Annotated in this window: 50 protein-coding genes (2 of these 50 cut by a window edge); 23 read left to right on the forward strand and 27 right to left on the reverse strand. The window is 67.6% G+C overall.

The genetic code is table 11. From position 1 onward, the window contains the following. Positions 1–755 carry the beginning of a mannose-1-phosphate guanylyltransferase/mannose-6-phosphate isomerase gene (locus WI26_RS19715; RefSeq protein WP_069226899.1) on the reverse strand. The gene continues 820 nt to the left of window position 1, outside the view, so the window shows 755 of its 1,575 coding nt (coding positions 1–755); it begins with the start codon at positions 753–755; its stop codon lies beyond the left edge, outside the window. Next, on the reverse strand, positions 752–1,336 hold the full coding sequence (locus tag WI26_RS19720) for a drug:proton antiporter (protein WP_069227795.1): 585 nt from the start codon (positions 1,334–1,336) through the stop codon (positions 752–754). Before WI26_RS19720 ends, WI26_RS19715 begins: the two co-directional genes overlap by 4 nt. 1,304 nt (positions 1,337–2,640) lie before the next feature. On the opposite strand from WI26_RS19720, the gene WI26_RS19725 reads away from it, so the two are divergent. Continuing rightward, positions 2,641–4,032, forward strand: a complete 1,392-nt coding sequence (locus WI26_RS19725; protein WP_069226900.1) for a sigma-54 dependent transcriptional regulator — start codon at positions 2,641–2,643, stop codon at positions 4,030–4,032. A gap of 44 nt (positions 4,033–4,076) precedes the next feature. Here the strand turns inward: WI26_RS19725 and WI26_RS19730 are convergent, their stop codons facing one another. The 6 genes from WI26_RS19730 to WI26_RS19755 all read right to left on the reverse strand — a co-directional run bounded on the left by WI26_RS19730 (position 4,077) and on the right by WI26_RS19755 (position 10,969). After that, a complete protein-coding gene (locus WI26_RS19730) occupies positions 4,077–6,518 on the reverse strand; it encodes a glycoside hydrolase family 2 protein (protein ID WP_208604149.1) in 2,442 nt (813 codons plus the stop codon). 29 nt (positions 6,519–6,547) lie between these two features. Further along, the gene (locus tag WI26_RS19735) at positions 6,548–7,603 is read right to left on the reverse strand and encodes a DUF1839 family protein (RefSeq protein ID WP_069226902.1); all 1,056 of its coding nucleotides are present in this window, start codon (positions 7,601–7,603) and stop codon (positions 6,548–6,550) included. Continuing rightward, a complete protein-coding gene (locus WI26_RS19740) occupies positions 7,600–8,577 on the reverse strand; it encodes an amino acid--[acyl-carrier-protein] ligase (RefSeq protein ID WP_069226903.1) in 978 nt (325 codons plus the stop codon). Before WI26_RS19740 ends, WI26_RS19735 begins: the two co-directional genes overlap by 4 nt. Then, the gene (locus tag WI26_RS19745) at positions 8,574–9,770 is read right to left on the reverse strand and encodes an acyl-CoA dehydrogenase family protein (protein WP_059595438.1); all 1,197 of its coding nucleotides are present in this window, start codon (positions 9,768–9,770) and stop codon (positions 8,574–8,576) included. Before WI26_RS19745 ends, WI26_RS19740 begins: the two co-directional genes overlap by 4 nt. Continuing rightward, positions 9,767–10,018, reverse strand: a complete 252-nt coding sequence (locus WI26_RS19750; RefSeq protein WP_069227796.1) for an acyl carrier protein — start codon at positions 10,016–10,018, stop codon at positions 9,767–9,769. Before WI26_RS19750 ends, WI26_RS19745 begins: the two co-directional genes overlap by 4 nt. Positions 10,019–10,186: 168 nt before the next feature. Further along, a complete protein-coding gene (locus WI26_RS19755) occupies positions 10,187–10,969 on the reverse strand; it encodes a Crp/Fnr family transcriptional regulator (RefSeq protein ID WP_208604147.1) in 783 nt (260 codons plus the stop codon). A 918-nt stretch (positions 10,970–11,887) separates the two neighbouring features. On the opposite strand from WI26_RS19755, the gene WI26_RS19760 reads away from it, so the two are divergent. Further along, entirely contained in the window at positions 11,888–12,670 is a 783-nt protein-coding gene (locus tag WI26_RS19760) for a Crp/Fnr family transcriptional regulator (protein WP_059466216.1), read from the forward strand. An 11-nt stretch (positions 12,671–12,681) separates the two neighbouring features. Beyond that, complete coding sequence (locus WI26_RS19765) at positions 12,682–14,094, forward strand: undecaprenyl-phosphate glucose phosphotransferase (protein ID WP_059539628.1); 1,413 nt, start codon at positions 12,682–12,684, stop codon at positions 14,092–14,094. Positions 14,095–14,176: 82 nt separating this feature from the next. On the opposite strand, the gene WI26_RS32760 is transcribed toward WI26_RS19765, so the two are convergent. Further along, a complete protein-coding gene (locus WI26_RS32760) occupies positions 14,177–14,350 on the reverse strand; it encodes a hypothetical protein (RefSeq protein ID WP_167359253.1) in 174 nt (57 codons plus the stop codon). 342 nt (positions 14,351–14,692) lie between these two features. On the opposite strand from WI26_RS32760, the gene WI26_RS19775 reads away from it, so the two are divergent. Next, positions 14,693–15,085 (forward strand): TraR/DksA family transcriptional regulator, encoded by a 393-nt coding sequence (locus tag WI26_RS19775; RefSeq protein ID WP_059510276.1) that lies wholly within the window; start codon positions 14,693–14,695, stop codon positions 15,083–15,085. Between the two features lie 169 nt (positions 15,086–15,254). Next, the gene (gene polX / locus WI26_RS19780; RefSeq protein ID WP_069226905.1) at positions 15,255–17,021 is read left to right on the forward strand and encodes a DNA polymerase/3'-5' exonuclease PolX; all 1,767 of its coding nucleotides are present in this window, start codon (positions 15,255–15,257) and stop codon (positions 17,019–17,021) included. 15 nt (positions 17,022–17,036) lie between these two features. Here polX and ald read toward each other — a convergent pair whose 3' ends face one another. Beyond that, entirely contained in the window at positions 17,037–18,152 is a 1,116-nt protein-coding gene (gene ald / locus WI26_RS19785; protein ID WP_059510451.1) for an alanine dehydrogenase, read from the reverse strand. Positions 18,153–18,505: 353 nt separating this feature from the next. Here ald and WI26_RS19790 point away from each other — a divergent pair, with 353 nt between their 5' ends. The 5 genes from WI26_RS19790 (at position 18,506) to WI26_RS19810 (ending at position 25,398) form a co-directional block, all read left to right on the forward strand. Further along, on the forward strand, positions 18,506–18,922 hold the full coding sequence (locus WI26_RS19790; protein ID WP_069226906.1) for a DUF3995 domain-containing protein: 417 nt from the start codon (positions 18,506–18,508) through the stop codon (positions 18,920–18,922). A gap of 610 nt (positions 18,923–19,532) precedes the next feature. Then, complete coding sequence (locus WI26_RS19795; protein ID WP_069226907.1) at positions 19,533–20,270, forward strand: gluconate 2-dehydrogenase subunit 3 family protein; 738 nt, start codon at positions 19,533–19,535, stop codon at positions 20,268–20,270. Continuing rightward, entirely contained in the window at positions 20,270–22,048 is a 1,779-nt protein-coding gene (locus WI26_RS19800) for a GMC family oxidoreductase (protein WP_059510280.1), read from the forward strand. The genes WI26_RS19795 and WI26_RS19800 overlap by 1 nt, the downstream gene beginning before the upstream one ends. After that, a complete protein-coding gene (locus WI26_RS19805; protein ID WP_069226908.1) occupies positions 22,045–23,469 on the forward strand; it encodes a cytochrome c in 1,425 nt (474 codons plus the stop codon). Before WI26_RS19800 ends, WI26_RS19805 begins: the two co-directional genes overlap by 4 nt. Positions 23,470–23,676: 207 nt before the next feature. Beyond that, the gene (locus WI26_RS19810) at positions 23,677–25,398 is read left to right on the forward strand and encodes a cation:proton antiporter (protein ID WP_069226909.1); all 1,722 of its coding nucleotides are present in this window, start codon (positions 23,677–23,679) and stop codon (positions 25,396–25,398) included. A gap of 115 nt (positions 25,399–25,513) precedes the next feature. Here WI26_RS19810 and WI26_RS19815 read toward each other — a convergent pair whose 3' ends face one another. Together WI26_RS19815 and WI26_RS19820 are read right to left on the reverse strand one after the other, a co-directional pair. Next, a complete protein-coding gene (locus tag WI26_RS19815) occupies positions 25,514–27,406 on the reverse strand; it encodes a peptidoglycan D,D-transpeptidase FtsI family protein (RefSeq protein ID WP_069226910.1) in 1,893 nt (630 codons plus the stop codon). 352 nt (positions 27,407–27,758) lie between these two features. Continuing rightward, positions 27,759–28,106 (reverse strand): DUF3564 family protein, encoded by a 348-nt coding sequence (locus WI26_RS19820; RefSeq protein WP_059466206.1) that lies wholly within the window; start codon positions 28,104–28,106, stop codon positions 27,759–27,761. A gap of 650 nt (positions 28,107–28,756) precedes the next feature. Here WI26_RS19820 and WI26_RS19825 point away from each other — a divergent pair. After that, a complete protein-coding gene (locus WI26_RS19825) occupies positions 28,757–29,968 on the forward strand; it encodes an SDR family oxidoreductase (RefSeq protein ID WP_069226911.1) in 1,212 nt (403 codons plus the stop codon). Between the two features lie 76 nt (positions 29,969–30,044). Here WI26_RS19825 and hpaR read toward each other — a convergent pair whose 3' ends face one another. Then, the gene (gene hpaR / locus WI26_RS19830; RefSeq protein ID WP_059466204.1) at positions 30,045–30,485 is read right to left on the reverse strand and encodes a homoprotocatechuate degradation operon regulator HpaR; all 441 of its coding nucleotides are present in this window, start codon (positions 30,483–30,485) and stop codon (positions 30,045–30,047) included. 160 nt (positions 30,486–30,645) lie between these two features. On the opposite strand from hpaR, the gene WI26_RS19835 reads away from it, so the two are divergent. The 7 genes from WI26_RS19835 (at position 30,646) to hpaI (ending at position 36,556) form a co-directional block, all read left to right on the forward strand. Further along, a complete protein-coding gene (locus WI26_RS19835) occupies positions 30,646–31,335 on the forward strand; it encodes a fumarylacetoacetate hydrolase family protein (RefSeq protein WP_069226912.1) in 690 nt (229 codons plus the stop codon). Further along, the gene (locus WI26_RS19840) at positions 31,332–32,096 is read left to right on the forward strand and encodes a fumarylacetoacetate hydrolase family protein (protein WP_069226913.1); all 765 of its coding nucleotides are present in this window, start codon (positions 31,332–31,334) and stop codon (positions 32,094–32,096) included. Before WI26_RS19835 ends, WI26_RS19840 begins: the two co-directional genes overlap by 4 nt. A gap of 22 nt (positions 32,097–32,118) precedes the next feature. Then, positions 32,119–33,582, forward strand: coding sequence for a 5-carboxymethyl-2-hydroxymuconate semialdehyde dehydrogenase (gene hpaE / locus WI26_RS19845; protein WP_069226914.1), 1,464 nt, complete (start codon positions 32,119–32,121; stop codon positions 33,580–33,582). A gap of 64 nt (positions 33,583–33,646) precedes the next feature. After that, a complete protein-coding gene (gene hpaD / locus WI26_RS19850) occupies positions 33,647–34,495 on the forward strand; it encodes a 3,4-dihydroxyphenylacetate 2,3-dioxygenase (RefSeq protein ID WP_069226915.1) in 849 nt (282 codons plus the stop codon). Positions 34,496–34,524: 29 nt separating this feature from the next. Then, positions 34,525–34,917, forward strand: a complete 393-nt coding sequence (locus tag WI26_RS19855) for a 5-carboxymethyl-2-hydroxymuconate Delta-isomerase (protein ID WP_060188861.1) — start codon at positions 34,525–34,527, stop codon at positions 34,915–34,917. Between the two features lie 19 nt (positions 34,918–34,936). Continuing rightward, a complete protein-coding gene (gene hpaH, locus WI26_RS19860; protein WP_069226916.1) occupies positions 34,937–35,740 on the forward strand; it encodes a 2-oxo-hept-4-ene-1,7-dioate hydratase in 804 nt (267 codons plus the stop codon). 12 nt (positions 35,741–35,752) lie between these two features. Beyond that, positions 35,753–36,556 (forward strand): 4-hydroxy-2-oxoheptanedioate aldolase, encoded by an 804-nt coding sequence (gene hpaI, locus WI26_RS19865; protein ID WP_069226917.1) that lies wholly within the window; start codon positions 35,753–35,755, stop codon positions 36,554–36,556. 83 nt (positions 36,557–36,639) lie between these two features. Here hpaI and WI26_RS19870 read toward each other — a convergent pair whose 3' ends face one another. Then, entirely contained in the window at positions 36,640–37,431 is a 792-nt protein-coding gene (locus tag WI26_RS19870) for an AraC family transcriptional regulator (protein ID WP_069226918.1), read from the reverse strand. 95 nt (positions 37,432–37,526) lie between these two features. On the opposite strand from WI26_RS19870, the gene WI26_RS19875 reads away from it, so the two are divergent. After that, the gene (locus WI26_RS19875) at positions 37,527–37,814 is read left to right on the forward strand and encodes a hypothetical protein (protein WP_069226919.1); all 288 of its coding nucleotides are present in this window, start codon (positions 37,527–37,529) and stop codon (positions 37,812–37,814) included. After that, the gene (locus WI26_RS19880; RefSeq protein ID WP_069226920.1) at positions 37,811–38,773 is read left to right on the forward strand and encodes a quinone oxidoreductase family protein; all 963 of its coding nucleotides are present in this window, start codon (positions 37,811–37,813) and stop codon (positions 38,771–38,773) included. Before WI26_RS19875 ends, WI26_RS19880 begins: the two co-directional genes overlap by 4 nt. A 144-nt stretch (positions 38,774–38,917) precedes the next feature. Here the strand turns inward: WI26_RS19880 and WI26_RS19885 are convergent, their stop codons facing one another. From WI26_RS19885 to WI26_RS19900, 4 genes are all read right to left on the reverse strand, one after another. Beyond that, positions 38,918–39,991, reverse strand: coding sequence for a porin (locus WI26_RS19885; RefSeq protein WP_059510290.1), 1,074 nt, complete (start codon positions 39,989–39,991; stop codon positions 38,918–38,920). 138 nt (positions 39,992–40,129) lie between these two features. Continuing rightward, positions 40,130–41,197 (reverse strand): ABC transporter ATP-binding protein, encoded by a 1,068-nt coding sequence (locus tag WI26_RS19890; RefSeq protein ID WP_069226921.1) that lies wholly within the window; start codon positions 41,195–41,197, stop codon positions 40,130–40,132. After that, positions 41,190–42,962 carry an ABC transporter permease gene (locus tag WI26_RS19895; RefSeq protein WP_069226922.1) on the reverse strand — a complete coding sequence of 591 codons (1,773 nt, stop codon included), beginning with the start codon at positions 42,960–42,962 and terminating at the stop codon, positions 41,190–41,192. Before WI26_RS19895 ends, WI26_RS19890 begins: the two co-directional genes overlap by 8 nt. Positions 42,963–43,077: 115 nt before the next feature. Next, positions 43,078–44,178: an ABC transporter substrate-binding protein gene (locus WI26_RS19900; protein ID WP_069226923.1), complete on the reverse strand. Its 1,101-nt coding sequence runs from the start codon at positions 44,176–44,178 to the stop codon at positions 43,078–43,080. Positions 44,179–44,303: 125 nt separating this feature from the next. On the opposite strand from WI26_RS19900, the gene WI26_RS19905 reads away from it, so the two are divergent. Both WI26_RS19905 and WI26_RS19910 read left to right on the forward strand, forming a co-directional pair. Next, positions 44,304–44,978: a response regulator gene (locus WI26_RS19905; RefSeq protein WP_059466189.1), complete on the forward strand. Its 675-nt coding sequence runs from the start codon at positions 44,304–44,306 to the stop codon at positions 44,976–44,978. Between the two features lie 127 nt (positions 44,979–45,105). Beyond that, a complete protein-coding gene (locus tag WI26_RS19910) occupies positions 45,106–46,503 on the forward strand; it encodes a sensor histidine kinase N-terminal domain-containing protein (RefSeq protein ID WP_420480793.1) in 1,398 nt (465 codons plus the stop codon). Positions 46,504–46,583: 80 nt separating this feature from the next. On the opposite strand, the gene WI26_RS19915 is transcribed toward WI26_RS19910, so the two are convergent. From WI26_RS19915 to WI26_RS19950, 8 genes are all read right to left on the reverse strand, one after another. After that, positions 46,584–47,450 carry an MOSC domain-containing protein gene (locus WI26_RS19915; protein WP_069226924.1) on the reverse strand — a complete coding sequence of 289 codons (867 nt, stop codon included), beginning with the start codon at positions 47,448–47,450 and terminating at the stop codon, positions 46,584–46,586. 107 nt (positions 47,451–47,557) lie between these two features. Beyond that, on the reverse strand, positions 47,558–48,514 hold the full coding sequence (locus WI26_RS19920) for an ABC transporter substrate-binding protein (protein WP_059539627.1): 957 nt from the start codon (positions 48,512–48,514) through the stop codon (positions 47,558–47,560). 38 nt (positions 48,515–48,552) lie between these two features. Further along, a complete protein-coding gene (locus WI26_RS19925) occupies positions 48,553–49,734 on the reverse strand; it encodes a c-type cytochrome (protein ID WP_069227799.1) in 1,182 nt (393 codons plus the stop codon). A gap of 50 nt (positions 49,735–49,784) precedes the next feature. Next, the gene (locus WI26_RS19930; RefSeq protein WP_069226925.1) at positions 49,785–50,609 is read right to left on the reverse strand and encodes an ABC transporter ATP-binding protein; all 825 of its coding nucleotides are present in this window, start codon (positions 50,607–50,609) and stop codon (positions 49,785–49,787) included. Further along, the gene (locus tag WI26_RS19935; protein ID WP_069226926.1) at positions 50,603–51,709 is read right to left on the reverse strand and encodes an ABC transporter permease; all 1,107 of its coding nucleotides are present in this window, start codon (positions 51,707–51,709) and stop codon (positions 50,603–50,605) included. The genes WI26_RS19930 and WI26_RS19935 overlap by 7 nt, the downstream gene beginning before the upstream one ends. 4 nt (positions 51,710–51,713) lie before the next feature. After that, positions 51,714–52,748, reverse strand: a complete 1,035-nt coding sequence (locus tag WI26_RS19940; protein WP_059466184.1) for an ABC transporter substrate-binding protein — start codon at positions 52,746–52,748, stop codon at positions 51,714–51,716. A gap of 36 nt (positions 52,749–52,784) precedes the next feature. Beyond that, complete coding sequence (locus tag WI26_RS19945) at positions 52,785–53,630, reverse strand: class II aldolase/adducin family protein (RefSeq protein ID WP_069226927.1); 846 nt, start codon at positions 53,628–53,630, stop codon at positions 52,785–52,787. Positions 53,631–53,650: 20 nt separating this feature from the next. Further along, the gene (locus tag WI26_RS19950) at positions 53,651–54,736 is read right to left on the reverse strand and encodes an LLM class flavin-dependent oxidoreductase (RefSeq protein WP_069226928.1); all 1,086 of its coding nucleotides are present in this window, start codon (positions 54,734–54,736) and stop codon (positions 53,651–53,653) included. A 419-nt stretch (positions 54,737–55,155) separates the two neighbouring features. Here WI26_RS19950 and WI26_RS19960 point away from each other — a divergent pair, with 419 nt between their 5' ends. Continuing rightward, positions 55,156–56,490 carry an acyl-CoA dehydrogenase family protein gene (locus tag WI26_RS19960; RefSeq protein ID WP_069226930.1) on the forward strand — a complete coding sequence of 445 codons (1,335 nt, stop codon included), beginning with the start codon at positions 55,156–55,158 and terminating at the stop codon, positions 56,488–56,490. Positions 56,491–56,554: 64 nt separating this feature from the next. On the opposite strand, the gene WI26_RS19965 is transcribed toward WI26_RS19960, so the two are convergent. Continuing rightward, on the reverse strand, positions 56,555–57,264 hold the 3' portion of the coding sequence (locus tag WI26_RS19965; protein ID WP_069226931.1) for a LysR family transcriptional regulator. It continues 214 nt past the right edge of the window; the window shows 710 of its 924 coding nt (coding positions 215–924); its start codon lies off the right edge, out of view; the stop codon is at positions 56,555–56,557.

The raw sequence follows: 57,264 nt of genomic DNA on the forward strand, positions 1-57,264 counted from the left end.
GGATCCTCGGCGATTCCCGCGCGCCATGCGGCATCGCAGGCCGCATGAATGTCGGGCGCGAGTGCGCCGATCGCCTTCAGCCAGATCGATGCGCGCGTGATGAAAATCCCGCTGTTCCACCAATAATCGCCCGAATGCAGGTAGCGCTCGGCGAGTGCAGCGCTCGGTTTCTCGACGAACCGCCCGATCGCATAGCCGCCTTGTCCGCCGAGGCGACCGGCACGCGGTTCGCCGACCTGGATGTACCCGTAGCCGGTTTCCGCGCGGCGCGGCAGCACGCCGAGGGTGACGATGGCGCCTTCCTGTGCGTAGCGCGCCGCACGCCCGATCGCTTCCTGGAATGCGACGACGTCGCCGATCACGTGATCGGCGGGCATGACCACGAGGATGGGATCGTCCGCAAGCGCACTGGCGTCGAGCGCCGCGAGCGTCAGCGCAGGTGCCGTATTGCGCGCGGCCGGTTCCAGCAGGATGCGCGGAGGCGCCGCGCGCCCGAGCACCTGTGCGGCACTCATGATGCGATGCTGTTCGCCGCATACCAACAGCAGCGTGTCGCCGAGTGCCGCATTCGCGATGCCGTTCAGGCGGCGCGCGGTCGATGACAGCGGCGATTCGTTCGAGGTCAACTCGATCAACTGCTTCGGATACTGCTCTCGCGACAATGGCCAGAGGCGCGTGCCCGAACCGCCGGCGAGAATGACGGGCAGGATGCAGGGTAGCTCCGGTTCGGGAACCGGGCGAAGGGTGGCGCTCATCGATTGACTCCGGTATCGGCGGACAGCAGGTTGTGCGCGCGGCCGTCGACGCGCGCGTCCTTGTTTCGCGATCGCGGCGCGGAGATGGTCCGGGACAGGAGCTGACGCAGCGCGCCGGCAGCGCGGTCCGCCGGCCGAACGAGACCCACGAACGGCGTGCCCTGTTCGAGATATGGGCCGTAAGCCTTGCGGAATCCGAAGCGCTTGTAGAAGGCCTGGCGCAGTGCGGGCACGTGCGTGCGTACAGCCGCGTCGGGCCATGCGGCTTGCGCGGCCGCGAGCGCGCGCTGCATCAGTTGCTCGAGGGTGCGGTCGTCGCGGCAGGCCTCGCTCGTCAGGACCTTGTCGATCACGACGTCCGGATCGGCGTCGTCGCCGGAGAGCACGCGCGCGTAGGCGACGACTTCCGTCGTGTCGCCCCTGTGCATGCATGCGAACACGTGCAGCGCATGCGCATCCTTGCCGTCGATGTCGAGATGCGTGTGCGCGTCCTCGACCACCAGCACCGCATTTCGCGAGCGCAGGATTGCATAGAGATCGATGGCGCTCAGATGTTCGAATTCACAACAATGCCATTCCATGATGCCGTCCTCGAGTGAAGCCTTCAGCACGCCGGGCGGCACGAGTGCGTTCGTGCCATGTAGACCGGCGATGTCCATGATGCGGATGCGGCGCGCGGCGGTCTGTTCGAAAGCATACTCACGCTCTCGTTGTGCCGGTTTCGCGCGGCCGATGCCCGCTGCGCGAAACCGGCCGCGTGCCGTGAACGGGGCAATGTGCGGTAGCACACGGTCGCCGTATGGCGGTTTTTTCATAATTGAATCGTCGCGACGGCCCGCGGCGAAACGTGCCGCGAGGTCGTCCGCATCGAACACGATTGAAAAACCGGGGGCCGTGCTTGAAGATTGCGTTCGTTCACGGCGGGCAGGTTGCGCATTGCGATTCGGCTGGCGCTCGCAGGCCAACGCCTATCGCGTCGCCGATTTCCTCACGGTGCCCACATCCGTCGTCTGGGCGCGATCATTTCGCCGTGCCGGCCGATACGCGCATACTTGCTGCTTCGCCTGCCCGAATCTTTTCGAGCTGCATGCGGGCCTGCACCGGCACGGTGCCTTTCGCGCCGGCGCGGCGGCAGCGACCCGGGTGGCGCGACAGGTGTGGATGTCATGCTGCGTCGCGGCAGGAGACGCGCGATCCGGCCGGCCGCTTCGTTACGATGTTGTAACGGACACGCCCGGTTCGCCCGCGTTCGATCTGACATGCTGACGTCGCGCCTGACGCGTGATTACCGACGTCCGAAGCATGCTGTCCGGACTTTTTGTGCGATTCAGGAGAAAATCGCGGGCAATGCGACGCGCATATCTTGCAGAAAAGTGGGATTTGCCACTGATTGACGGGAATGGTCGTAGATAATCAAATCCGAGTCGCTAAACGCGCGCCGCGCCGGCGGATCGGCAGCGTAATTGGCTGAATCGATGTTTATCTTTTGGTAACAAGGCCATCTCGATACGGGGTGTAAATTCAGGAGCGGACGAAATGAGGTCACCATCCCGAGAGCGGGTTGGCGGCCATCCGGTTCAGCATCGGGCGCGACTGTCGTGTACGACGCGACGCAAATGCGGACGGAATTCCCGTTTGCCGACGTGCTCCGCCTGACGGCGCGTCGCATGAAAGCCGGAACGCCGCGGCTCCCGCAGTCGCGCGTTCCCTTCGAGTTCGATGACAACGAGGCCGGATGACATCCGGCTCGACCTCCGGGGGCTCTCGCCGTGTGCAGTTTCGATCTTCGCCAAGGCTGCGGAAACGCAGCGCGGACCGGCGGCCATGCGCCGCCGCCCGCAGCGCACGCGAACGGTTCGCGGAGTGGAGAAAGTGATGGTTCGTTATGAATATGCCAATAACGCGCGATAAGAGCGCCGGCGGGGGAAGGAATACCGGGCAGCGTCCGCTGATTTACTGGACCCAGTCACCGTCCGTCATGCTGCGCAAGGAGCTTGCCCGGCGCGACTGGAAAGTGACGGTCGTTGCGCACGCAAGCGAAATGCGCGATACCTCCGGCGAAATCACCTGCGGCATCCTCGACCTGAGCGATGGCCACGCCGACGCGATCGGCAGCATCGCGTCGACCTGCGCGTCGATGCGCGATGTCGTATGGGTTGCGCTCGTCGAAACAGGTCAGACCGCCTCGCCGACCGTGCGCGCGTTACTGCGCGACTATTGCTTCGACTACATCACGTTGCCCGCGTCACACCAGCGAATTGCCGATACGGTCGGCCATGCGTATGGAATGGAATGCCTGTTCGCGCGCGACCGCGAAGCCCTCGAATCGCGGGAGCACGGCATCGTCGGCACCTGCAGCGCGATGCTGAGGCTGTTCGATACGGTGCGGCGCTTCGCGCGCACCGATGCGCCGGTGTTCGTGTTCGGCGAAACGGGAACCGGCAAGGAGCTGACGGCCGTCGCGATCCATCGCCATTCGGAACGGCGCAACGGCCCGTTCGTCGCGGTCAACTGCGGTGCGATTCCGCCCCACCTGCTGCAATCGGAACTGTTCGGCTACGAGCGCGGTGCATTCACGGGCGCGAACGCACGCAAGATCGGCTACGTCGAGGCCGCGAACGGCGGCACGCTGCTGCTCGACGAAATCGGCGATCTGCCTCACGAGAGCCAGGCGAGCCTGCTGCGCTTCCTGCAAGAGCGTGCGATTCATCGCCTCGGCGGCAGCGATCCGGTGCCGGTCGACGTGCGGGTCGTCTCCGCGACGCATGTCGACCTGCGTGAAGCGATGGAAAAAGGGCGTTTCCGCGCGGACTTGTTCCATCGTCTTTGCGTGATGCGCATCGATCAGCCGCCGCTGCGTGCGCGCGGCAAGGACATCGAACTGCTCGCGCATCACATGCTGGAACGCTTTCGTGGCGACGCGCGTCATCGCGTGCGCGGCTTCTCGACCGATGCGATCACGGCGCTCTACAAGCACGATTGGCCGGGCAATGTCCGCGAACTGATCAACCGTGTGCGGCGTGCGGTCGTGATGACGGAAGGGCGCCTGATCACCGCGCAGGACCTGGAGCTCGAATACTGTCTCGACGCGGCGTCGCCGTCCGTTGCCGATATCCGCAAGTCGATCGAACGTGAAGCGATCGAAACCGCGCTGCTGCGCACACGCGGACGTGTCGCCGCTTCCGCGCGCGAGCTCGGCGTATCGCGTGCAACGCTCTATCGCTGGATGGAAGCGTACGGAATCGAGCGGCCGCGCGGCACGGGATCGTCGGACTGACGTGTGCGGCGCGGCCGTGCAACCGCGTGCGCGGTCCCGCCGCGTCAGCCGGCCAACGTGGCGCGCACGGTTCGTGCGGCGTTGACCGCGCGGATCGCCACGGTCGGTGGCGCGCCGGCGGCCGGATGCTCGCCGGCGCTATCCAGCGGCACGAGCGCGACGCGTGCCGGCGTGCCGGGCGCGAGATCGAACCAGTCGTCGCGCGGCACGAAGCCCGGTGCGTCGATCTGCACGTGACGCGCGACGTGGCGCGTACCGATGTCGACATGCCACGTGTCGCCGGTGCGCGACACGCATGCCTCGATGCCGGGTTCGCGGCGGGCGAACACGGCCGGGTGCGTGCGGGACGGGAAGTAGAAAGCTTGCGACAGCAGCGTGCCGTCCTCGGTGCGCAGCGTCGCGACGACGGTATCGTGCTCGCACGGACCGAAGCGATACGCGTAGGTCCAATCGAAGAAGCGGCCGAGCAAATCGGCCGAATCGAGCCGCACCGCATCGTGCGCGGCCAGCCGGACCGGCCCGCCGGCCCGCGCGACCGGCGTGCGGCCGTCGCGCAGCGCGACCAGCTCGACGGCCGCCGACAGCGGGGCCGGTCGCTCGTTGATCACGTGCACGTCGAGCCCGTTCAGCCCTTCGTCGACAAGCAGGACCTGCACCGGTTGAAGTACCTGGCGCAGCGCATACCATGCCGATTTCGGCCGATGCGTCGCATCGAGCAATCCCCATCCCGCGCCCGCCATCACGTCCTGGAACTGCCAGACGAGCGCGCCCGCGCAGCGTGAGCCGGTGCGCCGCCATTCGGAGAACGTGTCGCGCATCAGGTCCGCGATCACTGCGCGCGACAGCTCGAAATAACGCGACGGGTCCTCGCGTCGCAGGCGGTCGGGTGCCACGTCGTACAGCGTGTGCAGATAGTGATCCCGAATATCGTCGAAATCCCATGACGAGCCGGGATCGCGCGGCACGGCCGCTTTCCAGCGCGGCTCATGGACGCCCGGCCAGCCGAGGCTGGCGAGCATCGCATCGCACGGCACGTTCGCGAACGCGAGGCATTCGCTTGCGAAGCGCACGTCGGCGCGACGTGCGTCGTCGAGCGGGCGAAGATACGCGCCGACGCCGTAGTAGTGGGACACGCGTTCGCGTGGCATGAACGGCAGCACGCCGCCGTCGGGCGAGTCGGGGACGTAAGGCGTGTCGGGCCGTCGCGCGGCCGCATGGCCGGCGAGGCGCTCGGCGGTCAGTTCGAGGAAGCGCTGTTTCGGCCCGAGCCCCGACATCGCGGCCTGTTGCGCGATCTCGCTGCCGCCGCACAGCACGGCGAGCGATGGCGATGCGCGGTGGCGCGTGAGGAACTGTTCGACTTCGCGATCGACCGCGTCCGCGAACGCGCGATCGTCGAGCGCGTAGTCGAAGTTCGCAAACATGAAGTCCTGCCAGACCAGCAGGCCGAGCCGGTCGCACCACGCGTGGAATGCGTCGGCCTCGTACGTCATCGTGCCGCCGACGCGAATCATGTTGAAGCCGGCGTCGCGCGCGTATCCGAGCAACCGGCCATAGGTTGCGTCATCCGCGTGCAGCGCGAGCGGCGCGGCGCTGCTCCAGCAAGCGCCGCGCGCGAACACGCGCACGCCGTTCACGCGCATCCCGAAGCCCTTGCCGTCGTCGCCCGCGTCCTGCTCGATCGTGCGAAAACCCGTCGCGCCGAGCGGCTGTCGATCGGCGCCGATGTGCAATGCAACGTCATAGAGCACCGGTTCGCCGTGCGTGTGCGGCCACCAGCGGCGCACGTTCGGTACCGCGACGCTTGCGTGCAGCCGATTGGCGCCGCTTCGCTCGAGCGTCGCGTGGTGCTCGCCGCACGACAGCCGGGCCGCGAACGCATCGGGCAACGGCTCCGCGAACGCGAGTTCCGCGTCGAGCCAGCCGGTGTCGCCGTCGATGCGCGCATGCAGGTCGCGATGAACGAGAACGGGACCATTGGCCGGATCGAGCACGTCCAAGGGCCGCCACGGTCCGGTCGGCACGCAGCGCGGAAACCAGCCGGACATGTGCCCGAGCAGCGACGTGCGAACGGTGCGCAGCGTCGCCGGTTCGGCCAGCCGCGTGCGCCAGCGTGCGCGGCGAAGTGCGCGCACGTCGCGCAGGTGCGGTGCGAGGGCGCGGAAGCAGACCGTCAGCCGGTGCGTGCCGTCGAGCGACACGGGTACGTCGTGCGCGACGAACATGCTGTCGGAGCGCAGGATCGGCGTGTCGTCGAGCCATGCCTCGGCGAGTGTCGCGAGGCCGTGAAAGCGCAGCATGCGCGGCCCGTGCCCACGCAGTTCGACGCGATACCAGTGGTCGCGCTCGTCGAGCGACGCCGTATCGTCGCGCCGTCCGGCCAGCGCGAGCGCTAGTGCGACCGTGCCGGGGACGGGGGCGGCGATCCAGCCGTCGGCGGGAAGATCGAGCGGCCCGCGCGCGGCGCCCGCGGCCGTGGCGAGCATCGACCACGCGAGCGCGGCGTGCGTGCGTATCACCGCATCAACGGCACGGGGGCCGCCTCGATTCGAACGGGTACCGCGTGCTGAAGCGGCGCGGTGATCTGCCGCGCGCACTCGATCAGGTCGGCGTAAGCCGCTTCGATCGCTTCGAGCGTCGCGTCGCCGCGCTCTTCCTTGCCGCGCGCGCAGGCCCGCGCCAGCCGGAACTCAAGCACCATCGCTTCGGACGCGATGCGGTCGCAGGCGCTACGAATCTCGGCGAACGGGCCGACGCAGCCGCTCGCCTGCAGCCACCGCGCGTAATGGCCGAACAGTTCGAAGTTCGCGCCGAGTTGCCGCACAGAATTGAACGAATACGCGTGGAAGCGTTCGAGCGGCGAGTCGGCGAGCGATTTCGCGTCGATCTGCAACTGGCGCCGGAACGCCGTGACCGGATTGACGATCGGCAGGCGGCGCAGATGGCGTTGCAACGAGGCGAGCGAGGCTTCGCACAGCGCGCGCTCGTCGAGCGGCGCGAAGCGCCGCTTCGCGCACTCGACATACGGCGGCAGCGGCATTGGCGAAGAGCCGCCGACGAGGCCGTTGTAGTCGAAATCCTCGGCCACGTAATAGCCGCTGTTGTGGAAGTAGCCGATCTGGCGGCGCGCGCGATCGATCGAGTCGACCCCGATCGTCGTCTTCGTGTGCTGCGTGCGGTAGCTGCTGCCGCGCGTGTCCGGCAGGAACCATGCGTCGACCTCGACGATCATCAGGTGACCGCGCGCGATTTGCGTCTCGATGTGTTGCTCGAGCGGCTCGTAGATCGAGTGTTCCTGCACGACGATGCCGTAGAGCCGCTCCAGTTCGTCGTGCGGAAACTTGAAGAACGTGAACTGGTCGCCCTCGAAATCGAGCGCGATCGTAAACGGCAGAGCCGCGTACGGATTGAGGCCCCACCACCGGAGCACCTCGAGCCACATGTCGACGTAGCAGTTGGTCTGCTTCCAGACCATCTCCTGACTGTGCAGCGGGTGCGACCGGTAGTGGCGTGCGCGGTGGCGCACGTCCTCGAACGACGCATCCTCGCCGTCGCGGGACACGAATTTCATCGCGTGCCCCACAGCACGTCGCGAACGTCGGCCGGCCATGCGTCGATGTCGAAACCATGATGACGGAACAGCGCGAGCGTCAGCCGCTCGAGGCCGAAGCCGACACAGCCCGTGTGCGCGACGTCGCCAGTCGCGGTGCGGATGTCCCACAGCAACCCGAAGTGATCCATGTGGTAGTTGAAGCTCAGGCACGCGGTCTGGCGATCGTCGTGCTCGATCGGAATCAGCAGCTCGAACTTCAGGTTCTGCTCGCGCTGGCTGTTCGCGACGATCTTGCCGCCGCGGCCGAAGAATGGATCGTTCGCGAGATCGATCGCGTTCGGCAGCCGCAGCGCCTCGATCATCCGCGTGCCGCGCTCCATCCACGTCGCGCGGAACGCAACGATCTGCTCGGGCGTGCCGATCCGCACGTATTCACGCATCCGGAACAGCTGCATGCGGGTCGGGTCGAGCGACGGCTCGTGGCGAAAGCAATACGAGAACACGTCGACGATGCGGCCTTCGTCGGGCAGCGCACCCGCGCGCGCGACGACCGGATAGACCGGGTAGCAGGCGGCCGGCGTCATCACGACGTAAGTCGGCTTCTGGCTTTCGGTCCAGTCCTCGCCTCGGTCGAGGCACTGCAGAACGCGCTGATGCCGCTGCTCATCGCCGCGGAACGCATGCACGCTGCCCGCGAGTTGCGGGAAGCTCTTCATGTATTCGCTGCGCTCGAACTCGATGCGGCTCATCGCCGGCGGGAAGCGCAGCACCTCGGCCTGCTGATCGGCGCCGAGGCGCGTGACGAAGGCGTCGAGTGCCTCGACGACGCGCTCGAATCGCTCGCTGCGGCCGAACAGGCCCTGGATGCCGGTCGACACGAGCAGGCCCGCATCGATCAGCTCGTCGCGCAGCGGATTGGTACCCGCGCGGTCGAGCGGCGCGTCCGACAGGGCGGCGGTGTTGGCGGAGGGCACGGAGAGGCGGTCGTTCACGAATGTTTCTCCAGCGTCGCGGGACGCAATGCGAGCAGCAGGCTCGCGGTATTGGCGGCAATGCGGTCGTTGCTGATCATCAGCGGCGCCGCGTGCAGGTCGCGCAGGTGGCGGCCGATGCTGAACGGCGTGCCGTGCTTGTAGCCCGCCATCCCGCAGATCATCATTGCCTGCTGTGCGACTTCGAGCGCGGTCGACGACACATAGGTCTTCAGCGTGTTGATCTCGGCGGCCCACGCCATGCTTGCCGACCACGAGCGGGGCGACGCGCTGGCATGGAGGCGCAGTACGTTGTCGACGCGGGCCTGCATCGCCTGCATCAGCGCAAGCGATTCGGCGATGCGCCGTGACGCGGGCGACGGAGCGCCATCGGTCTGGCGCGCCTGCGCGCGGAAGAACTGATGCGCGCGATGGAACGCATCGCCGGCCACGCCGATCCACACCGCCGCCCACAGGATGTGCGAAACCGGCACCATCGTCTGTTCGGCGATCTGCGCGAACGGCACGGGCAGGCATTGCTCGGTCGTGCCCAGCGCGTCGAGCACGAAGCCGTTGCTGCACGTCCCGCGCATGCCGAGCGTGTCCCATTCGCCGCGGCGCGTGAGCGTGTAGCCGTCGCGCAGCAGCGTGACGAGCACTTGCTCGGACGGCGGTGCATCGGCGTCGCGCCGCGCGGTCGCGAGGATGCCGTCCGCATAGTCGCCGTACGAGATCGTCGGCGCGGATTTGTGCAACCGGAATTCGCCGCCGTTGGTCTCGAGCGCGCACTGGCTCGCGCGCAGGTTGCCGCCAACGCCATCTTCCGATGTCGCCGACGCGAGCAGCCACTGATGGCGCACGAGCTGTCGCAGGAACAGCTTGTGCCAGCCCTGGTCGGCCGCGTGATTGACGATGCAGGCGACCTGGATCTGGTGCATTGCGAACACCATCGCCGACGATGCGCAGGCCTGGCCGAGGATCGAGCATGCCGATGCGATGTCGGCCAGCGACGCGCCGGCACCGCCGAGCTGAGCCGGGACCATTGCACTCAGCAGGCGGCGCGCGCGCATGGCCTCGATCGCTTCGACAGGGCAGCGCGCATCGCGGTCAACCGCATCCGCGTGCTGGGCGGCGATTTGCGCGACTGCATGCGCAGCTTCGTCAAGCCGGCGTGCGTCGTCGTGGTCCGCGAGTTCGGGAAGCAGCGCGCTCATGCGGAATGCTCGGAGCGTTGCAGGGTCGCGATCGTGTCCGCGAGTGCGTCGATGCTGCGGAACAGATTGCGGTTCAGCATCTCGTCGGGAATCTCGATGTCGAACTGCTTCTCGATCGCGAGCATCAGCTGGATCGTGTCGAGCGACGAGAGGCCTGCTTCGTAAAGGTCGTCCCCGTCACCGATCGAATCGATCGCGGTTTCGAGGTGGGCGACGTGCTTGAGGATGGTTCTGATTTCGTTTTTCACGTGCTGCTCCGGCGTGTGTGGTGTCGTCCGCATGGGCGGACGCGCGCAGCGCGCTGACATCCCCCCGGCAGTCCGGCATCAGTAGACCATTCGCAAGCACGGCGTTCTGTTCGCCACCCTACAATCGGCTGACTCGGATCGAACGCGCGCGCCGAAACGCCGTGCGCATCACGCGCGTGCCGCTGCGCTCACGCTCGAATCGGCCGACAGGATGCGCTTCATCTCGTCGCGCACGATTGCGCGGCAGCCGCACGACATTTTCTCGAGGCCAGCGAGGTCGGCAAGCTCGATCGAGCTTCGGTACTGGCGGATCAGGCCGAGTTTCTGGATCTCGCCAGCCGCGTCCGTGACCGTCTCGCGCCGCACGCCGAGCATCTGCGCGAGCATGCTGTGGGTGACCTGGATCTCGATGCTGCGCGACCGGTCGTAGGCAAGCAGAAACCATCTGCATAACTGATGTTTGAGCACGTGATGGCGGCTGCAGAACGTGATCTGCGATACCTGGGCCATCAGCAGCCGCACGCAGACGAACACCAGATGACGAATCACCGGCGATGCATCGAACGCAGCAGTGAAGATGCGTCGGTCGAGCCGGTAGACGAAGCCGTCGCGGCATGCGACGGCGCGGCACGGCATCCGGCCGCTGCCGCCGATCACGTCGTCGCATACGACGCTCTCGCTGCCGATCTCGGCGACTTCCAGCGTCATGCCGCCGGACGATACGTACTGCAGCGAAATCGCCGTCGTGACGGGCAGATAAACCGCAGTGAGCATTTCGCCGGGTTCGCACAGCACCTGGCCCGATTTCAGGTGAACGAGCTGAAGATTGGCAATCAGCGTGGCGCGTTCATCGCGATCGAGGGCCGCGAGGAATCGGTTGGCGTCGAAGCTGTGGGAGAGCTCGATCATGCCGCTCGCGTGGGCGACGGCGTCATTGGCCTGGAGGGTCACGGCGCATCCTCGTTAGGGGGCGGTCGTACGTCGCGTGGCGGCATCCACGGGGATTTAGCACGCGCGTGCGGATTTGAGTTGGTCGAAATTCGAATGCCGATTGCCGGAAAAGGCTAGCACGCAATTGGAATTCAATAAATTTCGAGCTACGTCACTTCACAAAGTTTGACGATTCAAGGTAAACCAAAAACGTTATATGCATTTGAACATCATGTTTTCGCGGATTAATTGCCGCGATGTAGATCGACGGATAAGTCGACAATTTGATGTCGATCTGGAATCAATCGGGAGGCGACGCGTATCCTACAGGTAAAACATAAAGAATGCATTGAACATTATTTGACAATTGAGATTCCATTTGCGAATTATCCAATTTAATCAATCAGTTGTGTATGCTATGTGCGTTTGCTTACAAAGTCGAAAATTAATGTGTCGATTCATATTTGAGACAGTTTCAAACGGGCATTCGAGGCGCCGAGTGCCGCTCGGGCGCCATGCGAAACATCATGGAAACAATTGAAAACAGGTCGTAAGTATTTGAACGATAAGGCTCGTGAGCCGCTGCTGGCGCCACCGCGCGCGCCGTGGTCATTGATCAGTCGAATTGCCTGCTGTGTCCTCTGCGCCGGAGGGTGTCCGAAAATGAGACGTTTTTTGCGGTTTTCAGCCGGCTATTCGAGGGTTCTAAATCACGGGTCATTTATATATTAAGGATGAGGCGGGTATTGGCACGTAAATCGCTTATTGCGACGGGCGCATCGAAACGGGACTGCCGATTCGATCCGGCGGCGAGAAGCCGAAGGTGGATTGGATGGAGGGTTGTGGGCCGCAACCCGTGTCGCCGTCCGGACGCGCATCGCGATAACGAGTTCCGCTGACGCGGCTGCATGCGGCGCGGACGACAAATGGGATACAGACATGCTTCATCTTCACTCGAGCTACTCGGCGAATGCCATCCTCGACGCCCTCCCGGAGGACAGCATCCGTGCCATCGCACCGCACCTCGAACTGGTCAGGGTCAAGGCCGGCATGCTTGACCGTGTCGGGGAACCGATGCGTCACCTGCATTTCCCGACGACCGCCATGATGTCGGTGCAGCATCTGATGGAGGACGGGGCGATGGTCGAGGTCGCCGTGGTTGGCCGCGAAGGCGTGGTCGGCCTGGCGACGCTCGTCGGCGGCACCGCGGTATCGAACCGCGTGGAGGTCCGTATCGGCGGGATGGCCTATCGCGTGCCGACCTGCGTGATGCGCTCGGAATTCGAACGTTCGCCGGCGACGTATCGGTTGCTGCTGAACTACTGCCAGGCAACGATGGCGCAGATCTCGCGCAGCGCGTTGTGCAACCGGCATCACTCGGTCAGCGAGCAGTTGAGCCGCTGGCTGCTGCTCGCGCATGACCGGATCGACGGCGACGAACTGGCCGTCACGCAACAGACGATCGCGAACATGCTCGGCGTGCGTCGCGAAGGTGTGACGGAAGCAGCCGGCAACCTGCAGGAAGCCGGGCTGATCCGTCAGCGTCGCGGCCGCATCACGGTGCTCGATCGCGACGGCCTCGAGCGCCAGGCGTGCGAGTGCTACGAGCTGATTCGTGCGGACTATCGCCGGCTGCTGGGCACGCGTGCCGGCGTGCGATCGATGCCGGTGCGGCCGCGCATGCACGATGTGCACGGTGGATTCCCCGCGCACGGTGCGTGACGATGCATTCGATGGCGGGTGGAACGAATACGATGCGGCGCGCCGCGATCGCTGCGGCCGATGCCGCGCTCGTGCTGGCAGGCGCGCTCGCCGTGCAGGTTGTGATGGGGCTCGCTTGGGGCGATCTGTCCGACGCGCAGCGCGGCGCGATTGCATTGCTGTGCGCGCTGACGGTCGCGCTCTTGCCGCGCAGCGTGCGTGTGTCGCGCGGCGCGGCGTCGTCGCATGACGGCGGATCCGAGCTGACGCGCACGCTGGTCGCCGTCGTGTGCGCGAGCACGCTGACGGTGGGCGGCACGATGTGGATCGCGAACCGCGGCGGCACGGTCACCACGCGCTGGATTGCGCGGACGGTGCTGTCCGGCGACGCGGCACTGCTGCTCGGCAGGCTGGCATTGGGCGCGCTGGCGATGAAGCGCGGCGACGCGCGCGCACGGCAGCGGCGAGTCGCGATTGTCGGCGCGACCGCTTACGGACGGGTGGCGATCGACCGTATGCAGCTCGAGCCGGCCGGCCCGTTCGCGGCGGCCTGCGTATTCGACGACGACGCGCCGGTCGTGGCAGCCGCCGACGGGATCGGCGGCGTGCCGGTGATCGGCGACTGGGTCGCGCTGCGGCGCATGATCCGCGGCGGCGAGATCGACGAAGTGTGGCTCACGTTGCCGATGTCCCACGAGTCGCGCATTCAGCGCATCGTGCGCGAATTGCGCGACGAGTTTGTCGAATTGCGACTGTTGCCGGACGTGCGGCAGATGGCGGTCGTCGAGCGATCGGCGACCGATGTGCTCGGCATGCCGGCAATCAACCTTGCGACCACGCCGCGTTCAGCACCGGAACTGTGGGCGAAGTTTGCGTTCGACCGGCTGTTCGCGATCGCCGTGCTGATCCCGCTGCTGCCGCTGCTTGCGGTGCTGGCGATCGCGGTGAAGCTGTCGTCGCCGGGGCCCGTCTTGTTCAGACAGCGCCGCAAGGGTGCCGACGGCCGCGAGTTTCACATCCTCAAGTTCAGGACGATGCGCGTGCATCGCGCACAGCCCGGTGTCGTGCGGCAGGCGTCGCGCAACGATGCACGCATCACGCCGGTCGGTGCGTTCTTGCGACGCACGTCGCTCGACGAGCTGCCGCAGTTCTTCAACGTGTTGTTCGGCCAGATGTCGGTGGTCGGGCCGCGTCCGCATGCGATCGAACACGACGACTTCTACCGGCAACTGGTCGACTGCTACATGTATCGCTATCGCGTACGGCCCGGGATTACGGGATGGGCGCAGGTGAACGGTTATCGTGGCGAGACGCGCAAGGTCGAAGCGATGGCCGCGCGTGTGAAGTTCGATCTGTTCTACATGCAGAACTGGAGCTTCTGGTTCGACATGAAGATCATCCTGATGACGGTCGTGCGTGGCTTCGTCGGGCGCAATGCGTTCTGATGAAGAGGATCGCGAAGTATTATGCGCGGCGTTTTCTCGGTTTATGCGATGCGCCTCGCAACGGCGCACCTGAAACCGTGCGTCAACCGTCTGCCGGCGGCTGAGCCGCCGCCGGCAACACAGCGGGCGCGGCGGCGGGGCTGGCGTCGGGCGCGGCTTGCGTGCTCGACGGCTGAATGGCGTGCTGGATCGTCGGCACGACCATCGTCGGGAACAGGGCTGCAAGGGCCACCCAGATGACGACGCCGAACAACATGACGTTCTCCTGGAAAGCAGCGGATTCGCCGCGCATGCTTTCAATCTATGCCGCAACTTTTTACAGGGGATTGATCGACCTCAACGGCAACCGCGTCAGACGAATGGGCGCACGCGGGATTATCGCGTCGGTCCCCGGTTTTCGTGCGTGCGGTGCGGGCGCTGACGCCGGTCAACACATGCGTGTGCATTGGGTTTATGCTGCGTCGAATGCGTCCCGCGCTTCGTGCGGCCGGACGCGCATCCGGGCGCGGCGAGCCTGGCCTTCCGGCCCGCCGCGCACCGGCGCGACAACCGCGCGCCGCATGCTCTTCGCGCGGAACCCCGAAAAGGAGAGACGGCGATGGCGCTCGATCAAGAACAACGGCAGACGCTGCAGCGGCGGCTGACCGAAAGCGAGCAAGCGTTGCGGGCGGATATCCGGACGAGCGAGGACCAGCGGGCGTTGGAGTCCTATGCTGAGCTCGCCGGCGCGGCGCCGGACGAGGGCGACGAGGCGAACGCCGATCTGTTCGTCGACATGGATCACGCGCTGATCGGCATGAAGCTGGCCGAGTTGCGTGCGATCGGGCGCGCGCAGCAGCGCATGCGCGACGGCAGCTACGGCGAATGCATCGATTGCGATGCGCCGGTCGGCTATGAGCGGCTGCTCGCGCGCCCGACTGCCGAGCGTTGCACGCATTGCCAGTCGGTGTACGAGCGCCGCTACGCGACGACACCGCGCGCATCGCTCTGACGTATCGGCGCACGAGCCGCGCAGGCCGCATGCTCCGCCCGGCATGACACGGGCAGTCGGTGCAGGATGACCAACGGGCGCCCGCCGTCGTTGATATGCGGCGCCGGGCGGGAAGAGGCCGGCGCGTCAGCGCACGGCCCCATCCACGTGGAAGGGAGCCACATCGACCATGCCGATCCACAATGCCGAGTGTGCGGCCGTCTTCACCGAAATCGCAGACATGCTCGAGATCCAGGGCGCCAACCCGTTCAGGGTGCGCGCCTATCGCAACGCGGCCCGCACGATTGCCGACTACGGGCGCGACATTCCGTCGATGATCGAGAATGGAGGCGATCTCGGCAGGATTCCGTCGATCGGTGCCGATCTCGCGGCGAAGCTGCGCGAAATCGCCTCGACCGGCACCTGCGAACTGCAGCAAACGCTGCGCCATGCGCTGCCGGGTGCGATCGTCGAGCTGCTCGACGTGCCGGGGCTCGGCGCGAAACGTGTCAAGGCGCTGTATGACGCACTGCACGTCGACTCGCTCGAACAGCTGCGCGCCGAAGCGAAGAGCGGGCACGTGCGTGAGTTGCCGGGTTTCGGTGCGAAGACCGAAGCCCATCTGCTCGACGCGATCGAGGAGCGACTCAAGCGCGAGCCGCGGCGCTTCCTGCTGCCGGAAGCCGCGCGATCGCTGATGCCATTGCTCGAGCGTTTGCGCAAGGTGGCCGGCGTCGGCGAAGCAGTGCCGGCCGGCAGCTTTCGCCGTGGCCGCGAGACGGTCGGCGATCTCGACGTCCTCGTGACGGCGCGCGATCCGGCTGCGGCGGCAGATGCGTTCGTCGGCTACGGTGAGGTCGCGCGCGTGCTCGCGAACGGCAAGACGCGTTCGAGCGTCATGCTCGCCAACGGGCTGCAGGTGGACCTGCGCGTCGTCGATGCCGACGCGTTCGGTGCGGCGCTCGTTTATTTCACGGGATCGAAGGCGCACAACATCGCGCTGCGCCGGATTGCGCAGGCCGGCGGCCTGAAGATCAACGAATACGGCGTATTCCGCGGCGACGCGCGAATCGCGGGCGCGACGGAGGCATCCGTCTACGAGGCGATCGGTCTTCACTGGGTGCCGCCCGAGTTGCGCGAGGACCGCGGCGAGATCGACGCATCGCGCGCGGGCACGCTGCCGGCGCTGGTCGAGCGCACGCATATTCGTGGCGATCTGCACGTGCATACCGACGCATCGGCCGGGCGCGACAGCCTGCGCGCGATGGCGGATGCGGCCCGCGCCCGCGGGCTCGCTTATCTGGCCGTCACCGATCGCGCACCGGATACGGAAAATGAACGCGCCGATGGCGGCTGGCTCGTGCGGCAGATCGACGAGATCGATCGGCTCAACGCGTCATTCGACGATTTCGTGCTGCTGAAGGGCGTCGAGGCCGGCATTCGCGAGGACGGCAGTCTCGACGTGCCCGACGACGTGCTTGGCCGCCTCGACCTCGTCGTCGGCGCGGTGCGCGACGGCTTCGGCCTGTCGGGCGACGCGCAGACCAGGCGGATCCTGCGTGCGATCGACCATCCGCATTTCTCGATCCTTGCGCATCCGACCGGCCGGCTGCTCGGCGAGCGCGATGCATGCGAACTCGACGTGCCGCGCGTGCTTGCCGCGGCCGCCGCACGCCACTGCTTCGTCGAACTCGACGGCGACCCGCGGCGGCTCGATTTGCCGGACATCTGGTGCCGCGAGGCCGCGAAGGCCGGCGTCGCCGTGGCGATCGGCTCGGACGCGCAATGCACGGACGACCTGGACAATCTCGGATACGGTATCGGCCAGGCGCGGCGCGGCTGGCTCACGCGACAGGACGTGCTCAACACGCGCACGCTCGCGCAACTGCGGCCGCTGCTCGCGCGCACGATGCGCGCGAGCAGCGCGTCGACGCGCTGCCGCCCGAAAGGCGCGTGACGGCGCGCGCCGAACTCAGGCCAGCACGTCTTCCGCCGGCACGTACGGCAGGCCAAGCGCGAGCGCGACGGCCTCGTACGTGATGCGGCCGTCGCACACGTTCAGGCCCGCGCGCAGATGCGGGTCATCGGCCATCGCGCGTTTCCAGCCCTTGTCGGCGAGCGCGAGCGCATGGCCGAGCGTCGCGTTGTTCAGCGCGAATGTCGATGTGCGCGCGACCGCGCCCGGCATGTTCGCGACGCAGTAGTGCACGACGCCGTCGACGACGAAGGTCGGCCGGGCATGCGTCGTTGCATGCGATGTCTCGAAGCAGCCGCCCTGGTCGATCGCGACGTCGACGACAACCGCACCCTTGCGCATCGTCGCGATCATGTCGCGGGTGACAAGCCGCGGCGCCGACGCACCCGGCACGAGCACCGCACCGATCACGACATCGGCGTCGCGCACGGCTTCGTCGATCGTATGCGCGTTCGAGCAGACGGTCGCGATCCGGTTCGCGAAGACCAGGTCGAGCTGGCGCAGCCGCCCCACATTCGTGTCGAGCACGGTGACGCGCGCGCCGAGGCCGACCGCCATCTGCAGCGCACCGGTACCCACCACGCCCGCGCCAAGCACCACGACGTGCGCGGCCGGCACGCCGGGCACGCCTGCCATCAGCACGCCGCGGCCGCCGCGCGGGCTTTCGAGATGCGTCGCCGCGACCTGGATCGACATGCGTCCCGCGACCTCGCTCATCGGCGCGAGCAGCGGCAGCCCGCCGCCGGGGCCCGTCACGGTCTCGTACGCGATGCAGACCGCGCCGGACTTCACGAGCGCGGCCGCTTGCTCGGGATCGGGCGCGAGATGCAGATACGTATAGAGAATCTGTCCGCGCCGCAGCATCGCGCACTCGGCCGCCTGCGGCTCCTTGACCTTGATGATCATGTCCGCGCGCGCGAAGACGTCGCGCGCGTCGTCGCACAGTGCCGCGCCGGCGGCCGCGTAGTCATCGTCGAGCAGGCCGATCGCGGCGCCCGCGCCGCGTTGCACGAGCACGCCGTGGCCATGCCGCGTGAGTTCGCGTGCGCCGGCCGGCGTGAGCCCGACGCGGTATTCGTGGTTCTTGATCTCCTTCGGCACACCGATCAGCATGAGTCGCCTCCATGAATATTCGTCATTGTTGTCGTGCCCGCGCGTACCGCGATCGTCGCGCTACGCGTGCCGGCGAACGGCGCGTGTGCGACGGTTGCACATATGGATGGTGCGCGTGCCGTATTGGAATAAAAGGGTAGTGGTGCCCGGGGGGAAGTCAAGCGACGGACGGTGCGGGCAGTCGCGCGCACTGCACCGCAACACGCGACATGGCGTATTGCGACCGGACGTCGCACTGCATGCGGCACGTGGTTTGGGTATCGTCTCGTGTTGCGCGCAACTGCGCCGCGTGCCGGAATTCCTCCGGCGGGATCGCGATACGACAACACGATGAGACAAGGAACCTTACCGAGATGACCGGCGCGTATTTCAGCGTACCGACGCTTTGTGCGATCGCACTCGTTCACGTGTACTGGGCGTTCGGTGGGCGGTGCGGCAAGCGCGCGGCCATTCCGGAACAGGACGGGGTACCGCTGCTGCGGCCGACCACGCTCGGCACGCTCGCCATCGCGGTGGCGTTGCTGGTCGGTGCATGCGTGGTGGCGTCGCGCGCCGGCTGGCTGTGGCCGAACCTGTATCCCGGCGGGATCGCGTTCGCGATCGTTGCGCTCGCATTGATCTTCGCCGTGCGCGCGGTCGGCGATTTCCGCTACGTCGGCTTCTTCAAGCGGGTTCGCGGGTCGCGTTTCGCGTGGATGGACAGCGTGTGCTACTCGCCGCTGTGCGTGGCGCTCTCGTTGTCGATCGCGTCGATGTTGTGGCCGTGGTAAGCGTCGCGCCTGGCGCGGCAGCGAGTGTGCAGCGAGCGGAGTGCTGGCGCACGTCGCGGCGTCGCGACGGACTGCGCCGACCGGCGCGGACCGGCCCAGGCCCGCACGCATGTCCCGCCACCGTGGCGAGCGACGACGCGATCGCGCCACGGCTCTTGCGTATTCCGGAAGACGATTTCCCAATTATTGCGGTTTTCGATGTAATGAATTGCATTGAAGCCTTTGGAAATGGAACCGGTTCCATTTATAATTCGCGGCGTTGTCGCCAGGCCCGGAATGAGGGTCGTGCACGATGCGCTTGCCGTCGGCCAGCGCGGCGTCTAAGTTGAATAGGGCCATGGCGATTAAGGGCAAATGCGGGCCGTAAGCCGGTATTTGTCCGATGATAGACCCGCGAAGAGGTCGACCCCCGCAGCGCGCCGGAACGGGCGCGCTGCGCGGTTGCATGACGGTGCCACCGCGCGACGCGCGGCGTGCGCCCGCATCGAGGTTGTTCGCAACACCGCAAGAACAGGACGGCCGGCCGCGCGCGGCATGGCTGCCGGGCCGGGCATGTCGCATGCGGAATGCGCATTCCCGAACCACGCTCCCCAACGATCACCATCCGACCATGTCCACGCCACCCGACAAACCCAACTCGCGTCGCCGCTTCCTGCGCACGTCGGTCGCGCTCGTGCCGATCGCGTCGGTCGCCGGTTGCGACCTGCGCTCGTCGTCGTCCCCGACCGCGGCCGGCAATGCCTCCACTGCGTCGGCCGGCGCCGAACGCGCGCCGTACAAGCCGACCTTCTTCGATGCGAAGGAGTGGGCGTTCGTCCAGGCCGCCGTCGACCGGCTGATTCCGGCCGACGCCGAAGGCCCTGGCGCGCTCGAATCCGGCGTGCCGGAATTCATCGACCGCCAGATGGAAACGTCGTACGCACACGGCGCGACGTGGTACATGCAGGGGCCGTTCCAGCAGGGCGTGCCCGAGCTTGGCTATCAGCTCAAGCTCGTGCCGCGCGACATCTATCGGCTCGGCATCGCAGCGGTCAACCGCTATTGCGAAAAGGCGCACGGCAAGGTGTTCGCCGATCTCGACGCGCCGACTCGCGACACCGTGCTCGGCGCACTGGAAAAAGGCGGTGCGCAGATCGACGACGTGCCGTCCGCCATCTTCTTCGGCCAGTTGCTGCAGAACACGCGCGAAGGCTACTTCTGCGATCCGGTGCATGGCGGCAATCACGACATGGCCGCGTGGAAGATGATCGGCTTTCCGGGCGCGCGCGCCGATTTCATGGATTTCGTCAACCAGAACGGCAAGCCGTACCCGTACGGCCCGGTCTCGATCAACGGGGAGCGCACCTGATGGCAGCGGAAAAGAAGCCGCATGTCGATGCGGTAATCGTCGGTTTCGGCTGGACCGGCGCGATTCTCGCGAAGGAACTGACCGAAGCGGGCCTGAACGTCGTCGCGCTGGAGCGCGGCGAGTATCGCGACACATACCCGGACGGCGCATATCCGAATACGATCGACGAACTGACCTACAACGTCCGCAAGAAGCTGTTCCTCGACCTGTCGAAGACGACCGTGTCGATCCGCCACGGCGTGCAGGACACCGCGCTGCCGTACCGGCAGCTCGCCGCGTTCCTGCCCGGCGAGGGCGTCGGCGGCGCGGGGCTGCACTGGTCGGGCGTGCATTTCCGGATCACGCCGGAAGAGCTGCGCCTGCGCAGCCATTATGAAGAGCGTTACGGCAAGAAGTTCATCCCGGAAGGGATGACGATCCAGGACACGGGCGTCAGCTACGACGAGCTCGAGCCGTATTTCGACTTCGCCGAGAAGGTGTTCGGCACGTCGGGGCAGGCATACAAGGTCGGTGGCAAGGTGGTCGGCGACGGCAACGTGTTCGAGGCGAACCGCAGCGACAACTTCCCGTTGCCCGCGCAGCTCAACACGTATTCGGCGCAACGCTTCTTCGATGCGGCGAAGTCGCTCGGGCTGCATCCATACCGGCTGCCGTCGGCGAACACGTCGGGGCCGTACACGAACCCGTACGGCGTGCAAATGGGGCCGTGCAACTTCTGCGGCTACTGCAGCGGCTACGCGTGCTACATGTACTCGAAGGCGTCGCCGAACCTGAACATCCTGCCCGCGCTCAAGCAGGTGCCGAACTTCGAGTTGCGCTCGAAGTGTCACGTGCTGCGCGTGGACCTCGACGACACGAAGAAGCGCGCGACGGGCGTCACCTACGTCGACCCGGCCGGCCGCGAAGTACACCAGCCGGCCGATCTCGTGATCGTCGCGGCGTTTCAGTATCACAACGTGCACCTGCTGCTGCTCTCGGGCATCGGCAAGCCGTACGACCCGATCTCGGGCGAAGGCGTCGTGGGGCGCAATTTCGCGTACCAGAACCTGTCGACGATCAAGGCGTTCTTCGACAAGGACACCTTCACGAACCCGTTCATCGGCGCGGGCGGCAACGGCGTCGCGGTGGACGACTTCAACGCGGACAACTTCGACCATGGCCCGCTCGGCTTCGTCGGCGGTTCGCCGCTGTGGGTGAACCAGGCCGGCGTGAAGCCGATCAGCGGCATCGCGACGCCGCCGGGCACGCCGCAGTGGGGCTCGGCGTGGAAGAAGGCCGTGAAGGACAACTACGCGCATACGATCTCGATGGACGCGCACGGCACGAACATGTCGTATCGCGATGTCTATCTCGACCTCGATCCGACCTATCGCGATTCGTACGGCCAGCCGCTCTTGCGGATGACCTTCGACTGGAAGGACAACGACATCAGGATGGCGCAGTACGTGACCGGGCAGATGAAGAAGATCGCGGAGGCGATGGGGCCGAAGGCGATCGGCGTGTCGACGCGCGAGTTCGGCAAGCACTTCGATTCGCGCGCGTACCAGACGACGCACCTGGTCGGCGGCGCGATCATGGGCACGGATCCGAAAACGAGCGTGCTGAACCGCTACCTGCAGTGCTGGGACGTGCACAACGTGTTCGTGATGGGCGCGTCGGCGCTGCCGCAGGGCATCGGCTACAACCCGACCGGGATCATCGCGGCGCTGGCCTACTGGTCGGCACGTGCGATCCGCGAGCAATACCTGAAAAACCCCGCTCCGCTGGTGACCGCATGAAGAGGACAGTGAACCACCACAACGCCGCGCGCCAAACGTCCCCGCTGCGGCGCGCACTGGCGATCGGCACGGCATGGGCGGCGTTCGGCCTCGCGGGCGGGGCGGCCTTCGCGCAGCCGGCGGCGCCGGCCGCGGCTTCCGGCCCGACGGCGGCAGCGGCGGCACAGTCAGCCGATGCGAACCTCGTCAAGCGCGGCGAATATCTTGCCCGCGCGGGCGACTGCATCGCGTGCCACACCGCGAGCGGCGGCAAGCCGTTCGCGGGCGGGCTGAAATTCGACACGCCGATCGGCGCGATCTATTCGACCAACATCACGCCGGACCCGAAGACGGGCCTCGGCGGCTGGACGCTCGACGACTTCACCCGCGCGGTGCGCGAGGGCGTCCGCAAGAACGGCGACACGATGTATCCGGCAATGCCGTATCCGTCCTACGCGCGCCTGAGCGACGACGACGTGAAGGCGCTGTACGCGTACTTCATGCACGGCGTCGCGCCGGTCGAGCGCGAGAATCGCTCGGTCGACATCGTGTGGCCGTTGTCGATGCGCTGGCCGCTGACGTTCTGGCGCAAGATGTTCGCGCCGGCGCCGAAGCCGTTCGATGCGGGACCGTACACCGATCCGGTGGTCGCGCGCGGCGCGTATCTCGTGCAGGGTCTCGGCCATTGCGGCGCGTGCCACACGCCGCGCGCGGCGACGATGCAGGAGCGTGCGCTGACCGATGCGGGCGGGCTCGACTTCCTGGCCGGCGGCGCGGCGATCGACGGTTGGGTGCCGACGAGCCTGCGGGGCGAGCCGCGCACCGGGCTCGGCACGTGGACCGAAACCGAGATCGTGCAGTTCCTGAAGACCGGTCGCACGCTGCGCACGGCCGCGTTCGGCGGGATGACGGACGTGGTCGGCCACAGCATGCAGCACATGACCGACGACGACCTGACCGCGATCGCGCGCTACCTGAAGACGTTGCCGCCGCGCGTGCAGGGCGAGCAGCCGCACGTGTACGACGCGGCCGCGGCGAAGGCGCTGCAGACGGGTGACGCGAGCAAGCCGGGCGCCGCCGTCTATCGTGACAACTGCATGGCGTGTCACCGCAGCGACGGCCACGGCTACACGCGCGTGTTCCCGGCGCTCGCCGGCAACCCCGTCGTGCAGGGCGAGGATCCGACGTCGCTGATCCACGTCGTGCTGGAAGGCAGTGCACTGCAGGGCACGCACACCGCGCCGTCGACCTTCACGATGCCGCCGTTCGGCTGGCGTCTGTCGGACCAGGAAGTCGCGGATGTGTCGAACTTCGTGCGCACGAGCTGGGGCAATGCGGGTGCGGCGATCACGGCCGCGCAGGTCGCGAAGGTGCGCAAGAGCACGCCGGCGACACGGCCGGAACCGCCGCCGGGCGCGCGATTCCCGCAGGCGTCGCGCTGACGCACGCGGCGGGGCCCGATGCCCCGCGCGACCGTTCTGCCTCGCGCCGCAGGCCGGCTCGCGAGGGGCGTTCCGACTGCCTGGGGTAGTACCCGCGATGGCGGGCCACTGCGTGAATTTTTCGCGGTGGCCCGCCATTTTTCCATCTCATCCCTTATCCTTCATTCTTGAACCTTACTAAATAGTTACAAGAACTCGGGAGGGGGGATGCCTCATGACGTCAGCCTGATTGCGTTGCTCGCGGCCGGTTTCGGTCTCGCGATGGTTTTCGGTTACCTCGCGGCGCTGCTGAAAATGCCGCCGCTCGTCGGCTATCTGCTCGCCGGGATCGTGATCGGCCCCGGCACGCCCGGTTTCGTCGGCGACCTGTCGCTCGCGCAGCAGCTCGCCGAAGTCGGCGTGATGCTGCTGATGTTCGGCGTCGGCCTGCATTTCTCGCTCGGCGATCTGCTTGCGGTGCGCAAGATCGCGCTGCCGGGCGCCATCGTTCAGATCACCGTCGCGACGCTGCTCGGCGGCGGGCTCGCCCTCACGTGGGGCTGGAGCCTCGGCGCGGCGCTCGTGTTCGGGCTCGCGCTGTCGGTCGCGAGCACGGTCGTGCTGTTGCGGGCGCTTGAGGGGCGCGGGCTCGTCGAGACGGTGAACGGGCGCATCGCGGTCGGCTGGCTAGTCGTCGAGGATCTCGTGATGGTGCTTGTGCTCGTGCTGCTGCCGCCCGTCGCGGGGCTGCTCGGCGGCACGCCGCCCGGCGATGCGCATGCGGCCGGCGGCAGCGTGTGGGGCACGCTCGGCGTCACGATGCTGAAGGTCGCCGCGTTCATCGCGCTGATGCTCGTGGTCGGCAAGCGCGTGTTCCCGCGCATCCTGTGGCTCGTCGCGCGCACCGGCTCGCGCGAACTGTTCACGCTGTGCATGATCGCCGCGGCGGTCGGCATCGCGTTCGGCGCGGCTAAACTGTTCGACGTGTCGTTCGCGCTCGGCGCGTTCTTCGCCGGAATGATGATGCGCGAATCGGAGTTCAGCCGGCGCGCGGCCGACGAAACGCTGCCGCTGCGCGACGCGTTCTCGGTGCTGTTCTTCATTTCGGTCGGGATGCTGTTCGACCCGAAAGTGCTGCTCGCCGAGCCGCTGCACGTGATCGAAGTCGCGGCGATCGTGCTGATCGGCAAGACGCTCGCGGCGGTCGCGCTGGTGATCGCGTTCCGTTATCCGCTGAACACCGCGCTGACGGTCGGCGCAGGCCTTGCGCAGATCGGCGAGTTCTCGTTCATTCTCGCGGGGCTCGGTCGTGTGCTCGGGCTGCTGTCGGCCGAAGGGCAGAGCCTGATTCTCGCGGTCGCGCTGATCTCGATCGCGATGAACACGCTGCTGTTCGCGATGATCGATCCGGCGCTTGCGTGGATCCGCAAGCATTCGGCGTTCGCGCGCAAGCTCGAGGCACGCGACGACCCGCTCGCGGCACTGCCGATGTCGACACCGCAGACGCACCTGACCGGGCAGGTCGTGATCGTCGGCTACGGCAAGGTCGGCACGCGAATCGCGCATGCGCTGGACGAGCGCGGGATCGCGTATGTGGTCGTCGAGCAGAACCGCGAGCTTGTCGAAAAACTGCGCGCGGACGGCATCGCCGCCGTGTCGGGCGACGCGATCGAGCCGATCGTGCTCGTACAGGCGCATATCGCGCGCGCCGGGATGCTGGTCGTCACGCTGCCGGACGTATTCGATGTGCGGCAGATCGTCGAGATCTCGCGCACGCTGAACCCGATGCTGGAGGTCGTGCTGTGCACGAACAGCAGCGACGAGGCCGCGTTGCTGTCGAGCGAGGGCGTCGGCACCGTGTTCATGGGCGAGAGCGAACTCGCCCGCGGGATGACCGAGCACGTGCTCGGCAGGATGGTGAAGCCGGTGGCGGCCGCGCACGCGCGCTGACGCTCGTGCGACCGGGGTCGCGTGAATGGAGGAATATCGCCGGCCGGCGGAAAGCGGGCGTGCCGGGAAATCGACACGGAGAACAGTCGGCCTGTTTGCCGAGCGCGCCCCGGCTTCAGCCTGCCGCCGCCTTCGCCGGTTCGACCGCGCCGGATTGCGTGGCCGTTTTCACGGGGGCCGATGTCTTCTGCACGGCCGCCGTTTTCGATTGCGCCGCAGCCTTCGGCGCCGCGACCGTCTTCGGTGGTGCCGCCTTCGCCGGCGCATTCGGCGTCGGCTCGACCGGCGCGTCGGGCGGCACGCCGAGCAACTGCAGCGAACCGCTCGTGACCGACGAGAACACCGGGCCGGCCACAGTGCCGCCGTAATAGCCCTTGCCGCGCGGCTCGTCGATCATCACCGCGACGATCAGGCGCGGGTTGCTCATCGGCGCCATCCCCGCGAACAGTGCGCGGTACTTGCCCTTTGCATAGGTCGCGCCGACCTGCTTGCGCGCCGTGCCCGTCTTGCCGCCGATCCGGTAGCCGTCGACGCGCGCGCGGCGCCCCGTGCCGCCTTCGCCGACGGCCGACTCGAGCATCGCGCGGATCGCCGCAGCAGTTTGCGGCGAGGTCACGCGGTGGCCACGATGGGCCGCGACCGTCTGCGGGTCGGAGCCGTTCTTCAGCAGCGAGACCGGGTGCAGCGTGCCGTCGCCGGCATAGGCGGTGTAGGTCTGCGCGATCTGCAGCAGCGACATCGACAACCCATAGCCGTACGCCATCGTCGCCTGCTCGATCGGCCGCCAGCGCTTGTAGCCGCGCAGGCGGCCCGATGCGACGCCCGGGAACGTCAGCTCCGGCGCGCGGCCGATCCCGTATTCCTGGTACTTGTTCCAGATCGTTTCGGCGGGCAGGTTCAGTGCCAGCTTCGCGAGCGCGACGTTGCTCGACTTCTGCAGCGCCTGCGAGACGGTTAGCGAGCCGTGGTTCGACGTGTCGTGGATCACGGCCGGGCCGATCTTGTAGGTGCCGGGCGACGTGTTGATGATCGTGTTCGGCGTGACCTTGCGCTCGTCAATCGACAGCGCGACGACGAGCGGCTTGATGGTCGAACCCGGCTCGAACGTATCGATCACCGCGCGGTTGCGCAGCTGCTGGCCCGTCAGCCGGGCGCGGTCGTTCGGATCGAAGGTCGGGTAGTTCGCGAGCGCGAGGATTTCGCCGTTTTGCGCGTCGAGCACGACCACGCTTCCGGCTACCGCGTTGTTCTCGAGCACCGCGGCCTTGAGCTGGCTGAACGCGAGCTGCTGGATGCGCCGGTCGATCGTCAGTTCAATCGTCGCGCCGTGCTGCGCGGGCACGAGCGGACGCGTGTCGGACACGATGCGGCCCAGTCGATCGCGGATCACCTCGCGCTGCCCGGAGGTACCCGACAGCCGCCCGTTCGCCGCGAGTTCGACGCCTTCCTGGCCCTTGTCTTCGACGTTCGTGAAGCCGACCACGTGCGCGGCCGATTCGCCCTCGGGATAGAAGCGCTTCGAGTCGGCGATCTGCGTGATGCCGTCAATCTCGAGCTTGTCGAGCCGGCTCGCGGTGTCGGCGTCGATCTGCCGCTTGAGCAGCACGAACGTCCGGTCGTTGCGCAGGCGGCGCTTCACTTCCGCAAGCGGCATGTCGAGCAGCTTCGCGATCTGCGGATAGTCGTTTTCGGCGACCTGTTTCGGGTTCGCCCAGATTTCATAGGTCGACAGGCTGACCGCAAGCATTGCACCGTTGCGGTCGACGATGCGCCCGCGCATCGCGTCGAGCTCGATCGTGCGCTGGTAGCGCTTCTGGCCTTGCCCGACGTAGAAATCCTGGTTCGCGACCTGCACCCAGAAGGCGCGCCCGATCAGCGCGGCGAAACCGAGGGACACCATGATCACGACCAGCTTCGAGCGCCACATCGGCAGGCGCGACGCCAACATCGGGTGCTTGGTCGCGGCGGCGTACGGATCGGCGGGGTGGGTCTTCTTTTTCACGCTCATGCAAGGGCCGGGTCGGGCCGCCGGGCGGCGGCAAGTCAGTCGGAATAATGTGATTGTAATAAATGAGTAAACATCATGTGGGGAAAGTATGTTTCGGCCCCGTAAAAGATTCGCGTTTCGACCGGGCGCGCGATTGGATAAGGCGGTAGAGCGCGACGTCGCGCGCAGGCACGGACGAAGCCGGGATGGATGGGCTGCTCGTTACCGACGCCGCGTTAACCCGGCCCCGATTAATTCGTGGCCGGAAAATAAAAAGCGCCTCAAGAGAGGCGCCGTTATTGATGAATATCGAAATGAATATCGCGGAACTGGAATAAACCCGGAAACTGCAGAGGATTGCCGTCAAAAATACCTATCGCGCGACGGAAATAAATTCATGGTATTCCGGCTCCACCGTGGAACGATCAACCGCCTGCAGGCGCCACGCGCCGTCGGGATGCTCGCCGGCGAGCACCGCAGGACCTTGTTCGCGCTGCGTCGCGCTGAACGACAGACCCTTCAACTGGCACACGGCATTCCCGCTGTCGGCCGCGCAGAGGGCCATTGCGCCTTCCACGTCCCGAACCTTGCCCCAGCTCGGAATATCGATCCCCTGGTGTGCCTCGCGTGACCACAGCCCCTCGTCGGTATCGACCCAGAGCACCGCGAAGGAGTGACGGGTTGCCGACTCGCTGCCATTAATCCGAATAGTGAGGCGCATTGGATCGTCTCCTGAAAAAAATGACACATTCGACCGTTTTGGTTTGACCAGTCTAGATAGACTGCCGTGAAACGCAAGTGATAATCCGCAATAAATCTGAATTGCGCCTATAGGCGTTTCCCGATGAAACGACGTCTGACGATCCGCCGCGATTGTGGCGTAGCGCGCAAACACAAGCGCAGCATGATCCGCGCGCCGCGACCGACCGTGACGCTTCGCGGACATGCGATGACCCCGAGAAAGGGCGCGTCGAAGTGTCGCGCCGAAGCGATGGCCCGACGCGCATCGGCCGTCCAGCGACGGAAGCCTCTGAATACTGCCGACCCGACGTTTCAACGATTTGACCGCCCGTCCCCCACGACACACTCCGACATTCGCGTACAAATCCTCACACTTTCACGAAACTTTCAGGACAGACTTGCGAGCGATCGAGCCCCACACTTGGATTTTCCCGATCCTGTGCCGTGGACGCCCGTCCATGGCGGGCCGCCGCCGCCTCGTGCCAGAGACGCGATCGACGCGATCGCGGGGGCGCGGCCCCGATCGGGATTGCCGGGGCGCGCGTCGACCCCGGCCCGGTCGACAGCCGTGCGCCGCTCCGCGATCCGGGGCGGCCGCGCCGTCCGGCCGATTCTTCGAAGGAGACTATCGTGCTGATCTGGAAAACCGCGCTGTCGCTCAACTGGCGCACGAGCCTCGTGTCGCCCGCCAGCGCACCGGTCGCAGCGGCCAACGTCGGGCGGCTGGTGCTCACCGGCGCCACCGGCTTCATCGGCAGTACCGTGCTGACGGCGCTCGTCAATGCGGGGCTGCTCGAGCGCATCGTATGTGTCGTGCGTGCGGAGAATCGCGGCCACGCGGTCGCGCGTTTGCGTGAAGCGGCGTTGCGCGCGGGGCTCGCGCCGTACTGGGCATCGCGTCTCGGCGACGCGAACGTCGCCGTCGGCGCGCTCGGCGACGTGTGGCAGGGCTACGACGCATCGCGTCTCGCGGGCGCGACGCACGTGATTCATTGCGCGGGCCATGCGTCGCCGGCCGACGGCGCGCATCTGCAGGCGGATATCGCCGATTCGTTGCGCTTTGCCGAGCGGTTCGCGCATGCGCCGCAGCTGCAGCGTTTCGTGTACGTCGGCACCGCCTACGCGCACGCGGGCCGCGGCGGGGTCGTGTACGAGGCGACGGCCGGCGCGTCGGCGAGCGACGCGGCGCACGGCGACGACGGGTTGCACGGTGCGGTGCTCGCGGCGGACTACTTGCAAGCGAAGGCGGAAACGGAGCAGCGTCTGCGCGCGCTCGGCCTGCCGCTCGTCGTCGTGCGTCCGTCGCACGTCGTCGGCCATACGGTGCTCGGCACGCGGCCCGCACCGAATTCGTTCTGGATGTTCCGCGTTGCACATGCGGCGCGGCGCTTCACCGCACGGCCGATGACGCGCATCGACATCGTGTCGGTCGACGACGTCGCGCGCGCGACGATGCTGCTGGCCGTGAAGCCGACGCTGATGCACGACGTGTACCACGTGTCGGCCGGCGACGACGCGCCGCAGGTCGCGCAGATCGTGCGCGCGATGGACGAGGCGGCTGGCATGACGGGCGCGCCGCGCTACGCGGCCTGTGCGCCGGCCGAACTGCCGCTCGTGGTGCGCGACGTGCTCGGGCGGTCGGATCCGGCGCTCGAACGCGTGATCGGCCGGGCGTTGCAGCGTTGTGCGGAGTTCGCGATGGTCGATCGCGTATTCGACAACCGTCGCGTGCGCGACGAAATCGATTTCGAGCCGCTGCCGTTCATCGACTACGTCGAGGAATGCATGCGCACGTCGCGCGGCGTCGCGGTGACGGAACTGATGCGCGGCGCGCTGCACTGACGGCCGGCGCGATTCCGGGCCTGCCGGTTCCCTGGGCCGGTTCGCCGCTGCCGGGGAGGTCCGGCGGCGGCAGGCCCTACGATGCGCTGCCGAGTTCGATCAGCCGGTCGAGCGCTCGGTAGATGTCGTCCAGGCCATCCTCGCCGAACCGCGCTTCGAGCTGACGATACTGCTCGTCGATGCGCGGACCGATTTCGGTCACCAGCTTTCTGCTTTGCGGCGTCAGGCTCACCAGCAGCCGGCGCTGATCTTCCTGCGCGCGCGTGCGCGTAATCAGACCGTCGCGCTCCATCCGTTCCAGCACGCCCGTGAGACTCGGGCTCAGGATGCAGCAGCGGCGCGCGATCTGACCCGCCTCGAGCGCGTGCGCCGGCTCGCCGTCGAGCACGCGGATGATCCGCCATTGCTGTTCGGTCAGCGCGAATTCCTTGAGAATGGGGCGGAACAGGCCCATCAGCGTTTCGCGGGCCTCGAGCAGCAGCATGGCCAGGTTGCGATGGTCGAGCGTACGGTTCATCGGGTGGGGTAGAGGTGCAGAGGACGGGGACGCATCAATCTTAACAGCCGATGGTGACGAATTTCGTGTATCAGGGTAATCGAGGTTGCGAGCGTTCGATTGTTTACTTAAGATGTTAAGTATTAACGGTGCGCCGCGACGCGCGGCAGGGGAATCACGCATGGAGCTGTCTTGCAGGACCGCCGCGGCGCCGCCGCTGCCGATCGCCATCGGGACCGTCTACGGTGCGCTGCTCAACGAGCGTGCTGCGCTCGCCGCGCTTGGCGACGCCGTGCATGCGCCGCCTTACGGCCGCCCGCCGCAGGCCCCGATCCTTTACATCAAACCGGCCAACACGCATGTGGCCGACGGCGCGGCCGTCGTGGTGCCGGCGGGCATCGATGCGCTGGAGATCGGCGCGTCGGTGGCCGTCGTCTTCTCGCGGCGCGCGACGCGCGTGCCGGCCGCGCGGGCGCTCGACTACGTGCATGGCTTCACGCTTGCCAGCGACGTGTCGGTCCCGCATCCCGACTACTACCGTCCGGCGGTGCGCTTCAAATGTCGCGACGGTTTCTGCCCGCTGGGGCCGGCAATCGTGCCGGCCGCCGCGCTCGGCGACATCGACGCGATCAGCCTGACGGTGCGGATCGACGGCAGCACCGCGATGTCCGCATCGACCGCCACGCTGATCCGCCCGGTGCGCGAGCTGATCGCCGACGTGACGGCGTTCATGTCGTTCGCCGCGGGCGACGTGCTGCTGCTCGGCGTCGCGGGTGGCGCACCGCTTGCCCGCGCGGGAAGCGTGGTCGAGATTACCGCTGCCGGCATCGGCACGTTGCGGCATACGCTGATCGCGGAGGAAGCACGATGAAGACGGCGCGCGTGATCTACAACGGCGCACTGCATGCGGCCGAACCGGCCGGCGACGGCGCGATCCGCCTCGACACGGGGCGCGTGCTCGCCGAAGACGCGGTGATGTGGCTGCCGCCCGTCGCGCCGCGCACGACATTCGCGCTGGGCCTCAACTACGCGGACCATGCGAAGGAACTCGCGTTCAACGCACCGAGCGAGCCGCTGATTTTCCTGAAGGGGCCGAACACGTTCATCGGCCATCGGTCGCACACCGTGCGCCCGGCGGACGCGACACACATGCATTACGAGTGCGAGCTGGCCGTCGTGATCGGCCGCCCGGCGCGCAATGTGAGCCGCGCGCAGGCGATCGACTACGTCGCCGGCTACACGGTCGCGAACGACTACGCGATCCGCGATTACCTCGAAAACTACTACCGGCCGAACCTGCGCGTGAAGAACCGCGACACCTGCACGCCGCTCGGTCCGTGGTTCGTCGGCCGCGACGAGATCGGCGATGCCGGCGACCTCATGCTGCGCACGACGGTGAACGGCCGGGAGACGCAGCGCGGCAGCACGCGCGACATGATCTTCGACGTACCCGCGTTGATCGAGCACATCAGCGGTTTCATGACGCTCTCGCCGGGCGACCTGATCCTGACCGGTACGCCGGAAGGGCTGGCCGACACGAAGCCGGGCGACGAGGTCGTGACCGAAATCGAAGGAATCGGCCGGCTCGTGAACACGATCGTCGGCGAAGCAGACTACTATCGCGCCGGCTGATCCCGTCGCCCAAGGAGAGTACATGACCATCAAGCACTGGATCGACGGCCGCGAAGTCGAAAGCCGCGAGACCTTCACGACACTGAATCCCGCGACGGGCGACGTGATCACCGACGTCGCGTCGGGCGGTGAGGCAGAGGTCGACGCGGCCGTGCGCGCGGCGAAGGAAGCGTTCCCGAAATGGGCGAACACGCCCGCGAAGGAGCGCGCGAAGCTGATGCGCAAGCTCGGCGAGCTGATCGAGAAGAACGTGCCGATGCTCGCCGCGCTCGAGACGCAGGACACGGGCCTGCCGATCGCGCAGACGAGCAAGCACCTGATTCCGCGCGCGTCCGAGAACTTCAACTTTTTCGCTGAAGTGTGCGTGCAGATGAACGGCCGCACGTATCCGGTCGACGATCAGATGCTGAACTACACGCTGTACCAGCCGGTCGGCGTGTGCGCGCTGGTGTCGCCGTGGAACGTGCCGTTCATGACCGCGACGTGGAAGACGGCGCCGTGCCTCGCGCTCGGCAACACGGCCGTGCTGAAGATGTCGGAGCTGTCGCCGCTGACGGCCGACCAGCTTGGCCGGCTCGCGCTCGAGGCCGGCATTCCGCCAGGTGTGCTGAACGTGGTGCAGGGCTACGGCGCGACCGCCGGCGACGCGCTGGTGCGCCATCCGGACGTGCGCGCGGTGTCGTTTACGGGCGGCACGGTCACGGGCAAGCGGATCATGGAACGCGCGGGCCTGAAGAAGTATTCGATGGAGCTTGGCGGCAAGTCGCCGGTGCTGGTTTTCGACGATGCGGACTTCGACCGAGCACTCGACGCGTCGCTGTTCACGATCTTCTCGATCAACGGCGAGCGATGCACCGCGGGCTCGCGGATCTTCGTGCAGCGCACGATCTACGACCGCTTCGTGCAGGAGTTCGCGCGCCGCGCGAACAACCTGGTGGTCGGCGACCCGTCCGATCCGGCGACGCAGCTCGGCGCGATGATCACGCGCCAGCACTGGGAGAAGGTGACCGGCTATATCCGGATCGGCGAGCAGGAAGGCGCGCGCTTGATGGCAGGCGGCGCGGACAAGCCGGCCGGTCTCGCCGATCATCTGCGCAACGGCAACTTCGTGCGCCCGACCGTGTTCGCGGACGTCGACAACCGGATGCGCATCGCGCAAGAGGAAATTTTCGGGCCGGTCGCGTGCCTGATCCCGTTCGAGAACGAGGAAGAAGGGTTGCGACTTGCGAACGACACGTCGTACGGGCTCGCGTCGTACATCTGGACGCAGGACGTCGGCAAGGTGCATCGCCTCGCGCGCGGCATCGAGGCCGGGATGGTGTTCGTGAACAGCCAGAACGTGCGCGACCTGCGCCAGCCGTTCGGTGGCGTGAAGGAGTCGGGCACCGGGCGCGAGGGCGGCGAGTACAGCTTCGAGGTGTTCGCGGAAATCAAGAACGTGTGCGTCTCGATGGGTTCGCATCACATTCCCCGCTGGGGCGTGTAACGGGCGCGGGTCGTTTCGCCGCAGGAACGCGGCCGGAACGCCAGAACGATACGGAGACTTAACGATGGGCAAACTGTCCCTCGCCGCGAAGATCACGCACGTGCCGTCGATGTACCTGTCGGAGTTGCCCGGCAGGCATCATGGCTGCCGCGAAGCGGCGATCCGCGGCCATCGGTTGATCGGCGAGCGCTGCCGCGCCCTGGGCGTCGACACGATCGTCGTGTCGGATGTGCACTGGCTCGTCAACGCCGGCTATCACGTGAACTGCAATGCACGATTCGCGGGCACGTACACCAGCAACGAACTGCCGCATTTCATCCGCGACATGCAGTACGCGTATCCGGGCAACCCGGCACTCGGCCGCCTGATTGCCGAGACGGCCAGCGCGCGCGGCATCGCGACGCGCGCACACGAAATCGACAGCCTCGAACTCGAATACGGCACGCTCGTGCCCATGCGCTACATGAACGGCGACCAGCACTTCAAGGTCGTGTCGATCGCGGGCTGGTGCATGTGGCACACGCTCGACGAAAGCCGGCGCTTCGGCGAGGCGCTGCTCGAGGCGATCGGCAACAGCGATTCGAACGTCGCGTTCCTCGCGAGCGGTTCGCTGTCGCACCGCTTCAACGACAACGGCAGCCCCGAGGAGTCGATCCACCAGATCAGCCGCGAATTCTTCCGGCAGGTCGACCTGCGCGTGGTCGAGCTGTGGAAGCAGGGCGACTTCAGAACCTTCTGCGCGATGCTGCCCGAGTACAACACGCATTGCCACGGCGAAGGCGGCATGCATGACACGGCGATGTTGCTCGGCCTGCTCGGCTGGGATCGATACGACAAGCCGGTCGAGATCGTCACCGACTATTTCGCGAGTTCGGGCACCGGGCAGATCAACGCCCTCTTCCCGCTCGCGTGAGCGCCGCATCATCTATCCGGAGCGTTGCCATGCCACACATCGTCGTCGAATACACCGCGAACATCCGCGACGACGCGCGCATTCCCGCGCTGCTGCGCACGATCAACGCGACGTTGATCGCGCAGGGCGGCGTGTTTCCGACGGGCGGCATCCGCTCGCGCGCGATCGAGCTGCAGGATTACTGCGTCGCCGACGGCACCGAAGACGACGCGTTCGTCCACGTGACGCTGAAGATCGGCGCGGGCCGCAGCGACGAGACGAAGAAGGCCGCGTGCGACGCGCTGTTCGACGCAATCAAGGCCCATTTCGCCGAGCTGTACGCGAAGCGTTACCTGGCGTTGTCGATGGAGCTGACCGAGTTCAGTGAAAGCGGCTCGTACAAGCACAACAACATTCACGCCCGCTACAAGCGGGCCGGCTGAACCCCATTCCCATCCGATCATGCTCGAACCTGCCATCATCGACCAGCTCGCGCGGCGTCTGCACGACGCGGAGCGCGAGCGCAAGCAGATCCGCCAGATCTCGCTCGACCATCCCGACATCACGATCGACGACGCGTACGCAATCCAGCGCGCGTGGATCACCCTCAAGCTCGCAGAAGGCCGCACGCTCAAGGGGCACAAGATCGGTCTCACGTCGAAGGCGATGCAGAACACGTCGCAGATCGACGAGCCCGATTACGGCGCGCTGCTCGACGACATGTTTTTCGACGACGGCGGCACGATTCCGACCGGGCGCTTCATCGTGCCGCGTGTGGAAGTCGAACTCGCGTTCGTGCTCGGCAAGCGGCTCACGGGCCCGAATTGCACGATCTTCGACGTGTACGACGCTGTGGACTACGTAGTGCCCGCGCTCGAGATCATCGATGCGCGCAGCCAGTCGATCGACCCCGATACGAAGCGGCCGCGCAAGGTGTTCGACACGATCGCCGACAACGCGGCGAACGCGGGCGTCGTGATCGGCGGGCGGCCGGTGCGGCCGCAGGATGTCGACCTGCGCTGGGTCGCGGCGATCATGTCGCGCAACGGTGTGGTCGAGGAAACGGGCGTCGCGGCGGGGGTGCTGAACCATCCTGCCAATGGCGTCGCGTGGCTCGCCAATCGGCTGTCGCGCTTCGACGTCGCGCTGGAACCGGGGCAGATCGTGCTCGGCGGATCGTTTACGCGGCCGTGCGCGGCGCGTGCGGGCGACACGTTCAGCGTCGACTACGGTCCGCTCGGGACGATCCAGTGTCATTTCGAATGAGGTGAGCGAACGATGCGGATTCCGCCGAATGTCTTCAAGGCCGCGCTCGCGCGCGGCGATGCGCAGGTCGGGCTGTGGCTCGGGCTCGCGAGTCCGTACAGCGCCGAAGTGGTCGCGGGCGCCGGTTTCGACTGGCTGCTGATCGACGGCGAACATGCGCCGAACACGGTGCCGACCATACTCGCGCAGCTGCAGGCGATCGCGCCGTATCCGTCGCATCCGGTCGTGCGCGTGCCATGGAACGATCCGGTGATCGTCAAGCAGGTGCTCGATCTCGGCGCACAGACACTGCTCGTGCCGATGGTGCAGAGCGCCGACGAGGCGCGCGCCGCGGTGGCCGCGACGCGTTATCCGCCGCACGGGATTCGCGGGGTCGGCAGTGCGTTGGCGCGTGCGTCGCGGTGGAATCGGGTTGGCGACTACCTGCACCGTGCGAACGACGAGATGGCGGTGCTCGTGCAGGTCGAGACACGCGCCGGGCTCGATGCGATTGACGCGATTGCGCGAGTCGATGGCGTCGACGGCGTGTTCATCGGGCCGGCCGATCTCGCGGCCGACCTCGGACATCTCGGCAATCCCGGGCACCCGGACGTGCAGGCGGCGATCGACGGCGCGATCCGGGCGATCAAGGCGGCCGGGAAGGCGCCGGGCATTCTCAGTGCCGATGAGGCGGCGGCGCAGCGGTATCTGGACGCCGGCGCGTTGTTCGTCGCGGTGGGCGTCGATACGACGCTGCTGGCGCGAAGCGCGGAGCGGCTGGCGGCACGGTTCAACGGGAAGCGCGACGCGGCGAGGGCGGGGGACGGGACGTATTGAGCGACGTGGCGGCGCGAAGCGGTTTGCGGCGCGGCGAGCGCTCGCTTGCCGTCATGCGGAGTCATGCGTGAGCATCGCCGCGCCTATCCCGCTGCGTGCGGTTCCGCGTGCATGTATCTTCCCGGCGTCGTCCCCAGCGCACGCCGGAACATGTCGATGAACGCGCTGACGTTGTCGTATCCGAGATCGAGTGCGATCGTCGTCACCGGCACGCCGTCGGCGATTCTCTCCAGCGCCCGCAGCAGCCGTGCCTGCTGACGCCACTGCGCGAACGTCAGCCCGGTTTCCGCAACGAAGCGGCGGCTCATCGTTCGTGCGCCGATACCGGCCCATTCGGCCCATTCCTCCAGCCGCCGGTTGTCCGCCAGATCCGCGGCGAGCGCATCCGTGATCTTCATGAGCCGCGGATCCTGCGGCCGCACCAGCCCAAGCGCTTCGGGCTCCGATGCCGCGATTTCATCGAGAATCACGTCGGCGATTCGCGTTTGCGCGGCCGTCAACGCGGTATCGCCCCAGCTTGCCGCACGCAGCACGGCTTCGCGCAGCAGCGGCGATGCGCGGATTGCGCGGGGCGTCCCTGGCAACACCGCGCACCGCGCTTCGGCGACGAACGCCGACCAGCCGGAAATCGGCCCGAACGAGCGTAGCGAATGCCGGCAATGCGGCGGAATCCAGATCGCATGGATCGCCGGCACGACCCAGTCCTGGTCGTCGAGGCCGATCGTCAGCAATCCGCTCGACGCACCCACGAGTTGGCCGCGCGCGTGCGCATGCGACGGCGTCACGCGCGGATCGCGTTGGGACAGGACGGCGGCGACGACGAACGGGCCGTCGTCGGACGTGACGAATCGGTCGGGCAGGAGCGGATCGGACATGGCCGGATATCGGTATCGAATGGCCGTTATACCGGAGATCGGCCGCAACCGCACGCCTACACTGCGTGCATCGATGTCAACCGGAGTGCGAGGCCATGCGAGCCGAACAGATTCTTCCCGACCATGCCGACCGGATCGAGGCCGGCGCAACGACGATCCGCAAGGGAACCGTGGGCGCGTTCCTCGTCAATGCGCGCGTGCTGACCGATCCGGGCGCATCGCCCGCCGAGCACGCGACGGCCGAAGCCGACGTCATCGAGGCATTGCCCGCGTTGCGCGCGATCGGATTGTTTGAAGTGCTTGAGGTGCGCGACCCGGCGCTGCGCGCATGGATCGACGCAGGGCAAGGGGCGCGGGCTGTCCATTCGAGGAAGTCGACATGAAAGCAGCAGTCGTGACGGGCGTTGGCGAGCGTCCCGCATACCTGACGTTCGACGCGCCGCGCGCGACGGCCGGCCATCGGGTGATCCAGGTGACGGCATCCGCGCTGAGCCGACTCGCTCAGGGGCGCGCGGCGGGCACGCATTATTCGGCTGGCGCAGGTTATCCGTTCGTCGCCGGCGTGGACGGTGTCGGGTACGGCGACGACGGTCAGCGCGTGTACTTCTTCGGTGCGCCGGCGCCGTTCGGCGCAATGGCGGAGTGCACGATCGTGCCCGACGCGCAGTGCGTGCCGTTGCCGGACGACCTCGACGACGTCACGGCCGCGGCGATCGCGATTCCGGGCATGTCATCGTGGGCGGCGCTGACCGAACGCGCGCGGCTCGTGGCGGGCGAGACGGTGCTCGTCAACGGCGCGACGGGCACGTCCGGGCGGCTGGCCGTGCGGATCGCGAAGCATCTCGGCGCGGCCAAGGTAATCGCGACGGGCCGCAACGCGGCCGCGCTGCACGCGTTGCTGAATGCCGGCGCGGACGCCGTCGTGTCGCTGCAGCAGGACGATGCGCATCTGGCGCGGATGCTCGAACCGCATTTCCGCGAGGGCGTGGATGTCGTACTCGATTATTTGTGGGGTGCCAGCGCGCAGGCGCTGCTGGTTGCCGGCGCGAAGGCGACCCGCGCCGGCCGCCGGCTGCGCTTCGTGCAGATCGGCTCGATCGGCGGCGCGGACGTGGTGTTGCCCGGTGCCGTACTGCGCGCCACCGCGATCGAGCTGATGGGTAGCGGGCTCGGCAGCGTGTCGCTGCCGCGTTTGCTCGCGTCGGTACGTGGCGTGTTCGGCGCGATCCGGCCGGCGGGTCTCGCGATCGCCACGCGTATCGTGCCGCTTTCGGCGGTTGGCGAACACTGGGGCGATGCGGACAGTTCGGTGCGTCCGGTGTTCACGATGCGCGGCGAGTGAGCGGCGATTGGAACGATGCTTGAAACGGCGCGAACCATGGACGGCGCGGGGGGCAACCATGCGGCAACCGCCGGCTGCCCGCCGTCATTGAGCAGAGCGTTGCGCGGCAGAGGGCGGCCGGCCGACCGCCCGCCTGCCCGGGCATCAGAACCGCTGCTGAATCCCTGCCGTCACCCCGACCTGCGTGGTGCCATACCCGGCGAAATCCCGCGACACGCCGACCTTCTGGTCATGCTTCGCGATCGCGAACGCGCCGGCCGCGTACAGCACCGTGCGCTTCGACAGCGCGTAGTTCGCGCGCATCGACACCAACGTCGGATCGGCATCGCTGCCGCCCTTGACGTTCTGGTGATAGACAGCGGCGATCAGCGAGAACGCCGGCGTGAACTGGTACGACCCGCCGACCCAGTACGTGTCGCTCAACTGGTTCGCCGCCGTGGTGCGGAACGTGCGCTTGTAGTTGCGATAGCCGGCCATCGTCTTCAGGTTGCCGAAGTCGTAGCTCAAGCCCGCGTGGATGCCCTGGATGTAGTTGACGGTATCGGCCGGCGTGACGCTGTCGGCCGCGCCGTTCTGCCGGTCGAACGTGAGCACCGCCGCGAACGGGCCGGTCTCGTAACCGAGCGCGAAGTCGTATTTCGAGCTGGTCTTCACGCTGCCCGGCACGTTGCCGAAGCCGTACATCGCACCGAACTTCACGCCGCTGAATTCCCCGTCGTAGCGCACCGCGTTCGACGAGCGCGTAAACATGCCGTCCTTGCGGCCGCCCGTTGCCATCGACGATGTCGCCCACGAGTAGTTTTGCGCGTAACCCATCGGATCGAACGGCAGCATGTAGTCGTACGTGACTGTGTAGTTGCGGCCGAGCGTCAGCTCGCCCCATTTGCCTTTCAGGCCGACCGTCGCGCGGCGCGCGAAGATCGAGTCGGGGCCGTCGTCGAACGCGCCGTTCGCGAGATCGATGCCGCTTTCGAGGCGGAACACGGCCTTCAGCCCGCCGCCGAGATCCTCGACGCCACGCAAGCCCCAGCGCGACGTGTTCTTGTTGCCCGACTTCAGCTTGACGGAACTGCCGCCCTCCGGCGCCGCATGGTTCGTGTATTCGATGCCGGCATCCATGATCCCGTACATCGTGACCGACGACTGCGCGTGCACGGCAGGGGCCGCGATGCATGCCGCGGCGGCCGAGCTGGTGAGGACTGCTGCGCGAAATTTCATTGACGACGTCTCCTGATTTATTGTGGGTTGGGTGAAACAGGTGTGAAGCGGTCGCGGCGGACGCTGAACGCTTGCGCCGGACCAGCGTGTCATTGCCTTGCTCGACGTGCGCGGCGCACGGCGTGCGTCGCGCCCGGGTCAGCCCGCTTTCGCGAACGCCCAGCAGTCGTTGGTCGGGAATTCGATCCAGTGCTTGCCGGCCGCGCGCGGCACGTGGCCGAACGCGCGCAGGCGCATCTCGCCGCAATGGAACAGGTATTCCCAGCGATCGCCGAGATACATCGACGTGACGAGATCGGCTTGCAGCCGGTTCGCGCCCGGGCCGTCGGCGACCTGCACGCGTTCGAGGCGTATCACGGCCTGCGCGTCCTGGCCCGGTGCGAACGTGTCGCGGGCCAGCGCCTGCAGCTCCCAGCCGTCGCCGGCGAGCGTCACGCGTTCGCCGTCGACGGCCGCGACGCGCGCGTCGATGCGGTTGTTGCTGCCCATGAACTCGGCCGTATACAGCGAGCGCGGTGCGCCATACAGCTCGGCGGGTGTGCCTTCCTGTTCGATGCGGCCGTTGCGCAACAGCAGGATGCGATCGGACATCGCCATCGCTTCGGTCTGGTCGTGCGTCACGCACAGCGCCGACAGCCCGAGCGACACGATCAGCTCGCGCAGCCAAGCACGCGCTTCCTCGCGCAGCTTCGCATCGAGGTTCGACAGCGGCTCGTCGAGCAGGATCACCGGCGGGTTGTAGACGAGCGCGCGGGCGATCGCGACGCGCTGCTGCTGGCCGCCCGACAGCTGATGCGGAAAGCGTTCGGCGAGATGGCCGAGGCCGAGCTGGTCGAGTGCGGTCTGCACGCGGCGCTTCTGCTCGGCAGGCGCGACGCGGCGCAGCTTCAGCCCATAGCCGACGTTGTCGGCGACGGTGCGGTGCGGCCACAGCGCGTACGACTGGAACACGAGGCCGAGGGAGCGCTGTTCGACCGGCAGGTCGACGTGCCGGACGCCGTCGAAGAACACGCGGTCGTCGAGCTGGATGCGTCCGTCGGACGGCTGTTCGAGGCCGGCCACCGCGCGCAGCAGCGTGGTCTTGCCGCTGCCCGATGCGCCGAGCAGGCACACGACTTCGCCGGCCTTCAGTTCGAACGACACGCCCTTGAGGATCGGGTTCGCGCCATAGCTGAGATGCAGGTCGTCGACGATGAGCTTATCCATGAAGTTTCACTCCGAAGCGCAGGGCCACGCCGAGACCGGCGCCGACCATCGCGATGTTGATGACAGAGAGCGCGGCAACCTGGTCGACGGCGCCGGTCGCCCACAGCGACACGAGCAGCGCGCCGATCACTTCGGTGCCGGGCGACAGCAGGTAGACGGCGGTCGAGTATTCGCGCTCGAAGATCATGAAGATCAGGAGCCACGCGGCGAGCAGGCCGAAGCGCACGAGCGGCAGCGTCACGTCGAGCGACACGCGGCTGCGCGTCGCGCCGACGCTGCGGCCGGCTTCCTCGAGTTCGGGGCCGACCTGCAGCAGCGCGCTCTGAATGAGCCGCATCCCGTATGCGAGCCACACGACCGTGTACGCGATCCAGATGCTCCACATCGAGTTCTTCAGCTCGCGCAAGCCGGGGACGAACAGGAAGATCCACAGGAATGCGAGACCGGCGAGCAGGCCGGGTACCGCGCGCGGCAGCAGCACGAGGTAGTCGAGCAGTTTCGTCGCCCAGTCGTGGCGTCGGTGGCCGGCGAACGCGACGAGCGAGTAGAAGCCGATCGCGAGCGCGCCGCCGATCACGCCGATGCCGAGCGTGTTGATGATTGCGCGCACGAGATTGTCCTGCTCGAACAGCTCGATGAAGTTCGACAGCGTCAGCACTTCGGCGAGCGCGACACCTTCGCCCCAGTTCGTCACGAATGCACGCAGCACGATGCCGGAAATCGGCACGATCACCGTCAGCATCAGCCACAGCGCGACGATCGCGAGCGCGACCCAGCGCCATGCGCCGAGCGGCAGCACCGTCGCGCGACCGGCCTTTCCCTTCACCGTGACGAAGCGGTTCGCGGTCTTCAGTAGGCGGCGCTGCAGCAGCACGAGCGGGAAGGTGATCGCGACGATGCACACCGCGACCGCGGCCATCAGGTGATACGACGGCACGCCGAGCTTGTTGGTCAGCTTGTACAGGTAGGTGGCGAGCACGAGATGGCCTTCCGGATCGCCTAGCACGAGCGGTAGCCCGAACACCTCGAAACCGAGGAAGAACACGAGCACGCCTGCGAACAGCAGCGCGGGCATGGTCATCGGCAGGCTCACGTCGAGCGCGACGCGGAACGGGCGGGCGCCCGTCACGCGCGCGGCTTCCTCGACGTCCGAGCCGAGGTTGCGCAGCGCGGCCGACGAGTACAGGTACACGTGCGGTACGTGCGTGAGGCCGACGATCACCGTGATCGCGAAGATCGAATAGACGTTCCACGGCACGTTCTGCACCCCGAACAGTTCCTTGAACCACACGGAGTAGAAGCCGACCGGGCCGGCCGCGACCACGTAGCCGAACGCGAGCACCATCGGCGACACGAACACCGGCGTGAGCAGCAACGGTTCGAGCCAGCGGCGGCCGGGCAAGTCGGTGCGGACCATCAGGAACGCGAGAATGCCGCCGAGCGGGATCGAGATGAACAGCATCCCGCCGGCGATGATGAACGAGTTCTTCACGGCCGACCAGAAGTCCGGGTCGGTGAAGATGAAGCGGAAGCCTTCGATGCCGAGCGTCTTGTTCGCGTCGAAGAACGGCGCGGACAGCAGGCTCTGGAACAGGATGAAGCCGAGCGGCAGTGCGACCGCGACGGTGAGCACCGCGATGACGATCCAGCGCAGCATGCCGGCGAGCGGCTGCAGGCCGTTGGCCGGCAGCGCGGGAATCGCGCTGCCCGGGCCGGTGGTGGGCGGGACGGCCGGCGCCGTTCCGCGTGTGCTGGTTGAAAGCATGAGTTCACCCCTGCGGCCATCCGGATGGCCGCCTCTAGGAAGTCGGTAAGGGGAAGGGCCGCCCGCGCGACGCGCGGCGGGCGGCCCGTGGTCAGCGGTTTAGCTGATCAGCGGATCAGCGCTTGATCGCCTGCTGCCATTGCCTCAGGAACGCAAGCCGCTTCGACTGGTCGAGATAGACGAGCAGGCCGGTGCCGATCTGGATCGGCTTCAGCGAATCGCCGAGTTCCTTCGTGAGACTCGCGGCCGACGTTTCGCCCGTCACGTCCGCGCGGATCGCGTACAGGTTCGCCTGGTTCGCGATCAGCGTCTGGCCGCGCTGCGACAGCAGGTAGTCGACCCAAAGCTTCGCGGCGTTCGGATTCTTCGCCTTCTTCGAGATCGTGGCCAGGCGGCTCACGACTTGTGTGTAGTCCTTCGGAAACACGTAGCCGATCGACTTGTCCTTCTTCGCCTTCGCGTACGCATAGGAGCCGATGATGTTGTAGCCGATCAGGTTCTCGCCGGACGAAATGCGCTCCATCATCGCGCCGGTGCTCGACTGCAGCTTCGGACCGGTCGCGCCGATCGCCTTCACCAGCTCCCACGTGACCTTCTCGTTCACGTGCGCGTCCTGCGTCAGGTAGTTGAAGCCGACACCCGACTTCTCGATGTCGTAGGTCGTGACCTTGCCCTTGAACTTGTCGGCTTGCGTGGTGAGCAGCTTGATGAGGTCGGCGCGCGTCTTCGGCACCTCGTTCTCGGGAATCAGGCGCTTGTTGTAGACGATCGCGAGCGGCTCGAACGTCGTGCCGTATGCCTGCTTCTGGTATTGCGCCCATTGCGGCACGTGCGCGCTTTCGGGCGAATCGTACGATGCCATCAGGCCGTCGTTGACGAGCTTGACCTGCAGGTCCATCGCCGAGCTCCACAGCACGTCGGCACTCGTGCTGCTCGCCGCGTTCTCGCTGATGTAGCGGTTGTACAGCTCGGTGCTGTTCATGTCGTTGTACTCGACCTTCACGCCGTACAGGCTTTCGAAGTCCTTGATCAGCGGCCGCACGAGGCCCGTGTCGGTCGTCGAGTAGACGATCAGCTTGCCTTCCTTCTTCGCGGCGTCGACGACGCCTTGGTAGTTACCCGGATACCCGGCCGGAACCTGTGCGACGGCGGCGCCGGCGGCGGCGCCCAGGACGATCGCCAGCGCGGCGACGAGCTGCTTCGGTGCAAACGGCATGTCTTCCTCCAGTGATGCGTGTGTGTTGTTCGAGTGACGCGGATGTTAATTGCGGGGCACTTTCAGCCTGCTTTCATTTCGGTTCACAATAGCGTCCTTTGTGTCATGGATTTCCCGAGGTCCCCATGCGTGTGCTGCTCGTCGAAGACAACCCGAACCTGGCGCAGTCGCTGAACGACGCGCTGAGCGCCGCGCGTTTCGCGGTCGATCACATGGCGGACGGGGAGGCGGCGGACCACGTGCTGCGCACGCAGGACTACGCGCTGGTGATCCTCGATCTCGGGCTGCCGAAGCTCGACGGGCTCGAGGTGCTGCGTCGGTTGCGCGCGCGCCGCAATCCGGTGCCGGTGCTGATCCTCACCGCGCACGGCTCGGTCGAGGACCGCGTGAAAGGCCTCGATCTCGGCGCCGACGACTATCTCGCGAAGCCGTTCGAGCTGACCGAACTGGAGGCGCGCGCCCGCGCGCTGATCCGACGCAGCCACGGCCACGAGCATTCGCGGGTCGAATGCGGGCCGCTTTCGTATGACAGTATCGACCGCAGCTTCCACCTCGCCGGCGAAGCGCTGCCGCTTACGCCGCGCGAGCGCTCGGTGCTGGAGGTGCTGATCCTGCGCAACGGCCGCGCGATCAACAAGGAGACGCTCTCGGAGAAGATCTTCGGGCTCGACGAGTCGGTCAACGCGGACGCGATCGAGATCTACGTATATCGGCTGCGCAAGAAACTGGAGAACACCGGCGTCGCGATCGTCACGCTGCGCGGGCTCGGCTATCTGCTCGAAGCGAAGGCCGCCGGATGAACCCACCCCGCGCTCCCTTTCCCTGCACGAGACCGGAGCACGCGCCGGAGCGTCATTCCGGATCGGCATGCCCGCTGCGCGCCGAGGGCGCGCATGCCGCGCTTGCGGCGGCCCGGCGGGGCGCACGATGATCCGCCGTCCGAACCTGCGCACGCAAGTCGCGCTGTGGCTGCTGCTGCCGCTGCTCGGGCTGCTCGCGCTCGACTCGTGGCTCACGTACCAGCGCGCGATGAGCGCCGCGCACGTCGCGTTCGACCGCACGCTGTCGTCGTCGCTGAAGTCGATCCGCGAAGGCGTGCGGCTCAACGACGGTGAAATCGAGGTCGACCTGCCGTATCTCGCGCTCGAGATGTTCGAATCGGGTGACGGCGGCAAGATCTACTACCTGATCCGCGAGGACAACGGCCACACGATCACGGGCTATCCGGACCTGCCGCTGCCGCCGGGCGACGGCACGCTGTTCGTCACGCGCTACTACAACGTCGTCTATCGCGGCGAGCAGTTGCGCATGGCCGCGTTGCGCGTGCCGGTGCACGACGTGCCGACCGCGCAGACGCGCATCGTGTGGGTGATGGTCGGCGAGACGATCGAGGGACGCCAGGCGCTCGCGCGCGAAATCCTGATGGGCTCGCTGTTGCAGGAAGGCCTGCTCGTCGTGCTCGCGCTCGGGATCGTGTGGCTCGGCGTGGGGCGCGGGCTGCGACCGTTGAACCGGCTGTCCGCGAAGGTCGCCGCGCGTACCGACGCCGATCCGACGCCGCTCGACACCGGCGGCATGCCGAGCGAACTCGCGCCGCTCGTCGAGTCGATCAACCAGTACATCGGCCGCACGCAGCAGATGCAGGTCGCGCGGCGGCGCTTCTTCGCGGACGCGGCCCATCAGTTGAAGACGCCGCTCGCGGCCGTGCAGGCCGGCGTCGAACTGGCACTGCGGCCGGACGAGCAGCCGCGCGTGAACGTGCATCTGCGGCGCGTGAACGGCGCGGTGCGGCAGGCCGCGAAGATCGTCCAGCAACTGCTGTCGCTGTCGCGGCTCGATTCGGACAGCGGCCAGGCGGTCGCGCAGCAGCCGGTCGCGCTGCATCGGTTGGCGCGCAGCGTGACGCTCGACTGGTCGCCGGTGGCGCGGGCGCGCGACATCGATCTCGGCTTCGAGCACGAGGCCGACGTCGACGTACTCGGTCAGCCGGACCTGCTCGGCGAAATGATCGGCAACCTGATCGACAACGCGATCCGTTATTCCGGCGACCGTGCGGTGATCACGGTGCACGTGTCGCGCGACGGCGAGCATGCGCGGCTCGACGTGATCGACAACGGGCCGGGTATTCCGGTAGCCGAGCGCGACGCGGTGTTCGAGCGCTTCCATCGCGGCAGCAAGACGCAGACGGTCGAAGGCACGGGGCTCGGGCTGTCGATCGTGCGGGAGATCGCGCGCGTGCATCAGGGCAGCGTGACGCTGGCCGATGCGGCAGGCGGCGGGCTGGTCGTGACGGTCATGCTGCCGGCGGTTCGGGCGGCGCAGTAGCAGGGGCGCCGCGATCGACGCAACCGGGGTGAACGGCGGCGACGGAAACGATATGCCGTCCGCCGCGCGCGTCCATCCGCTCAGTCGCCGAAGCCGATCTCAGCTTCGAGCGACTGCCCGACCTCAAGCCATGCGCCCGCGCCTTCGACGACGATCGCGTTGATGCCGAACGTCAGCGCGTCGTCGTAGTTCGGATGCGCACGATAGGTCTGCATCGTGTCGGTCGGCTCGTGCGGCCATTCGGGGTTCGGCGCGCCGGTGACCTGGTCGATCGTCGGCATCGGGCAGCGCGTGCACAGCTTCACGAGGCGCAGCCGCACGGGCGTATCGCCTGCTACGTCGAGATGCTCGACGAAATCCTCTTCGTACGCATCGAGATTCGACACAACGATGTTCGGGCGGAAGCGGTTCATCGGAATCGTAGGCGCGCCTTTCGCGACGAGCTTCGCATTCAGGTCGTCGAGCGACGATTGGCCGATCACGAGCAGCGGAAAGCCGTCCGCGAACTGCGTGTGCGTGTCGATGTCGCCGGTCCATTTGCGGTTGCAGCCGCGACGCGACTCGGCGCCGAAGCGTGCGAGCTTCAACGGCGTGCCGAGGAATTCGGTCAGCCATGCGGCCGTCTCGGCGCCCGTGTCGATCGCATCGACGGTGTCGCGCCAGACGGTCGCGGCCATCTTCGGCGTGGCGGGTGTCGCATCGCCGTCGAGCGGCGTGCGGATCTCGGGCATGCCCGGCGCGTTCAGCACGAGCGCATCGTGCTCGAGCGCGGTGCGGATCAGCGCGAGGCGCGGGTGCGTGCGCTGCGTGATCATCATCCCGTCCGGGGTCGTGATCAGCCAGTGGCGATCGTACGCGAGGCCCGTTTCGAGCAGTTGCGCGCGCGACAGCGCGATGCCGGCGCAGGATTTGATCGGATAAACGAAGAGTTCGGAGATGGCTGGCATGACGCTGGCTGACGAAGGCGGGATGGTCGAATCGCGATTGTGCCAGATCGTGTGCAAGCCGTTTGGGCGGTTGCAAGCCGTCGCGCAGCGCCGCGCCGCGCGGCCGGTCACGCCAGCGGAAAGCCAAGGTCGAAGGTCGTGCGCACGTCGAGCGGCCGGCGCAGCAGCCCGGCCTTCAGGTAGAAGTCGGCCGTGCGTTGTTGCGCGGCGATCATCGTCGCGTCGATCGGCTGCCAGCGCGTGTTGCGGCGCTCGAATTGCAGCCTGGCGGCCGCCGGCGGGATGCCGACGATGCGCGCGAGCGCCGCGGAGTACGCGTCGACGTGCCGGTACGACCAGGCCTGCGCGCGCACGACGCGTTGCAGGAAGTCGCGCAGCACGTCCCGCTTCGATGCGAGCGCCGCGTCGGTCGCCGCGACGTAGCTCAGGCCCGACCACAGACCGCGGCCGTTGACGAGCACGCGTGCGCGGCCGCTCGTTTCGGCGAGCGCGGTATAGGGTTCCCACGTCGCCCACGCGTCGATCGAACCGGTTGCGAGCGCAAGCATCGTGTCGGCCGGCGGCAGGAAGCGGAACGATACGGCGTCGGGCGGCAGGCCCGCGGCGTCGAGCGCCTTCAGCGTGACGAAATGGCCGATCGAGCCGCGCGTGGTGCCGATGCGCGCGCCTTTCAGGTCGGCGGCGTCCTTCAGCGGCGCGTCGGGTCGCACGAGCACGGCGGTGCCGTACGGGTCGGACCGGTTCGCGCCGATCACCTTGATGCGCGCGCCCGATGCGAGCGCGAATATCACCGGCGCGTCGCCGATCGGTCCGCAGTCGACGGCCGCCGCATTCAGCGCTTCGGCCAGCGGCGCGGCGGCCGGGAATTCGGTCCATGCGATGTCGTACGCGAGGCCGTTCAGTTCGCCGGCCGCTTCGAGCAGCGCGCGCAGCCCGCCTTTCTGATCGCCAGCACGCAGCAGCGGCCGCGCACCCGATTGCGCGTGCAATGCGATCGGCGCGACGGCTAGGGTGGTGGCGAGGGCGCTCGCTTGCGCGAGGAAGTGGCGTCGGGTCGGATTCATCGTGAAGTTCGGTCGGTCGGGGAAAACGGTTCAGGGATTCAATGCGGGAGCCCGGCCTGTACGTCGCGCACGGGTTCGGCGTCCACGCGCAGCAGCAGGGCCGTCAGCGGATCGGCGCTCGCGGTCGCGGCGGATGGCCGTGCGGTCGCATCCGAGCGGCACAGCAAATCGTCGGACGACCAGCCCGTGCTCCCCGGCAACGCGCGCGCCCGTAGCCAGCCGCGCCGGTCGGCGAGCAGTTGCGTGCCGCCGAACGTCCCTGGCGGCACGCCGGCGATCGTCGCGAACGCTTGCCATGCACCGGGCGTCGACGCGACGCAGTTCGCGCGTGTACCGGTTGCCGGTGGCGCGTGCGTATCGTCGGCGGTGACGAGCAGCGTCTGCCAGCGCGGATCTTCCGTCGGGGCAGCGCTGCCCGGTGCGAGCGCGACGATGCGCACGCGCTGGCCTTCGCGCCAGCGCTCGAGCGGTTGCGGCGCGGCGCTGCCGCAACGCACGTCGAGCGCTGGCAGCGGAACCGGCACGGGCCACGCACCTCCCGCCTGCGCGCCGCTGCCGGCCGACAGCGCCTTCAGGTAAGCGAGCACGGCCCATGTGTCGGCCGGGCCGAGCGTCGCGGCGAAGCCCGGCATCGACGATGCGCCGCGCGCGTCGTGCGTGCCGTGCCGCACGCGCCAGTACAGTTCGCCGTCGAGCCGGCGGGCGAGCAGCGCGCCCGCGAAGGTCGGCGGCCAATGCGCGAGCGTTGCCGCGAGCGGCCCTTCGCCGCGGCCGTCCGCGCCGTGACATGCCGCGCAATGCCGCGCATACAGGTGCGCGCCGTGCATGACGTTCGCGACGGAAAGCGGCGCGGGATCGCGCTGGAAACTCGTGGGCACCGCAGGTGCGAGCCACAGCGACGCCGGTGGCCACGGCGCGAACCACGCGACGGCCAGCGCGGCGATTGCCGATGCCGCCCGCCACTTGCGCGAAACCAGCGCGATACAGCCGAGCGCCACGGCGAGCGCGGTTGCCGCGCAAGCGAACGCCAGCTGTCGCGTGAGCGCTGCATCGATGCGCAGCGTTTCGAGCGCGATCCGGTGCGGCCAGGGCCACGCGGCCTGTCCGTCGGCATCGCCGATCAGGCCGGCCGCATGCAGCGCCCGGGAGAGCGCGATCTGCGCGCGATACAGCAGTTGCAGGAACAGGAGGGCCCAGTCGGCGAACGGCGGTGCGTTCATCGGCGCGGCCTTCGCCATGCGCGGGTCGTTCTGCTGGCAGCACTCGGCATCTACCAGCTCGCATCGAGTCCGAGATGTCGCAGCGCTTCGTGACGCAGTTCGGCGAGACGCGGATCGCCGCGATGGCGCGGATACGGCAGGTCGACATGCAGTTCCGCGACGATCCGTGCGGGCCGCGGCCCGAACACGATCACGCGCTGCGCAAGAAACAGCGCTTCCTCGACGTCGTGCGTGACGAGCAGCGCGGAGAATCCGTCGCGTTGCCACAGCGCGGTCAACTCGGCCTGCATCGTCAACCGTGTCAGCGAATCGAGCTTGCCGAGCGGCTCGTCGAGGATCAGCAGGCGCGGATCGTTGACGAGCGCGCGGGCGAGCGCGACCCGCTGCGCCATCCCGCCGGACAGCTGATGCGGAAACACGTTCGAGAATTCCTGCAGCCCGACGCGCGCGAGCGCATCGTCGACACGATGCTGCGCGGTGCGCGCCACGCCGCGCGCCTCGAGGCCGAGCGCGACGTTCGCGCGCACGCGGCGCCACGGGTACAGCGTCGGATCCTGGAACACGACGATGCGCGACGGATCCGGACGTTCGATCGGCACGCCGTCCTGCGCGATTGCGCCTTGTCGCGCGGCGTCGAGGCCCGCGACGAGCCGCAGCAGTGTCGATTTCCCGCAGCCGCTCGGGCCGAGCAGCGCGACGAATTCGCCGGCCGCGACCGACAGCGTGACGTCGTCGAGCACCGGCAGCGGGCCGCCGGGGCCGTCGAACGCATGGCTCACGCGGCGGATGTCGATGCGCGCGCCGCGCACCGTCGCGGCATCGGATTTGGCGGGTGCCGTGGAGACGGGCGATTCGAGAACGGCGGCGCTTACCATTTGACGGTTCCTTTCTGCCACGCGAGCACACGGTCGCGCACCGCGAACAGCAGCGCGATCAACCCGGAAAACAGCAGCGCCATCACGATCAGCGCCGCATACATGTTCACATACGACGCCCAGCCCTGCGCCCAGCTCAGATACCAGCCGAGCCCCGACTTGACGCCCATCATCTCGGCGACGACGAGCACCGTGAACGAGGCGCTCAGCCCCATGAAGATGCCGACGAACACGTGCGGCAGCGCGGCGGGAATCGCGACGCGCAACACCAGGAAGCGCGCGTTCGCGCCGAGCGTGCGCGCGACGTCGTAGTACTGCCGGTTCACGCTCGCGACGCCCGACCATGTCAGTACCGCGACCGGGAAGCCGGTCGACAACGCGATCAGGAATGCGGCGGCCGAATAGCTCGTCGGGAAGAAGTAGAACGTGAGCGGCAGCAACGCGGTGGCCGGCACCGGGCCGAGCACGCGCAGCACCGGATGCACCCAGTAGCCGATGCGGCGCGACCAGCCGATCGATACGCCGACCGCGAACCCGGCCGCGACGCCGTAGGCGAATCCGAGCGAAAGCAGCTTCAGCGTATTGCCGGCGCTGCCGGCGAGGCGCGGCCAATCGTCGACGTAGACCTCGATGAGTGCCTGCGGCGGCGCGAAGAACGGCGTCGGCAGCCAGCCGGTCTTGGCCGTGGCGATTTCCCATGCGGCAAGCACGAGCGGCAGGGCGACGAGCCACGGGCCGGCCGGGCGCACGCGGGCAAGCCGCGCGCGCGTGGCAGGCACGCGATGACCGAGCGTCGCGGCGGCCAGCAGCAGCGCGGCGATCGCCCACGCGGCGATGCCGAACGTGTCGGTGTACGCCCAGTCGGTGAAACCGACGACGCGATTCGGCCACACGCGAGTCACCGCGCCGAGCGCGGCCCACGCGAGCGCCGCCGCGATGCCGGTCGGCCAGGTACGTGCGCGGCGTGCGTCCGCTGCGGCGATCGCATCGCACCCCGCGCATGCGGGACGGGGAGCGGCGGCGACGGCGGAAGTCGCGGCGGCGGCTTCGCCCCGCGCCGGTGCAGGGCGCGAAGCAGGTGCGTGTTCGATCGTCGACATCGCGTCACCCCAGCACGTTCGAATAGACCTGCTGCGCGAAGCGCTGCGGGTCGGTGCCTTTCTTCAGCACGCCGATCCGGCGGAAATCGTCCGCGTAGAACGCGATTTCCTGCTGCAGGTCGACGTTGGTCGGGTGGTGCGTGTAGGTCAGCGTCGCGTACAGCTTGCGCAGATCTTCCGGGTTGATCTTCGGCGAATACTTCGCGAACGCCTTCGCGGCTTCGTTCGGATTGTCGTGCGTGTACTCGGTGGCTTGCACGATCGAGCGCGCGAGTGCGGCTGCCGCCGGCCGGTCGTTGCGCACGAGGTCGCCGCGCGCACCGATCACGCAGCACACCTTGCGCGCGTATTCGCCGGACAGGTTCGTCGCGAGTTCCGTATACGCGCCGTTGCTGCGCTTTTCGAGCAGATAGAGGTTCGGGTCGCCGTCGGCGATCGCCTGGATCTCGCCCTTGTCGACCGCGACGCCGAGCAGGTCGGCCGGATACTGCCGCCAGGTGACGTCGCGTTCGGGATCGATGCCGTTCTTCGCGAGCAGGATCGAGAAGAAATGCTTGCCCGGCGCCGCGAGATCGCTGACGCCGACCGTCTTGCCCTTCAGCGCCTGCAGCGTCGTCACGCCGGCCGTCTTCGCGCCGAGCAGCCGCACGCAGCCGCCGTGCGAGCTGCCGATGATTTTCACGTCGAAGCCGGCTTCGAGCGGCTTCAGCCAGCGGTGGATCATCCCGACCGCCGCATCGGCCTTGCCGGTCGCGATCGATTCGAGCAACTGATCGGTCGATCCGCTGTAGTTGATCAGTTCGACCTTCAATCCGTTCTTCTCGAAGAAGCCGTTCTCCTGCGCGACGACGATCGGCGTCAGGCAGAACGCATTCTGGTTCCACGCGAACGTGAGCTTCTTCAGCGGCGGCGCGGACCACGCTTTGCGGCCGAGCGTGATCGCCGGCGCGGCGAGCGCGGCGGCGCCGGCCGCGCGCAGCAGCCGTCGGCGCTTGTCGTCAGGGGCGCCGGTCGGCGCGGGTGCGGTGGTATCGGTCATCGTGTGGTCTCCGGTTCCGGTCGTGCGGCGGGGCGCTCAGTCGAGCAGGTCGGGCTCGTCGGCGACGACGCGTGCGAACAGGCTGTCGAACGCGTGCAATGCGCCGTCCGGGCCGCCGATCTGGCCGTGCGTGTGTCGCGCGGTCGCGTGATCGATCGGTTGCGGCGTGCCGGCCGCTTCGGCCAGCAGCTGCGTGTGCGCGGCATTGTCGAGCGCGATGTACCACCACGCGGCGGCCTCGACCGTCGGACCGGCCGTCAGGATGCCGTGGTTCTTCAGGATCACGCCCTTGTGCGTGGTGCCGTCGGGTTTCGCGAGCGCGTTCGCGATCCGTGCGCCTTCGCTCGTATCGACGACCATGCCCGTGAAGTCGTCGAACAGCGCGTGATCCTCGTAGAACACGCACGCGTCCTGCGTCAGCGGGGCGAGCGGGCGACCGAGCGTCGACCACGCCTTGCCGTAGGTCGAATGCGTATGCGCGGCCGCGACGATGTGCGGATGCGCGTCGTGAATCGCCGCGTGGATCGCGAATGCGGCCTTGTTCAGCGGCCGGTTGCCGATCGCGGTTTCGCCGCGCGCGTTGACGAGCAGCAGGTCCGACACCTTGATCCGCGAGAAATGCACGCCTAGCGGATTCACCCAGAAGTGGTCGGGCAGTTCGGGGTCGCGCGCGGTGATGTGGCCGGCGAGACCCGACGCGAAGCCGAAACGTGCGAACAGGCGGAACGCGGCCGCGAGCCGTTCCTGCCGGTGGCGGCGCTCGGCGGCGACGTCGACGCGCGGCGCAGGTGGATCGAACCAGAAATGCTGACGCGGCGTGTCGGCGAGAACGAGGCCGGACGTGGTGCGCGCGGGCAATGACGAAGAGAGGACAGCGGACATGGTCGGCGTCTCCTTTTGCGTCAGGCCGCGCGGCGCGCCGCGTCGCGTGCCGCGACGGCGCTGCGCACGCGCGGAATCAGTTCGCGGCCGTAGTCGATTGCATCTTCGAGCGGATCGAAGCCGCGGATCAGGAAGGTCGTCACGCCGAGGTCGTAGTAATCGAGCAGCGCGTCGGCGACCTGTTCGGGCGTGCCGACCAGCGCGGTCGAATTCGAGCGCGCGCCGGTGAGCTTCGCGATCTCGGTCCACAGCCGCTTGTCGACGCGCGAGCCGCGTTCGGCCGCGGCGAGCAGGCGCCGCGCGCCTTCGCTCTGCTGCGGGCCGCCGGTGCCGAGGCCGGCCGCTTCGCGCAACCGGCGGGTTTCGTCGAGGATGCGGTGCGCGCGCGCCCATGCTTCGTCCTCGGTCGCCGCGAGGATCGGCCGGAACGACACGGAGAAGCGCACCTGCCGGCCGTGCTTCGCGGCTTCGGCGCGCACGCGGGTCGTCAGGTCGCGCACCTGGTCGAGCGATTCGCCCCACAGCGCATAGACGTCCGCGTGCTTGCCGGCGACTTGCAGCGCCGCGTCCGACGCGCCGCCGAAGTAGATCGGCACGTGCGGCTGCTGGTACGGCTTCACTTCGGAAAAGCCCTGCGTGAAGCGGTAGTGCGCGCCGTCGTGATCGAACGGCTGCGTTTCGGTCCAGACGCGGCGCAGGATGCCGAGATATTCGTCGGTGCGCGCGTAGCGTGCATCGTGGTCGAGGAAGTCGCCGTCGCGCTGCTGCTCGCTGTCCGAGCCGCCGGAGATGAAGTGCACGGCGAGCCGGCCGCGGCTGAACTGATCGAGCGTCGCGATCTGCCGCGCGGCGAGCGTCGGCGCGGTGAAGCCCGGCCGATGCGCGAGCATGAAATGGATGCGCTCGGTCGCGGCGGCAGCGAACGCGATCGTCAGCGTCGCGGACGGGCCGGTCGAATGATGCGGGACGAGGATCCGGTCGAAGCCGGCCGTTTCATGTGCGCGGGCGAAGTCGCGCACGTAATCGGGATCGACGACGGGGCCGGTGGGCGGATGGATTTCCGACTGCTTCTGGCTCTGGATCATGCCGATGAATTCGACGCTCATCTGGGTCTCCGATGCGAGGACGGCCCTACGCGGCCACGACGGCCGGCGGGGCAGGAATGGAGCGCAGATTACCGCCGGGATCATGCGGAACGGAAATAATGAATCCCGATTTGAATATCAGATTTGCATGGTTTGGGCGGTTGCACGTTGCGCATACGCTATGAGCTCGCGATGGAGCGGCGAGGGCGTCGCGGGTGTGTCGGGCGGCGCTTCCGTGCGGGGCAGGTACCGGATCGGCATGCGTCGAATGCCGATGCATGCGCACGCGTTCGCGGCGAACGACCGCGAACCGGCACGCGAGCGCATCCGATCGCCACCGGCTTCACGCGCTGCCGCGCCATTCGCCATTCGCCAATCGATCTCCGCTCTCGCCGCGGTTACGTTACCCAGCTACCCAGTCACCGAGGGAATCTGTACCGATGTCCGCCCGCCTTGCCGCTTCCTCGCCGCTATCGCAGCAGTCGTCGTCGCTGCGCCACCTGCCTGCCGACGATGCGCGCGTCGCCGCGCTGCTCGAGCGCCTCGCGCCCGATCTCGCCGCCGATGCCGCCCGCAACGATGTCGACGGCCGCTTCCCGCACGAGAACTTCGCGCGGCTGCATCGTGCCGGGCTGATCGCGCAGGTCGTGCCGCGCGAGCACGGCGGCGCGGGCGCGACGCTCGCACAGGCGAGCCGGATCGTCGCCGCCGTCGCGCGCGCCGATCCCGCGACCGCACTGGTGCTGACGATGACGTATCTGCAGCATCGCGCGCTCGGCCGCGCGGACAACCGCTGGCCCGCGCGCGTGCGGCGCGCGGTGTTCGACAGTGCGGTCGCCGAAGGCGCGCTGATCAACGCGTTGCGCGTCGAACCGGCGCTCGGTTCGCCGTCGCGAGGCGGCCTGCCCGAGACGATCGCGCGCCGCGACGGCGACGGCTGGCGGTTGTCCGGCCACAAGCTGTACAGCACCGGCATTCCGGCGCTGCGCTGGCTCGCCGTGTGGGCGCGCACCGACGAACCCGAACCGCGTGTCGGCGTATTCCTGGTTCCGCGCGAGCGCGATACGGATGACGAAGCAGGCATTCGCGTGATCGAAAGCTGGAATCACCTGGGCCTGCGCGCACCGGGCAGCCACGAGGTCGTGTTCGACGACGTGCGGCTGCCCGCCGATCATGCGGTGGACGTGCGCGCGCCCGATGCGTGGGCCGTATCGGCCGCGAGCCATGCGGATATCGACGCGCAGGCCGACCAGCAGGCGTGGATGGTCGCGTTGCTCGGCAGCCTCTACGATGCGGTGGCGCGTGCGTCGCGCGACTGGTTGCTCGAGTTCGCGACGACGCGCGTGCCGAGCGGGCTCGGCGTCCCGCTCGCGACGCTGCCGCGCATTCAGGAGGCCGTCGGCGAGATCGAAGGGTGGTTGCACACGAATCGCGTGCTGCTCGACGAGCACATCGCGCGCACCGACACGGGCGACGCGCCGACGGTGACGACGAGCGGCCTCGTCAAGCGAACCGTGACGGAGCAGGCGATCCGCACGGTCGAGCACGCGTTGAAGCTGTCGGGCAATCACGGGCTGAGCCGCCACCATCCGCTCGAGCGTCACTATCGCGACGTGCTGTGCAGCCGCGTGCACACGCCGCAGGACGATGCGATCGCGGTGGCCGCCGGACGGGCGGCACTCGACGCGGCGTCGCGCAGCGCGACGACGAACGCGGGGGCCGGTGGTACGTCACGCGGCGCACCGGCATCCGGCCGAAACGAAGACGATGCGTGAGCGGGGCCGTGTGGCAGTCGGTGCAAACGGAACGACGCCTTGCGGGCGTCATCGCCGGCCGCGGTCAAGCGGCTTCGTCGCGTTCGGCTGCATCTTCGGGCAGCGCGAACGCCGCGCGCGCATGCGCGGCCACGGCGGCGAGCGGCGCCCCGAAGCGCGCGGCGTCCTGCCGGCGCAGCAGCCACAGATCGATCTGCGGTTTGAAATCGGCGAGCGGCACGATGTCGACCGCGTCGCGCAGCGGGCTGCCTTCGACAAGCGGCAGCGGCATCAGCCCGAGGCCGAACCCGTTCGCGACGCTCTGCAATTGCAGGTCGCGGCCATAGGTATCGAGCGCGACCGGCATCGGCAGCCCTTGCGCGTCGAGCGCGCGGCGCAGACCCGCGCGAAAGCCGCAGCCGTCGGGATTGAGCACCCAGCCGCGCGCGTGACAGTCGGCGAGCCGGTAGCTGCGGCGCGGCCAATCGCCCTTGCGGCCGACCGCGACGAGCCGCGTGGCCAGCAGCCGCTCGCCGTCGACCTGCGGCGGCAACAGCATCTCGCGGGCCAGAAACACAAGCGCTGCGTCGAGTTCGCGGCGCGCGACGCGCTCGACGAGCGTGCCGCCCCAGGCCGTCGTGACCTGCGTGGCGAGCGCCGGCCATTGCGCGCCGATCCGCGCGATCAGGCCGGGAAGCATCAGTTCGCCGAGCCCTTGCGTGAGGCCGACGCGGAATTCGCCGGCGGGCGGCCGCTGGCCGGCCGTCAGTTCGCGCAGCGCATCGACTTCGCGCA

The sequence above is a fragment of the Burkholderia diffusa genome (assembly GCF_001718315.1).
GTDB classification, from domain to species: Bacteria; Pseudomonadota; Gammaproteobacteria; order Burkholderiales; family Burkholderiaceae; genus Burkholderia; species Burkholderia diffusa_B.

Coding starts and splice junctions, on each gene's coding strand:
- WI26_RS19720 (WP_069227795.1), bottom strand. CDS start 1,336: ATGGAATGGCATTGTTGTGAATTCGAACATCTGAGCGCCATCGATCTC.
- WI26_RS19725 (WP_069226900.1), top strand. CDS start 2,641: ATGAATATGCCAATAACGCGCGATAAGAGCGCCGGCGGGGGAAGGAAT.
- WI26_RS19730 (WP_208604149.1), bottom strand. CDS start 6,518: ATGCTCGCCACGGCCGCGGGCGCCGCGCGCGGGCCGCTCGATCTTCCC.
- WI26_RS19735 (WP_069226902.1), bottom strand. CDS start 7,603: ATGAAATTCGTGTCCCGCGACGGCGAGGATGCGTCGTTCGAGGACGTG.
- WI26_RS19745 (WP_059595438.1), bottom strand. CDS start 9,770: ATGAGCGCGCTGCTTCCCGAACTCGCGGACCACGACGACGCACGCCGG.
- WI26_RS19760 (WP_059466216.1), top strand. CDS start 11,888: ATGCTTCATCTTCACTCGAGCTACTCGGCGAATGCCATCCTCGACGCC.
- WI26_RS19765 (WP_059539628.1), top strand. CDS start 12,682: ATGGCGGGTGGAACGAATACGATGCGGCGCGCCGCGATCGCTGCGGCC.
- WI26_RS32760 (WP_167359253.1), bottom strand. CDS start 14,350: ATGTTGTTCGGCGTCGTCATCTGGGTGGCCCTTGCAGCCCTGTTCCCG.
- WI26_RS19775 (WP_059510276.1), top strand. CDS start 14,693: ATGGCGCTCGATCAAGAACAACGGCAGACGCTGCAGCGGCGGCTGACC.
- polX (WP_069226905.1), top strand. CDS start 15,255: ATGCCGATCCACAATGCCGAGTGTGCGGCCGTCTTCACCGAAATCGCA.
- ald (WP_059510451.1), bottom strand. CDS start 18,152: ATGCTGATCGGTGTGCCGAAGGAGATCAAGAACCACGAATACCGCGTC.
- WI26_RS19790 (WP_069226906.1), top strand. CDS start 18,506: ATGACCGGCGCGTATTTCAGCGTACCGACGCTTTGTGCGATCGCACTC.
- WI26_RS19795 (WP_069226907.1), top strand. CDS start 19,533: ATGTCCACGCCACCCGACAAACCCAACTCGCGTCGCCGCTTCCTGCGC.
- WI26_RS19800 (WP_059510280.1), top strand. CDS start 20,270: ATGGCAGCGGAAAAGAAGCCGCATGTCGATGCGGTAATCGTCGGTTTC.
- WI26_RS19805 (WP_069226908.1), top strand. CDS start 22,045: ATGAAGAGGACAGTGAACCACCACAACGCCGCGCGCCAAACGTCCCCG.
- WI26_RS19810 (WP_069226909.1), top strand. CDS start 23,677: ATGCCTCATGACGTCAGCCTGATTGCGTTGCTCGCGGCCGGTTTCGGT.
- WI26_RS19815 (WP_069226910.1), bottom strand. CDS start 27,406: ATGAGCGTGAAAAAGAAGACCCACCCCGCCGATCCGTACGCCGCCGCG.
- WI26_RS19820 (WP_059466206.1), bottom strand. CDS start 28,106: ATGCGCCTCACTATTCGGATTAATGGCAGCGAGTCGGCAACCCGTCAC.
- hpaR (WP_059466204.1), bottom strand. CDS start 30,485: ATGAACCGTACGCTCGACCATCGCAACCTGGCCATGCTGCTGCTCGAG.
- WI26_RS19835 (WP_069226912.1), top strand. CDS start 30,646: ATGGAGCTGTCTTGCAGGACCGCCGCGGCGCCGCCGCTGCCGATCGCC.
- WI26_RS19840 (WP_069226913.1), top strand. CDS start 31,332: ATGAAGACGGCGCGCGTGATCTACAACGGCGCACTGCATGCGGCCGAA.
- hpaE (WP_069226914.1), top strand. CDS start 32,119: ATGACCATCAAGCACTGGATCGACGGCCGCGAAGTCGAAAGCCGCGAG.
- hpaD (WP_069226915.1), top strand. CDS start 33,647: ATGGGCAAACTGTCCCTCGCCGCGAAGATCACGCACGTGCCGTCGATG.
- WI26_RS19855 (WP_060188861.1), top strand. CDS start 34,525: ATGCCACACATCGTCGTCGAATACACCGCGAACATCCGCGACGACGCG.
- hpaH (WP_069226916.1), top strand. CDS start 34,937: ATGCTCGAACCTGCCATCATCGACCAGCTCGCGCGGCGTCTGCACGAC.
- hpaI (WP_069226917.1), top strand. CDS start 35,753: ATGCGGATTCCGCCGAATGTCTTCAAGGCCGCGCTCGCGCGCGGCGAT.
- WI26_RS19870 (WP_069226918.1), bottom strand. CDS start 37,431: ATGTCCGATCCGCTCCTGCCCGACCGATTCGTCACGTCCGACGACGGC.
- WI26_RS19875 (WP_069226919.1), top strand. CDS start 37,527: ATGCGAGCCGAACAGATTCTTCCCGACCATGCCGACCGGATCGAGGCC.
- WI26_RS19880 (WP_069226920.1), top strand. CDS start 37,811: ATGAAAGCAGCAGTCGTGACGGGCGTTGGCGAGCGTCCCGCATACCTG.
- WI26_RS19885 (WP_059510290.1), bottom strand. CDS start 39,991: ATGAAATTTCGCGCAGCAGTCCTCACCAGCTCGGCCGCCGCGGCATGC.
- WI26_RS19890 (WP_069226921.1), bottom strand. CDS start 41,197: ATGGATAAGCTCATCGTCGACGACCTGCATCTCAGCTATGGCGCGAAC.
- WI26_RS19895 (WP_069226922.1), bottom strand. CDS start 42,962: ATGCTTTCAACCAGCACACGCGGAACGGCGCCGGCCGTCCCGCCCACC.
- WI26_RS19900 (WP_069226923.1), bottom strand. CDS start 44,178: ATGCCGTTTGCACCGAAGCAGCTCGTCGCCGCGCTGGCGATCGTCCTG.
- WI26_RS19905 (WP_059466189.1), top strand. CDS start 44,304: ATGCGTGTGCTGCTCGTCGAAGACAACCCGAACCTGGCGCAGTCGCTG.
- WI26_RS19910 (WP_420480793.1), top strand. CDS start 45,106: ATGATCCGCCGTCCGAACCTGCGCACGCAAGTCGCGCTGTGGCTGCTG.
- WI26_RS19915 (WP_069226924.1), bottom strand. CDS start 47,450: ATGCCAGCCATCTCCGAACTCTTCGTTTATCCGATCAAATCCTGCGCC.
- WI26_RS19920 (WP_059539627.1), bottom strand. CDS start 48,514: ATGAATCCGACCCGACGCCACTTCCTCGCGCAAGCGAGCGCCCTCGCC.
- WI26_RS19925 (WP_069227799.1), bottom strand. CDS start 49,734: ATGAACGCACCGCCGTTCGCCGACTGGGCCCTCCTGTTCCTGCAACTG.
- WI26_RS19930 (WP_069226925.1), bottom strand. CDS start 50,609: ATGGTAAGCGCCGCCGTTCTCGAATCGCCCGTCTCCACGGCACCCGCC.
- WI26_RS19935 (WP_069226926.1), bottom strand. CDS start 51,709: ATGTCGACGATCGAACACGCACCTGCTTCGCGCCCTGCACCGGCGCGG.
- WI26_RS19940 (WP_059466184.1), bottom strand. CDS start 52,748: ATGACCGATACCACCGCACCCGCGCCGACCGGCGCCCCTGACGACAAG.
- WI26_RS19945 (WP_069226927.1), bottom strand. CDS start 53,630: ATGTCCGCTGTCCTCTCTTCGTCATTGCCCGCGCGCACCACGTCCGGC.
- WI26_RS19950 (WP_069226928.1), bottom strand. CDS start 54,736: ATGAGCGTCGAATTCATCGGCATGATCCAGAGCCAGAAGCAGTCGGAA.
- WI26_RS19960 (WP_069226930.1), top strand. CDS start 55,156: ATGTCCGCCCGCCTTGCCGCTTCCTCGCCGCTATCGCAGCAGTCGTCG.